This window comes from Agromyces mangrovi (assembly GCF_030296695.1).
In the GTDB taxonomy this organism is placed as follows: Bacteria; Actinomycetota; Actinomycetes; order Actinomycetales; family Microbacteriaceae; genus Agromyces; species Agromyces mangrovi.
The window spans coordinates 628,080-683,497 of sequence record NZ_AP027737.1; the positions used below are offsets into that span (position 1 = coordinate 628,080).

At 73.3% G+C, this 55,418-nt stretch carries 53 protein-coding genes, 2 tRNA genes and 1 pseudogene (2 of these 56 cut by a window edge); 20 read left to right on the top strand and 36 right to left on the bottom strand.

The window, feature by feature from the left end; translation table 11 throughout:
* Positions 1-309, top strand: the final stretch of a protein-coding gene (locus QUE38_RS02970) for a MarR family transcriptional regulator (protein WP_286310115.1). The gene continues 528 nt to the left of window position 1, outside the view; the window shows 309 of its 837 coding nt (coding positions 529-837); its start codon lies beyond the left edge, outside the window; its stop codon occupies positions 307-309.
* A gap of 43 nt (positions 310-352) precedes the next feature.
* Here the strand turns inward: QUE38_RS02970 and QUE38_RS02975 are convergent, their stop codons facing one another.
* The 4 genes from QUE38_RS02975 to QUE38_RS02990 all read right to left on the bottom strand — a co-directional run bounded on the left by QUE38_RS02975 (position 353) and on the right by QUE38_RS02990 (position 3,481).
* On the bottom strand, positions 353-670 hold the full coding sequence (locus tag QUE38_RS02975; RefSeq protein ID WP_286310116.1) for a hypothetical protein: 318 nt from the start codon (positions 668-670) through the stop codon (positions 353-355).
* Positions 671-800: 130 nt separating this feature from the next.
* Entirely contained in the window at positions 801-2,432 is a 1,632-nt protein-coding gene (locus tag QUE38_RS02980; RefSeq protein ID WP_286310117.1) for a LuxR C-terminal-related transcriptional regulator, read from the bottom strand.
* Positions 2,433-2,608: 176 nt separating this feature from the next.
* Complete coding sequence (locus QUE38_RS02985) at positions 2,609-3,130, bottom strand: hypothetical protein (protein WP_286310118.1); 522 nt, start codon at positions 3,128-3,130, stop codon at positions 2,609-2,611.
* 279 nt (positions 3,131-3,409) lie between these two features.
* A tRNA-Arg gene (locus QUE38_RS02990) sits at positions 3,410-3,481 on the bottom strand.
* A gap of 137 nt (positions 3,482-3,618) precedes the next feature.
* Here QUE38_RS02990 and QUE38_RS02995 point away from each other — a divergent pair.
* Together QUE38_RS02995 and QUE38_RS03000 are read left to right on the top strand one after the other, a co-directional pair.
* Positions 3,619-4,152 carry a hypothetical protein gene (locus QUE38_RS02995; protein WP_286310120.1) on the top strand — a complete coding sequence of 178 codons (534 nt, stop codon included), beginning with the start codon at positions 3,619-3,621 and terminating at the stop codon, positions 4,150-4,152.
* Positions 4,153-4,197: 45 nt separating this feature from the next.
* Entirely contained in the window at positions 4,198-5,241 is a 1,044-nt protein-coding gene (locus tag QUE38_RS03000; protein ID WP_286310121.1) for a lactonase family protein, read from the top strand.
* A gap of 48 nt (positions 5,242-5,289) precedes the next feature.
* Here the strand turns inward: QUE38_RS03000 and QUE38_RS03005 are convergent, their stop codons facing one another.
* From QUE38_RS03005 to QUE38_RS03020, 4 genes are all read right to left on the bottom strand, one after another.
* Entirely contained in the window at positions 5,290-6,393 is a 1,104-nt protein-coding gene (locus tag QUE38_RS03005; RefSeq protein WP_286310122.1) for a CHAP domain-containing protein, read from the bottom strand.
* A 179-nt stretch (positions 6,394-6,572) separates the two neighbouring features.
* A complete protein-coding gene (locus QUE38_RS03010; protein WP_286310123.1) occupies positions 6,573-7,067 on the bottom strand; it encodes an HNH endonuclease in 495 nt (164 codons plus the stop codon).
* 358 nt (positions 7,068-7,425) lie between these two features.
* Positions 7,426-8,274, bottom strand: coding sequence for a C40 family peptidase (locus QUE38_RS03015; protein WP_286310124.1), 849 nt, complete (start codon positions 8,272-8,274; stop codon positions 7,426-7,428).
* Between the two features lie 281 nt (positions 8,275-8,555).
* The gene (locus QUE38_RS03020) at positions 8,556-9,248 is read right to left on the bottom strand and encodes a metal-dependent transcriptional regulator (RefSeq protein WP_286310125.1); all 693 of its coding nucleotides are present in this window, start codon (positions 9,246-9,248) and stop codon (positions 8,556-8,558) included.
* Between the two features lie 75 nt (positions 9,249-9,323).
* Between QUE38_RS03020 and serC the strand changes: the two are divergent.
* Positions 9,324-10,438: pseudogene (gene serC / locus QUE38_RS03025) on the top strand (phosphoserine transaminase).
* Positions 10,438-10,680 (top strand): DUF2530 domain-containing protein, encoded by a 243-nt coding sequence (locus QUE38_RS03030; protein WP_286310127.1) that lies wholly within the window; start codon positions 10,438-10,440, stop codon positions 10,678-10,680. The pseudogene serC and the gene QUE38_RS03030 overlap by 1 nt, the downstream one beginning before the upstream one ends.
* Positions 10,681-10,690: 10 nt before the next feature.
* Here the strand turns inward: QUE38_RS03030 and QUE38_RS03035 are convergent, their stop codons facing one another.
* Positions 10,691-11,683, bottom strand: coding sequence for a DUF3027 domain-containing protein (locus tag QUE38_RS03035; RefSeq protein WP_286310128.1), 993 nt, complete (start codon positions 11,681-11,683; stop codon positions 10,691-10,693).
* A 1-nt stretch (position 11,684) separates the two neighbouring features.
* Positions 11,685-12,065, bottom strand: a complete 381-nt coding sequence (locus QUE38_RS03040) for a cold-shock protein (RefSeq protein WP_286310129.1) — start codon at positions 12,063-12,065, stop codon at positions 11,685-11,687.
* Positions 12,066-12,170: 105 nt separating this feature from the next.
* Here QUE38_RS03040 and QUE38_RS03045 point away from each other — a divergent pair, with 105 nt between their 5' ends.
* The 3 genes from QUE38_RS03045 (at position 12,171) to QUE38_RS03055 (ending at position 16,036) form a co-directional block, all read left to right on the top strand.
* A complete protein-coding gene (locus QUE38_RS03045; protein ID WP_286310131.1) occupies positions 12,171-12,446 on the top strand; it encodes a hypothetical protein in 276 nt (91 codons plus the stop codon).
* A gap of 39 nt (positions 12,447-12,485) precedes the next feature.
* Positions 12,486-14,333, top strand: coding sequence for a helicase-associated domain-containing protein (locus QUE38_RS03050; protein ID WP_286310134.1), 1,848 nt, complete (start codon positions 12,486-12,488; stop codon positions 14,331-14,333).
* A gap of 62 nt (positions 14,334-14,395) precedes the next feature.
* On the top strand, positions 14,396-16,036 hold the full coding sequence (locus tag QUE38_RS03055) for a DNA repair helicase XPB (protein WP_286310135.1): 1,641 nt from the start codon (positions 14,396-14,398) through the stop codon (positions 16,034-16,036).
* A gap of 15 nt (positions 16,037-16,051) precedes the next feature.
* Here the strand turns inward: QUE38_RS03055 and QUE38_RS03060 are convergent, their stop codons facing one another.
* From QUE38_RS03060 to QUE38_RS03070, 3 genes are all read right to left on the bottom strand, one after another.
* On the bottom strand, positions 16,052-16,750 hold the full coding sequence (locus QUE38_RS03060) for a pyrimidine reductase family protein (RefSeq protein WP_286310136.1): 699 nt from the start codon (positions 16,748-16,750) through the stop codon (positions 16,052-16,054).
* Entirely contained in the window at positions 16,747-17,583 is an 837-nt protein-coding gene (gene folP / locus QUE38_RS03065) for a dihydropteroate synthase (RefSeq protein ID WP_286311630.1), read from the bottom strand. The genes QUE38_RS03060 and folP overlap by 4 nt, the downstream gene beginning before the upstream one ends.
* Positions 17,584-17,645: 62 nt before the next feature.
* Entirely contained in the window at positions 17,646-18,878 is a 1,233-nt protein-coding gene (locus QUE38_RS03070) for an NAD(P)/FAD-dependent oxidoreductase (protein ID WP_286310137.1), read from the bottom strand.
* Positions 18,879-19,044: 166 nt separating this feature from the next.
* On the opposite strand from QUE38_RS03070, the gene QUE38_RS03075 reads away from it, so the two are divergent.
* The 3 genes from QUE38_RS03075 (at position 19,045) to QUE38_RS03085 (ending at position 21,919) form a co-directional block, all read left to right on the top strand.
* Entirely contained in the window at positions 19,045-19,737 is a 693-nt protein-coding gene (locus tag QUE38_RS03075; protein ID WP_286310138.1) for a response regulator transcription factor, read from the top strand.
* Between the two features lie 31 nt (positions 19,738-19,768).
* Positions 19,769-21,511, top strand: coding sequence for a sensor histidine kinase (locus QUE38_RS03080; RefSeq protein WP_286310140.1), 1,743 nt, complete (start codon positions 19,769-19,771; stop codon positions 21,509-21,511).
* Positions 21,512-21,628: 117 nt separating this feature from the next.
* Positions 21,629-21,919: a WXG100 family type VII secretion target gene (locus QUE38_RS03085; protein ID WP_286310141.1), complete on the top strand. Its 291-nt coding sequence runs from the start codon at positions 21,629-21,631 to the stop codon at positions 21,917-21,919.
* Positions 21,920-21,946: 27 nt separating this feature from the next.
* On the opposite strand, the gene QUE38_RS03090 is transcribed toward QUE38_RS03085, so the two are convergent.
* From QUE38_RS03090 to QUE38_RS03115, 6 genes are all read right to left on the bottom strand, one after another.
* The gene (locus tag QUE38_RS03090; RefSeq protein WP_286310142.1) at positions 21,947-22,720 is read right to left on the bottom strand and encodes a hypothetical protein; all 774 of its coding nucleotides are present in this window, start codon (positions 22,718-22,720) and stop codon (positions 21,947-21,949) included.
* A gap of 491 nt (positions 22,721-23,211) precedes the next feature.
* Positions 23,212-24,600: an 8-oxoguanine deaminase gene (locus QUE38_RS03095; RefSeq protein ID WP_286310144.1), complete on the bottom strand. Its 1,389-nt coding sequence runs from the start codon at positions 24,598-24,600 to the stop codon at positions 23,212-23,214.
* The gene (pucL, locus tag QUE38_RS03100) at positions 24,600-25,505 is read right to left on the bottom strand and encodes a factor-independent urate hydroxylase (protein ID WP_286310145.1); all 906 of its coding nucleotides are present in this window, start codon (positions 25,503-25,505) and stop codon (positions 24,600-24,602) included. The genes QUE38_RS03095 and pucL overlap by 1 nt, the downstream gene beginning before the upstream one ends.
* A gap of 53 nt (positions 25,506-25,558) precedes the next feature.
* Positions 25,559-28,351: a molybdopterin-dependent oxidoreductase gene (locus QUE38_RS03105; protein WP_286310147.1), complete on the bottom strand. Its 2,793-nt coding sequence runs from the start codon at positions 28,349-28,351 to the stop codon at positions 25,559-25,561.
* Positions 28,348-29,151 (bottom strand): FAD binding domain-containing protein, encoded by an 804-nt coding sequence (locus QUE38_RS03110; RefSeq protein ID WP_286310148.1) that lies wholly within the window; start codon positions 29,149-29,151, stop codon positions 28,348-28,350. Before QUE38_RS03110 ends, QUE38_RS03105 begins: the two co-directional genes overlap by 4 nt.
* Positions 29,152-29,161: 10 nt before the next feature.
* Positions 29,162-30,325 carry an XdhC family protein gene (locus QUE38_RS03115; RefSeq protein ID WP_286310149.1) on the bottom strand — a complete coding sequence of 388 codons (1,164 nt, stop codon included), beginning with the start codon at positions 30,323-30,325 and terminating at the stop codon, positions 29,162-29,164.
* 209 nt (positions 30,326-30,534) lie between these two features.
* Here QUE38_RS03115 and allB point away from each other — a divergent pair, with 209 nt between their 5' ends.
* Entirely contained in the window at positions 30,535-31,896 is a 1,362-nt protein-coding gene (allB, locus tag QUE38_RS03120; protein WP_286310150.1) for an allantoinase AllB, read from the top strand.
* Positions 31,893-32,420, top strand: a complete 528-nt coding sequence (locus QUE38_RS03125) for a nucleoside deaminase (RefSeq protein WP_286310151.1) — start codon at positions 31,893-31,895, stop codon at positions 32,418-32,420. The genes allB and QUE38_RS03125 overlap by 4 nt, the downstream gene beginning before the upstream one ends.
* A gap of 14 nt (positions 32,421-32,434) precedes the next feature.
* On the opposite strand, the gene uraH is transcribed toward QUE38_RS03125, so the two are convergent.
* Complete coding sequence (gene uraH, locus QUE38_RS03130) at positions 32,435-32,776, bottom strand: hydroxyisourate hydrolase (protein ID WP_286310152.1); 342 nt, start codon at positions 32,774-32,776, stop codon at positions 32,435-32,437.
* The gene (gene uraD / locus QUE38_RS03135; RefSeq protein WP_286310153.1) at positions 32,773-33,285 is read right to left on the bottom strand and encodes a 2-oxo-4-hydroxy-4-carboxy-5-ureidoimidazoline decarboxylase; all 513 of its coding nucleotides are present in this window, start codon (positions 33,283-33,285) and stop codon (positions 32,773-32,775) included. Before uraD ends, uraH begins: the two co-directional genes overlap by 4 nt.
* A gap of 16 nt (positions 33,286-33,301) precedes the next feature.
* Between uraD and QUE38_RS03140 the strand changes: the two genes are divergently transcribed.
* The gene (locus QUE38_RS03140; RefSeq protein WP_286310154.1) at positions 33,302-33,865 is read left to right on the top strand and encodes a nucleotidyltransferase family protein; all 564 of its coding nucleotides are present in this window, start codon (positions 33,302-33,304) and stop codon (positions 33,863-33,865) included.
* A gap of 17 nt (positions 33,866-33,882) precedes the next feature.
* Here QUE38_RS03140 and QUE38_RS03145 read toward each other — a convergent pair whose 3' ends face one another.
* From QUE38_RS03145 to QUE38_RS03190, 10 genes are all read right to left on the bottom strand, one after another.
* Positions 33,883-34,728: a MurR/RpiR family transcriptional regulator gene (locus tag QUE38_RS03145; RefSeq protein ID WP_286310155.1), complete on the bottom strand. Its 846-nt coding sequence runs from the start codon at positions 34,726-34,728 to the stop codon at positions 33,883-33,885.
* 8 nt (positions 34,729-34,736) lie between these two features.
* Positions 34,737-36,059 (bottom strand): allantoate amidohydrolase, encoded by a 1,323-nt coding sequence (locus tag QUE38_RS03150; RefSeq protein WP_286310156.1) that lies wholly within the window; start codon positions 36,057-36,059, stop codon positions 34,737-34,739.
* A complete protein-coding gene (locus QUE38_RS03155; protein WP_286310157.1) occupies positions 36,056-37,252 on the bottom strand; it encodes a pyridoxal-phosphate-dependent aminotransferase family protein in 1,197 nt (398 codons plus the stop codon). Before QUE38_RS03155 ends, QUE38_RS03150 begins: the two co-directional genes overlap by 4 nt.
* A 94-nt stretch (positions 37,253-37,346) precedes the next feature.
* Entirely contained in the window at positions 37,347-38,582 is a 1,236-nt protein-coding gene (locus QUE38_RS03160) for an amidase family protein (protein ID WP_286310158.1), read from the bottom strand.
* A complete protein-coding gene (locus QUE38_RS03165) occupies positions 38,575-39,678 on the bottom strand; it encodes an acetamidase/formamidase family protein (RefSeq protein WP_286310159.1) in 1,104 nt (367 codons plus the stop codon). Before QUE38_RS03165 ends, QUE38_RS03160 begins: the two co-directional genes overlap by 8 nt.
* Positions 39,679-39,736: 58 nt before the next feature.
* Positions 39,737-41,116, bottom strand: coding sequence for an NAD(P)-binding protein (locus tag QUE38_RS03170; protein WP_286310160.1), 1,380 nt, complete (start codon positions 41,114-41,116; stop codon positions 39,737-39,739).
* A gap of 126 nt (positions 41,117-41,242) precedes the next feature.
* Entirely contained in the window at positions 41,243-42,865 is a 1,623-nt protein-coding gene (gene groL / locus QUE38_RS03175) for a chaperonin GroEL (RefSeq protein WP_286310161.1), read from the bottom strand.
* A 181-nt stretch (positions 42,866-43,046) separates the two neighbouring features.
* On the bottom strand, positions 43,047-43,250 hold the full coding sequence (locus QUE38_RS03180; RefSeq protein ID WP_153685455.1) for a cold-shock protein: 204 nt from the start codon (positions 43,248-43,250) through the stop codon (positions 43,047-43,049).
* Positions 43,251-43,453: 203 nt separating this feature from the next.
* Positions 43,454-43,999, bottom strand: a complete 546-nt coding sequence (locus QUE38_RS03185) for a LytR C-terminal domain-containing protein (protein ID WP_286310163.1) — start codon at positions 43,997-43,999, stop codon at positions 43,454-43,456.
* Positions 44,000-44,021: 22 nt separating this feature from the next.
* Entirely contained in the window at positions 44,022-44,306 is a 285-nt protein-coding gene (locus tag QUE38_RS03190; RefSeq protein ID WP_286310165.1) for a DUF3263 domain-containing protein, read from the bottom strand.
* Between the two features lie 160 nt (positions 44,307-44,466).
* Between QUE38_RS03190 and msrB the strand changes: the two genes are divergently transcribed.
* Positions 44,467-44,868, top strand: a complete 402-nt coding sequence (msrB, locus tag QUE38_RS03195; RefSeq protein ID WP_286310166.1) for a peptide-methionine (R)-S-oxide reductase MsrB — start codon at positions 44,467-44,469, stop codon at positions 44,866-44,868.
* 69 nt (positions 44,869-44,937) lie between these two features.
* Here msrB and QUE38_RS03200 read toward each other — a convergent pair.
* Positions 44,938-45,010: transfer RNA gene (locus tag QUE38_RS03200), tRNA-Thr, on the bottom strand.
* A gap of 82 nt (positions 45,011-45,092) precedes the next feature.
* The gene (locus QUE38_RS03205) at positions 45,093-46,004 is read right to left on the bottom strand and encodes a DsbA family protein (protein ID WP_286310167.1); all 912 of its coding nucleotides are present in this window, start codon (positions 46,002-46,004) and stop codon (positions 45,093-45,095) included.
* A 248-nt stretch (positions 46,005-46,252) separates the two neighbouring features.
* Here QUE38_RS03205 and QUE38_RS03210 point away from each other — a divergent pair, with 248 nt between their 5' ends.
* Together QUE38_RS03210 and QUE38_RS03215 are read left to right on the top strand one after the other, a co-directional pair.
* Entirely contained in the window at positions 46,253-47,353 is a 1,101-nt protein-coding gene (locus QUE38_RS03210) for an ABC transporter ATP-binding protein (protein ID WP_286310168.1), read from the top strand.
* An 85-nt stretch (positions 47,354-47,438) separates the two neighbouring features.
* Positions 47,439-48,755, top strand: a complete 1,317-nt coding sequence (locus QUE38_RS03215; RefSeq protein ID WP_286310169.1) for a DUF4032 domain-containing protein — start codon at positions 47,439-47,441, stop codon at positions 48,753-48,755.
* A 36-nt stretch (positions 48,756-48,791) separates the two neighbouring features.
* Here the strand turns inward: QUE38_RS03215 and rlmB are convergent, their stop codons facing one another.
* From rlmB to ispD, 3 genes are read right to left on the bottom strand one after another with little or no spacing between them, the layout of a single operon-like run.
* Positions 48,792-49,799: a 23S rRNA (guanosine(2251)-2'-O)-methyltransferase RlmB gene (gene rlmB, locus QUE38_RS03220; protein ID WP_286310170.1), complete on the bottom strand. Its 1,008-nt coding sequence runs from the start codon at positions 49,797-49,799 to the stop codon at positions 48,792-48,794.
* Positions 49,796-51,217 carry a cysteine--tRNA ligase gene (gene cysS / locus QUE38_RS03225; protein WP_286310171.1) on the bottom strand — a complete coding sequence of 474 codons (1,422 nt, stop codon included), beginning with the start codon at positions 51,215-51,217 and terminating at the stop codon, positions 49,796-49,798. The genes rlmB and cysS overlap by 4 nt, the downstream gene beginning before the upstream one ends.
* A 30-nt stretch (positions 51,218-51,247) precedes the next feature.
* Positions 51,248-52,414 carry a 2-C-methyl-D-erythritol 4-phosphate cytidylyltransferase gene (ispD, locus tag QUE38_RS03230; RefSeq protein ID WP_286310173.1) on the bottom strand — a complete coding sequence of 389 codons (1,167 nt, stop codon included), beginning with the start codon at positions 52,412-52,414 and terminating at the stop codon, positions 51,248-51,250.
* Between the two features lie 171 nt (positions 52,415-52,585).
* On the opposite strand from ispD, the gene QUE38_RS03235 reads away from it, so the two are divergent.
* The 3 genes from QUE38_RS03235 to QUE38_RS03245 all read left to right on the top strand — a co-directional run.
* Positions 52,586-53,164: a hypothetical protein gene (locus QUE38_RS03235; protein WP_286310174.1), complete on the top strand. Its 579-nt coding sequence runs from the start codon at positions 52,586-52,588 to the stop codon at positions 53,162-53,164.
* Between the two features lie 1,573 nt (positions 53,165-54,737).
* Positions 54,738-55,331, top strand: a complete 594-nt coding sequence (locus QUE38_RS03240) for a sensor histidine kinase (RefSeq protein WP_286310175.1) — start codon at positions 54,738-54,740, stop codon at positions 55,329-55,331.
* A protein-coding gene (locus QUE38_RS03245; protein WP_286310176.1) for a response regulator transcription factor crosses the window boundary here: on the top strand, positions 55,328-55,418 show its beginning. 560 nt of this gene lie beyond the right edge of the window; the window shows 91 of its 651 coding nt (coding positions 1-91); it begins with the start codon at positions 55,328-55,330; its stop codon lies beyond the right edge, outside the window. Before QUE38_RS03240 ends, QUE38_RS03245 begins: the two co-directional genes overlap by 4 nt.

Consider the following 55,418-nt stretch of genomic DNA (forward strand, 5'->3'; position numbering starts at 1 on the left):
CACTGGACGCAGCGCTTCGTGCTGTGGGCGATCGCAGACGGGTCTGGGTGCACTGCCACCGAACTCGCGGACTCGCTACGACTCCCCCGGGAGGTCGTCGACACCGCCCTCTCGGTCCTGCAGGGATCCGGGCTGGTGGAACCGCTGGCCGGCTCGACGACTGCGAATCCGGGGATGACGGCGACGGTGACGGACACCGGAGCCGACCTCGTTCGAGTGCACGCCGCGGCCGTGACCGAACATGGTCACGAGCTGGTCGCCATCCTCTCCGACATTCGCACAGTCACCGCGGCGCAGGCCTCGGCCTGACCGGCCGTACCGGACTGCGCAAAGCGCTGATTTCACACGACGTTCACACGTCGATCGTTGCCGTCGAACCCACACGCTCGCCGACGGCACGACGCGCAGCCGCGCGGCGGCGCTGGTCGAGCAGCACGGCGAGCATGATCGCGCACGACACGAGGTAGAACGAGTGGAGCGCCCAGATCGGGCCCGGAGGGAGCGCGAAGACGTACAGCGAGTAGACGACGTTGGCCGCGTTGATCATGACCAGGCTGACCGGGCTGTATGACGAGACGTCCCGCGTGCGCAGCGCCTTGCGCAGCATGGGGAGGTTGCTCGCCGCGAAGACCGCGGTCGAGATCGCTCCGGCGATGACGGGGATGTCCATGTCTGCACGCTACGAGCGCGGAGGATGCGACCGCTTCGGCAGGATGCACCATTCGGTCGGGCGGGCGGGGTGCGCAGGATTATGCAGACGGCCCGATCCGAACGCGGCGCGATATGCAGACGGCCACCCGTCAGACGATGCCCTGCTGGTACGCCCACGCCGTCGCGGCCGCACGGGACGACAGCCGCAGCTTGCCGTAGATGTTGCTGAGGTGCCGGGCCACGGTCTTCTCGCTGAGCGACAGCCGTTCGGCGACGCCGCGGTTCGTGAGCCCGGTGGTGACGAGCCGCAGCACCTCGATCTCGCGCGCGGTGAGCGCATCCACGCTTCGCCGGCCGTCGAGTGCATCGACCGCGACGACGTCGAGCCGCGCGCCCAGCTCGACGAACCCTCGCCGGGCCGCCTCCAGGGGCGCCCGGCCGGCGTCGGGGCCGTCCGCATCCCGACGGATCCGGCCCTCGAGCAGGCGGCACTGCGCGACCTCGTAGGGCGCGTCGATCGCAGCGAACGCGGCTCGCGCCGTCGACAGCTCGCCGAGCGCGTCGGAGGCGCGGCCCTCCGCATGCAGGACGCGTGCCGCGGCGAGCGCGGTGACGGCGTCGAACAGGGGTGTGGGCACAGCCCGTGCGGCCTCGGCCAGCTCATCGGCCGCGCGCCGTGCCGCCGCGACGTCTCCGGCGGCCAGCTCGATCAGCGCGATCGCCGGCAGGAGGCGCTGCCTGGTCGCGTCGTCGACTCCCGCGGCAGCGTTCCGGACCATCGACTGCGCGCCCGCCGCATCCCCGGCGACGAGCCGCGCGAGCGCGAGTCCCGGCTGCGGATCCCACCCCGTCTGCTCCGCACGCCGATAGCGGTCCTCGGCTGCGCGGAGCTCGCCGCGCAGCCGGTGCAGCTCGGCGAGCCGGTAGTTCGCGACGTACTCCGCGGTGAAGTCGCCGGCACGCAGGGACTCGTCGGCCCGCGCGGCGTGCGCCGACGCCTCGGCCCAGGTGCCGTGCAGCGTCGCGAGCTCCGCGCGGTACGCGTACGACTGCCCGGTGTACGCGACCAGTTCCGGCTGCGCGTCGCACCAGCGCGCGAAGCCGGTCGTCCAGCGCTCCGCTCGTTCGAGGTCGAACCCGCGGTGCGCGACGTCCAGCGTCATGCGGACGACGACGCACGTGGTGAGCGGCGAGAGGCGTCCGGCCACCGCCGGCTCCATCGCCGCGTCGAGGCTCGCGAACCCCTCCGCGACGCGTCCCTGCATCGTCAGGCACATCCCACGGCCGAATGCGGCATGTGCGGCCAGGTCCGCGTCGCCGTAGCGGTCGGCGACGGCGGCGATCCGGTCGAACCGCCGGATCGCCTCGGCGATGTCGCCGACGAACATCGCGCCGAACGCGGTCGGCACGAGTGCCACCATCGCACCGAGGTGGTTCGCCTCGTCGAGCTGCTCCGCCAACCGCATGCCGCGGGCGCCCCACACGCCGGCCCCGGCGACCTCGCCCGCCTCGAGCAGCTGGATCGACATCACGCCGGCCGCCCGGGCCGCACCGGCGACATCGCCTCGGGCGAGGCTCGAATCGTGCGCCGTCGTCAGCGCCTCGGTCGCGCGGCGTTGCTCCCCGCGGAGGAACAGCGCCGTCGCCCAGTCCTCGAGGTCACGCTCGGTCAGCGCGGAGGAGTCATCGCGCTGCGCGTCGGCGAACCACTCGGCGGCCGCGCCCCAGCGCCGCTCGGCCACGGCGGACCTGCCGTGCTCCAGTGCCGTCGGTGCCACCATCGCGCCCCCGCATCCGCCACCGGCCGCACGGCCGGCACCCTCCCGGTGCACGGAGGGAATCGAATTCTATACCGCAGGCTGCACCGAGGGTCGCTTGGAGCAGGAAGTCCGTCAGCTCGCGCACACCTCGTTTCGGCGGGAACTCTGTCTCGACGAGACTCCTCGCATTCCGGAGGCTAATTCAACTTCAAGACGGGGCAAGAGCCAGCGAAGTCGGTGAAGCTCACATTCGGGAACGAGGTGGCACAGACGACGTTGGGGTTGAATGACACCTGCTGCCACGAAACGGACGTGGGGTTGCTGACGTACGAGAGGACCTGGAACCGGAACCACATCGACGTGTGGGCGGGGACGGTCACCGCCGATGTGCTGACCTCGTCCAGGAAGAGCCCAACGGAGTTCCCCGTGAAGAGTCGCGCCCCGACGCTGCCTTGACCGTTGAGCAGCACGGTGCGCAGTTCGAACGTCGAAGCCGTCGCACCGGTGTTGTTCGCGCGGACGAACCAGCCGTAGGTCTGCTGGGAGAAGGGGTCGTCGGACGTCACGTGGCACGCGGTGGTGAACATATCGAAGTACAGACTCGCGCACGGATCGGGCGTGCTCGCAGCGACGGCAGGTACGGCTGCGGCGACCGCAATTGCCGGCACAGTCCAGGCCGCGCCTCTCACGATGGTGCGGCGAGTGACGTCTTGTGTCATGAGGCTCTCCGTAGTGTGCTGAAGTCGTAGGTCGGGACCGATCTGACACCGTGAGAACTCCGCACTCGGCTCGCAGATCGCATACAGATGGGGTGAGCATATCGCGACGCCGAGAAGTGTCAACTATTGACAATCGGGACAGCGTCGTTCGTAGCCGAAGCGCAAGCCAAGCGGGCGTGAGCGAGGTACGCGCGCGGAAGACGGTCGAGTCTGGATCGCGGGCAAGACGCGGCGTTCGGATGCCTCGCGATCCCGATGTTCAAGAGGGATCTGGCACGGTGCCCCTGGAGGGACTCGAACCCCCAACCGTTTGCTTAGGACGCAACTGCTCTTCCATTGAGCTACAGAGGCTGGCGCGACGAGTCTACCCGCGGCCGGGCGGGCGCCAGGACACGCGATGCGCCGCCTCAGGGGCATCCGCCCGACACGCCCCCAAGGTTCACACGATCGTGACACGAACCCCTGCAGGGCCGACGTAGACTCCGAAAATGGAGCACCCCACCGCAACCACCGTCGTCCTGGTCGGCGATGATGCGGGCGCGGCGCTCGGCGAGCTCGACGGGTTCGCCAACGTGCGCAGCGCCAGCCTCGCGGGCCGCACCGACGAGGAGGTCACCGCGTGGACCGCCTCGTCGTCCACGCCGTACGTCCTCCACGACCACGACCCGCTGCAGCACGTCGCGAGCGCGTGGGCGGAGTTCTACGACGACCTCGCGACCCTCGGCGTGCTCGAGCTCGAGATCGAGCGCACGGTCGACGCGCTCGACCGCGAGGCGATCGCGATCCCCGACTACTACGTCGTGCTCGACCCGTACACGCTCGCGCCGACGGTGCGGCACTGGTGGCTCGGCGTCATCGCCTCGGCGTCGCCCATGCGGGTCATCCCCTGGGGCAGCGAAGCGGATGCCTCCCTGGCCGGCCTCCTCCGGCACCTGCCGACCGGGCGGCCGTGGCCCGACCCGTCGACGTGGCTGCCGGGCGTCGTGACCGCCGTGCCCGACCGGGTGGGCCTCGGCGACTGAGCGCGGGTGCGCGCACGCCTCCTGCGGTGATGGGAGGATCGGAGGATGAGCTCGTCCCCCGCGCCCTCGTCCACCGCGTTCGTGCTGGGGGCGTCGACCACCGGCTTCCTCGGCACCCCCGCCGCCGGCATCCGCCCCGTCGAGGTCGACGAGACCGGCGCGGTCTGGCTCGGCGAACCGGTCGACGTCGGCCCCGACCCCATGTACCTCGCGCGCCACGGCGACACGCTCGTCGTCGCACACCACCTCGACGACGGCGCCGTCTCGGCGCTCCGCCTCGGCGACGACGGCCCCGAGGCGCTCGGCGCGCAGCAGCGCACCGGCGGCGCCGACAGCTGCCACGTCTCGATCAGCCCCGACGGGCGCTGGGCGTTCACGGCCGACTACACGAGCGGCAGCCTGTCGGTGCATCCGCTCGGCCCCGACGGCGTCGGACCGCAGCACCTGCGCGTCTCGTACGAGGGCAGCGGGCCGGATGCCTCGCGGCAGGAGTCCCCGCACGCGCACCAGGCCGTGGTCGACGCCGCCCGGTCGGAGCTCGTCGTGGCCGACCTCGGCGCCGACCGCCTGCGCGTGCACGGCCTCGCGGCGCTCGCCGCCGGCGACGACACGCACGCCGACATCCACCTGCGCCCCGGCTCGGGCCCGCGCCACCTCGTCGTGCTGGGTCGCCACGCAGTCGTCGCGTACGAGCTCGACGGCACGCTCGGCATGGTCGACCTCGACGCCCCCGAGCGCGGCGAGACGACCGCGATCGTCTCGACCATGGCCGGCAGCGCGGCCGCCTCGTCGGCGCTGCGACGGTCGCCGACCGGGCTGCTCGCGGTGGCGAACCGCACGCCGAACACGGTGAGCACGATCCTCCCCGACGACGAGGCCGGCACGCTCGAGCTGCTCGACGAGTTCCCGGTCGCGGGCGATCACCCTCGCGACATCGAGTTCACGGCCGACGGCCGATTCCTCGTCATCGCGAACATGGCATCGGACTCGCTGACCGTGCTCTCGGTCGACCCCGCCAGCGGGCGCATGTCGCAGGTCGGCGAGCCGGTCGCCACGCCGGGGCCGGCCTGCCTGCTGCGCATGGACTGACGTCCCGAGGCATCCGCCGCCCCGACCGTGCGCCTGCGGCGCCGCGCGCTACTTCGGCGGGTAGAGGTAGATCGCGTCACCCCAGGCGATGGTGCGCGTGTGGTACGAGTGGTCGCTGTTCCAGTTGTACTCCTCGAGCACGACCGTGCCGTCGCCGACCGACTGCACGTACGCGACGTGGTTGTACGGGAACCACGCGACCGCGCCCGTGACGGGCTCGCTGCTCACGACCCATCCGTGGGCGCGCCACTCGCTCTCCCACCGGTACGCGCTGCCCGAGGCGAGGTTCGCCCACGCCCAGCGCCACGGAGCGGCGGTGGAGCCGGCGTCGCGGTTCAGGCGCCACGCCACGAAGTCGACGCACTCGCGGTAGTAGTAGCCGAGCGGCGAGAGCCCGCCGCCGTAGTCGTTCGGCGTCTGGTTCCACCACGGGTAGTCGTCGCCCTCGGCCTGCTCGGCGACGACCGAGAACCCGCCCGCGGCGCGCGCGGCGGCGGCCTGCGCCTCCCACGCGGCGCGCTGCTCGGCGAGGCGCACCTGCTCGAGCTCGTCGGCGGTGACGGCCGCGTACCCGTCGCGCGACACCGACGTGGCGGCGGCGAGGTCGGAGACGCTGACGTCCTGCGCCTCGGCGCGCGACTGGTTGAAGGAGTCGGATGCCGCGAAGCCGGGGTCGCCCGGAACCAGGGCGTAGGCCGGGAGGGCGAGGGTGCCGACGAGCGCGGGCACGACGAGCATGGTCGCGACCGTGCGGCCCGTTGCTCGAGACCGGCCGGTGGCGGGCGTAGACGCGCGCGGCGGCCGGGCGGGCGGAGCGGCCTGCTTCCGCGGCGTGGTCCTCGGCGGCCCGGCGTAGGCGGGCACAGCGTCCTCGACGGGGTCGACGGCCGGCGACGGCGGCACGCTCGCGGCCGGCGACGGCGGCACGCTCGCGGCGGGCGGCGGCGCACTCGCGGCGGCAGGAGCATCGGTGGCGGGCGACGGCGTGCGCTCGGCGCCCCGCTCCCCGCGCGACCAGCGCGGTCCGCGGCGTTCGGCGGTTCGTGCCTCGCGACGCGTGGCGAAGCCGGCGTTCTGGTCGGGTACCTGCGGATCGGGCGCGATCGACGCGAATGGCCAGATGTCTTCGCCACTCGATCCGGGTTCGGCCACGCTCAGTCCTCCGTTGCGCACCCTCGACCACGCAGGTGCACGCGGAGCGGGGAACTCAGGTTGTCGCCGCGAGCTGGGGGCAGCGCGACGGTTTCCAACTGTACGGCACCGTCCGCCCGGTTGTCACGATTGCAGCACGGGCGCGCCGGTGCCTGTGGAGAACGACCGGAGCTGCTCGATCAGGCGGCCTCGAGGTACTCGTCCCACTGCGGGAGCGGCCGCTCGAAGCCGCGGACGAGCCAGCTGCGCCCGTTCGGCATCCGCGGCGTGAAGCGCAGCTCCCAGCCCATCTCGGCCGGCGTGTGGTCGCCCTTGACGTTGTTGCACCGCAGGCAGCACGCGACGAGGTTCTCCCAGGTGTCGCGTCCGCCGCGCGAGCGGGGCAGCACGTGGTCGATCGTCGTGGCCGATCGTGCGCAGTACGCGCAGCGGTGCTCGTCCCGGCGCAGCACCCCGCGTCTGGACACGGGGATGGGGCGCGAGTACGGCGTGCGCACGTATCTCGTGAGGATGATGACTGACGGTCGGTCCCACGATCCGCTCGCCGCGAGGACCGGGTGCTCCTCGTCGCTGCGGATGACGGTGGCCTTCTCGTTCATGACGAGCATGAGCGCGCGCTTGAACGAGACGACCGCCAGCGGCTCATAGCCGGCGTTGAGCACCAGGGTGCGCATGGCGTGCCTTTCGATCGGGGCTGGATGGCTCCCAGCCGCGTGAACGGTTCCGACGCACCGGGTGCGGGAGGCGTTCGCAGGCAAAGAGAAAGGGCACCGTCTGCATGACGATGCCCTGGTTCTCGTGCGCATGGCTCAGCGAGCCGGCGCTGTGCTGCGTACTGCTGTGCCGCAGGTCGAATTGCACGCGGTCATCCGCGGAATGGATGCTGCGTACGTCGATCATCTGGCAACTCCCGACGGTTCACTCGATACGTCAGGGCTTCAGGCTAACCCACGCGCGCGAGGCGGGGTCCCCGAGGCGCGCCGATTCGGCATCTCGTCACGAGGTGTTCACACGCGGGCGCGACCCGCCGGCTCAGCCGTTGATGCGGACGATGTAGTAGCTCGAGGTCCAGATCGGCTGGATGCGCACGGATGCACCGGGGTACGGCGCGTGCAGGATGTTGCCGTTGCCGGCGTAGAAGCCGTCGTGGCCCGACATGATCACGAGGTCGCCGGGCTGCGCCTCGGAGAGCGGGATGCGCGTGCCCGCGGCGGCCTGGCCGGCCGACGAGTGCGGCAGCGAGATGCCGTACTGGGCGAAGACGTACATGACGAAGCCCGAGCAGTCGAAGCCGGCGGGCGTCGCACCGCCGTAGACGTACGGGACGCCGATGTACTGCGAGGCGGTGGAGAAGACCGCTGCGGGACTGTAGCTCGTGCTCGGGGCCGCGTACGACGCGGTCGACGCCGCAGCGGTCTCGCCGTAGGAGGTCATCGCCGCGTTGGCGGCGGCGCGCTCTGCAGCCGCCTCGGCGGCGCGGCGGGCAGCCTCAGCCGCCTCGCGGGCCTCGCGCTCGGCCCGCTGCCGGTCGATCTCCTCCTTGGTGACGGCCTCGTAGCTGTCGGTGGTGATCTCGGCGGCGACCGCTTCCTCGTCGACCTCGACGCTCTGCGCCTCGGCCTTCGTGATCTGCGCGGCCTCGCTGGCGCCGAACTGCGGGTCCTGGGATCCGGGCGCGAAGGCGTAGGCGGGCAGGGCGAGCGTGCCGACGATCCCGGCGGCAACCGACATCACGATGACGTTGGCGGCCACGCCGCGGCGCAGCCCCTTGGTCGAGGCGAATGGTGCGTCAGGGGTGGCGATCTCGTTGCCCGAGCGGGCGATCTGGGTGGATGCGTTCGTGGGGTTCGTGGTCGAACCGCGGCGAGTCTTCCGAGCCAAGTCGTACCTCCGGCGCCCCCGCGGTGCTTGTGGCATCCACCCCGTCCGAGTGCGCTTGCGCGTACGTGTCACGAGGCAAGAGACAGACAGGGGGACGTCTTGACTCGTGTGCGCCGTCTGGCTTCGTGGCGGCGACTGAGTGGAGACGCTACGTCATTCGCGCGCCTATGTCACATCCCGAGCCGGAATTTCTCACGATTCGGTAACGAAACCATGTCCCCAGTCCGGGGGACATCCCGTGCGCGGATCCGCATGATTCCGCCGATCCGCACGATCACGGATCAGGTCGCGATGAAAATGTGCCCGGCGACCTCGACCGGGAGCTCCAGGCCCTCGTCCTGGCCCTCGACGTCGACCGCCACGTACCCGTCGCTCATCGAGAAGCGAGCGGATGCCCCGGGCACGACGCCGGCCTCCTTCAGCTGCCCGAGCAGCACCGGGTCGAACTGCACCGGCTCGGCCATGCGGCGGATGCGGCCGGAGACCGACTCCGCACCGGACTCGAGCTCGCGGACGACGTTGACGACGCCCTCCATGAACGGCGCCGCGGGGGCAACGCCCAGCTCGGCGAGCCCGGGGATCGGGTTGCCGTAGGGCGATTCGGTCGGGTGGCCGAGGATCTCGATGAGCCGGCGCTCGACGTGCTCGCTCATCACATGCTCCCACCGGCATGCCTCGTCGTGCACGTACTCCCAGTCGAGCCCGATCACGTCGGCGAGCAGGCGCTCGGCCAGGCGGTGCTTGCGCATCACGTGCACGGCCTTCTCGCGGCCGTCGGTCGTGAGCTCCAGGTGGCGGTCGCCCGAGACGACGACGAGCCCGTCGCGCTCCATGCGGGCCACCGTCTGCGACACGGTCGGCCCCGAGTGGCCGAGGCGCTCGGAGATGCGGGCGCGCAGGGGCACGATGCCCTCCTCCTCGAGGTCGAGGATGGTACGGAGGTACATCTCCGTCGTGTCGATGAGATCGGTCACCGGTCCTCCTGCTCCCGCCGCCCAGCGTGCCGTCACACAGCCTACCGTCGGCGGGGCGCTGGCTAGACTCGCAGCATGCCGAACCTCGTGATCCCAGAGTCGCTCCTGCCCGCCGACGGCCGCTTCGGATGCGGCCCGTCGAAGGTGCGGCCCGAGCAGCTCGAGCACCTCGCTCGCGCCGGGTCGGGCGTCATCGGCACGAGCCACCGCCAGGCGCCGGTCAAGCAGCTCGTCGGACGCGTGCGGTCGCACCTCGCCGACCTGTTCCAGGCGCCCGACGGCTACGAGGTGCTCGTCGGCAACGGCGGCTCGACCGCGTTCTGGGACGCCGCCGCGTTCGGGCTCATCGAGCGCCGCAGCCAGCACCTCTCGTTCGGCGAGTTCGGCGGCAAGTTCGCCAAGGCCGCGGCCGCCCCGTGGCTCGAGGCGCCCGACGTGCGCACTGCCGACGGCGGCTCGCGCAGCGAGCCCGAGCCCGTCGAGGGCGTCGACGTGTACGCGTGGCCGCACAACGAGACCTCCACGGGGGTGATGGCGCCCGTGACCCGCGTGCACGGCGACGCGGACGCGCTCACCGTGATCGACGCGACGAGCGCCGCCGCCGGCGTCGCATTCGACCCGCTCGAGTGCGACGTCTACTACTTCGCGCCGCAGAAGAACCTCGCCTCCGACGGAGGGCTCTGGTTCGCGCTCGTCTCCCCCGCCGCGATCGAGCGCATCGAGCGCATCGCCGCGTCGGGCCGCTACATCCCCGAGTTCCTGAGCCTCGCGAACGCGCTGTCGAACTCGCGGCTCGAGCAGACGCTGAACACGCCCGCGATCTCGACGCTGCTGCTCATGGAGAGCCAGCTCGACTGGATCAACGGCAACGGCGGGCTCGCCTGGGCCGACGCGCGCACGCGCGAGTCCAGCGGCATCCTCTACGACTGGGCGTCCGCGACCCCGTGGCGCACCCCTTCGTCGCCGACCCGGCGCACCGCTCGCAGGTGGTCGTCACGATCGACTTCGACGACTCGACGGATGCCGCGGCCATCGCCCGCACCCTGCGCGAGAACGGCGTGGTCGACACCGAGCCGTACCGCAAGCTCGGTCGCAACCAGCTGCGGGTCGCCACGTTCACCGCGATCGAGCCCGACGACGTGCGGGCGCTGACCGCGTGCCTCGACCACGTGCTGGAGCACCTCGGCTGATGCGCCTCTGGCTGAGCGAGGACGAACGCCGGCCCGACCCCGCACCGGTCCGGGCCGACGCGCGTACGGCCGTGCTCGCCGGGACCGGCTGCTGGGTCGTCGCGCTCGTCGCGACCATCGTGTGGCGCGAACCGCTCGACGCGGCCGGCCTCGGCTGGCTGCCGGAGACCGCCGTCGTCGGCATCGCCCTCGGCCTCATCGCGCTCGTCGTCGTGCAGGTGCGGCGGCGCCGGGCGGGCTGACCCGAGCGCGTCACTCCTCCTCGGAGTCGTCCTCGTCGGAGTCCTCGTCGTCGGTGTCGCCCTCGTCGTCTGAGTCCTCGTCGTCCGAGTCGTCCTCGTCGAACCCGTCCTCGTCGGTGTCGTCGTCCTCGGAGAGCTCGTCGTCCTCGTCGATGTCGTCCTCGTCGAAGTCCTCGTCCTCGGAGTCGTCGGATTCCTCGTCGTCCGAGTCCTCGTCGTCGGAGTCGTTCTCGTCGTCGGAGTCGTCCTCGTCGGAGTCGTCGTCCGACGCGTGGTCGGCCAGGCCGTCGATGTCGACGCCATCGAAGACGTCGTCGCCGTCCTCGGCGTCGTCGTCGAGATCGTCCGGATCGTCGAGGTCGTCGGTGCCGAGGTCGCCTTCGGTCGCCGAGTCGTCGGCGCCCGATGCGTCGGCGTCGTCGTCGCCGGAAGCGTCGTCGCCACCCTCCGCGGCCGCGCGCTCGGCGGCCTCGGCCTCGGCACGCGCCTGCGCGGCGCGGTACTCGGCGAGCCGATCGGCCCAGGGCACCCACTCGGGCGCGACGAGCGCACCCGTGCCGGGCACGAGCTGGCTCTCGAGCACCTGCGCCTCGCCGTCGTCATCCGCCCGCGCGACCGTCACGCTCCAGGTCCAGCCCGGGTAGCCGGTCACGCGCGCATCGAACAGCAGCGAGAGCACGTGCGGGCCGTCGACGACGTGGCCCCGCACGGACCCGACGGTCTCCGCGGGCGTCACCTCGAGCAGCGCCGAACGTGCGAGGTCGACCGCGGCGAGGAGCACCTCGTCGGCGACGACGGGCTCCGGCTCGGCGACCTCGGTCGGCTCAGCAGCGTCCGTCGACTCCGCGGCGTCCGTCGACTCCGCGGCATCCGTCGCCTCCGCGGCATCCGTCGCCTCGGCGGCATCCGTCGCCTCGACCTCGACCTCCTCGGTCTCCGTCTCGGCCTCGGCCGGCTGCTCGGCCCGGTCGCGCGCCTCGTCGACGTCCGTCTCGTCGGCCATGTCAGGCATCGAGATCGTCGGCGACCTTGCGCAGCACGGCCGCGATCTTGCGCCCCTCGGCGCGGTCGGGGTAGCGGCCGTTGCGCAGCTTGCCGCCGGTGATGTCGAGCCACTTCACCAGGTCTTCGACGATGATCGCCATCTCGTCGGCCGGCCGACGCTGCAGCTTCGTCATGCTCGGCCCGGCGTCGAGCACGCGCACCGAGAGCGCCTGCGCGCCGCGCTTGCCCTCGGCCACGCCGTACTCGACGCGGGACCCCGAGCGCACCGATGCGCCCGCGGGCAGCGCCGACGCCGGCAGGTGCACCTGCTGGCCGTCGTCGCCGGAGATGAACCCGAAGCCCTTCTCCTCGTCGAAGAACTTGACCTTGCCGGTTGGCATGCTGACCCTCACTCACTCGCGTGTTGCGGGCGCGCGACACTGCCGCCGCCCCGACCTCCCAGTCTAGTGCGAGGCGGGTCCGACGCCTGGCCTATCCTTGACCATGTGACGACGAGCACCCCACCGAGCGACCACCGCGCCGAGCGCGTCCTGGCCTACATGGTCGCCGCGACCGTCGGCTTCTCCATCCTGGCCTTCTTCGCGGTCATGATCGGCACGCTGTCGGGGGTCGGAGACAACGACGGGTTCAGCCAGGGCATCTGGCCGTTCATCATCGTGCTGCCGCTCGTCGGGCTGCCGATCGGCTTCCTGCTCCTCGTCGCGCTGCTCATCGTCAACGGCGTTCGACGCTCTCGGGAGTCCCGCCGGGGTTCGGCCTGATCGCAGCCGATGCTCCCGCTGGCCACACGACTGCGCGCGATGGAGCGCGAGTCGGTCGCGGCCGCGGTCCGCGCCCGACGGGTCGACCCCTCGGGCATCGACGACGTCTTCGACCTCGCTGAGGCGCTGCTCGCCGACGACTCGCTCGACCACGCGTTCGCGCGGCTCGACCGGCGCCTCCTGGCGTTCCTCGCCGTGGCGGTCGAGCTCGCCCCCGACGACGGGCGCCTCGCGCTCGATCGCGTGCTCGAGGGCTGGCCGGGCATCGCGCCCGACGCACCCGGTCGGGAGGATGCCGCGCTGCGCCTGGACGCGCTCGACGAGCGCCTGCTCGTGCTCACCGACGACGAGGGAGGCAACGGCCGCGGGATGCTGGTGCAGCGCGAGGTCGCCGACCGGCTGCGTGCCCGCATCCACGACGACCTGCCCGACGCGGCCGCCCTCGCGGCCCCGCCGCCACCCGGCCTCGTGCGCGGCGACGACGTGGACCAGGGCCTCGTCTCGCGCCTGGCGGCCGAGCGCGCGTTCCGCACCATCGCCGCACTCGCCGAGATCGTCGCCGCGGTGAGCCTGGAGCCGGCGCGCGAGCTCGTGCGCGGCGGCATCGCGCTGCCCGATGCGAAGCGCCTCGCCGCCGCAGCCGGCATCGAGCTCGACGAGTTGCCCGCACTCATGGACCTCGCCTCGCGCAGCGGCCTGCTCACGCGCGATACGGGCTACTGGCTCGAGACTCCGCGCGGCGAAGCGTGGCTCGAGGCCGAGACCCCGGATCGCTGGCGCCTGCTCGCCACGGCGTGGCGCGACCGCCTGCCCGACGAGCTCCTCGCCCTCATCGCGGACCGCTCGCCGATCGGCGGGCCGGCGGCACTCATCGACGAGGCGCGCTGGTTCTACCCGGCGGGCGGCGCGTGGCTCGACAACCGCGCCCGCGTCGTCTCGGCGGAGGCCGATGTGCTCGGCCTCACGGTGTCGGGCGTGCCCGTGCCGGCCGGCCGTGCGGTGGTCTCGGGCGACATCGGCCACGCGGTCGCCGCGACGGTGGCACTGCTGCCCGGCCACGTCGCGCAGGTGTACGTGCAGCACGACCTGTCGATCGTGGCCCCGGGTCCGCTCGCCCCGCCGCTCGACGCGCGCCTGCGCGTGCTCGCCGACGTCGAGGCGCGCGAACTCGCGTCGAGCTACCGGGTCTCCGCGGCATCCGTCAACCGCGCCCTCGCCGCCGGCGAGACCGCCGAGACCCTGCTCGAGTTCCTTCGCGGCATCTCGCTCACGGGCGTGCCCCAGCCGTTGGAGTACCTCGTGACCGAGACCGCGACGCGCTACGGCCGCGTGCGCGTCGGGTCGCTCGGCCCCGGCGAGATGCCCGCGCGCAGCTACGTGCGCAGCGACGACGACGGGCTCATCGGCACGATCGCGGTCGACCAGTCGCTGCAGTCGCTCGGGCTCGTGCGCACCGGCCCGCACCGCCTCACGAGTCGCTTCGGCGCCGACGTCGTGTTCTGGGCGCTGAGCGATGCCCGCTACCCCGTCGCCGCGGAGGACGAGACCGGCGAGATCGTCGTGCTGCGGCGGCACCGCGTCGCCCGCGTCGCCGAGCAGTCGCCCGCGCGCGACCTGGTCGCCGAACTCGTGGCCCGCGTCTTCGACGGCGCCGACGACCACAGCACCGAGCAGGCCTGGCTGTCGCGTCGCCTCGAGACGGCCGCGCGCGATCGGTCGGCCGTCACCGTCAGCGTGCGGATGCCCGGGGGCGACGTGGTCGACTTCGTGCTCGAGCCGACGAGCGTGGCGAACGGGCGGATGCGGGCGCGCGACCGGGCGACCGACATCGAGCGCACGCTGCCGATCTCGGCGATCGCGGGCGTCTCCGACGCCCCGGCGGAGTGAGCGCGGGCTGAGCCCCGGGGCATCCGCCCCCACCACCCGTCCGGCGGGTAGACTGGTTCGCTATGTCCGACGGCCCCCTGATCGTCCAGAGCGATCGCACCGTACTGCTCGAAGTCGCGAACCCGCTCGCCGAGGACGCGCGCCACGACCTCGCGGTCTTCGCCGAGCTCGAGCGCGCGCCCGAGCACATCCACACGTACCGCATCACGCGGCTCGGCCTGTGGAACGCGCGCGCCGCCGGGCACGACGCCGACGACATGCTCGGCACGCTCGAGCGCTACTCGAAGTTCCCGGTGCCGACCACCGTCGCGGTCGACATCCGCGAGACCGTCGGCCGCTACGGCCGCCTCGTGATCGACCGCACCGACGACGGCGACCTGCGGCTGCGCAGCGACGACCTCGCGGTGCTCACCGAGGTGAGCGGGGCGAAGCGCATCGCGCCGCTGCTCGACGCGCGCATCGACGACACCGGGTTCCTCGTCGCCGCGTGGGCGCGCGGGCAGCTCAAGCAGGAGCTCGTGAAGCTCGGCTGGCCGGCCGAGGACCTCGCCGGGTACACGCCCGGAACCCCGCACGACATCGACCTCGCCGAGGACGGCTGGCACCTGCGCGACTACCAGAAGAAGGCCGTCGACAACTTCTTCGACGGCGGCTCGGGCGTCGTGGTGCTCCCGTGCGGCGCGGGCAAGACGCTCGTGGGCGCGGGCGCGATGGCGACGGCGAAGACCACCACGCTCATCCTCGTGACCAACACCGTCTCCGCCCGGCAGTGGCGCGACGAGCTGCTGCGCCGCACGTCGCTCACCCCCGAGGAGATCGGCGAGTACTCCGGGCAGGTGAAGGAGGTCAAGCCGGTCACGATCGCGACGTACCAGATCCTCACCGCGAAGCGGAAGGGCGAGTACGCGCACCTCGCGCTGCTCGACGCGCTCGACTGGGGCCTCGTGGTCTACGACGAGGTGCACCTGCTGCCGGCGCCCGTGTTCAAGCTCACGGCCGAGCTGCAGGCCCGCCGCCGCCTCGGCCTCACCGCCACGCTCGTGCGCGAGGACGGCCGCGAGGGCGACGTGTTCTCGCTGATCGGCCCGAAGCGGTTCGACGCGCCGTGGAAGGAGATCGAGGCGCAGGGCTTCATCTCCCCCGCCGCCTGCTACGAGGTGCGCATCGACCTGCCGCAGTCGGAGCGGCTCGCCTACGCGGCGTCCGCCGACGACGAGCGGTACCGGCTCGCCGCGACCGCGCCCGCGAAGCTCCAGGTCGTGCGCGAGCTGGTCGCGAAGCACGCCGGCGAACGCATCCTCGTCATCGGCCAGTACCTCGACCAGATCGAGGAGCTCTCCGAGGCGCTCGGCGCACCGCAGCTGACGGGTGCCACGCCGGTCGACGAGCGCGAGCGGCTGTTCCAGGAGTTCCGCGACGGCACCACGCAGGTGCTCGTCGTGTCGAAGGTCGCGAACTTCTCGGTCGACCTGCCCGAGGCGACCGTCGCGATCCAGGTGTCGGGCTCGTTCGGCTCGCGCCAGGAGGAGGCGCAGCGCCTCGGACGGCTGCTGCGGCCGAAGGAGTCGGGACTGTCGGCGAACTTCTACACGCTGGTCTCGCGCGACACGGTCGACCAGGACTTCGCGCAGAACCGCCAGCGCTTCCTCGCCGAGCAGGGTTACAGCTACACCATCCTCGACGCGCACGCGCTGGCCGCGTAGCCGCGACCGCCGCCGCTACGTCCGCCGGTAGCGCAGGAACACCAGGTCGCCCGACGGGAGGGCGTGCACCAGTCGCATCCGCCGGATGCCCTCGGCGGCGTGCCGCACGATGCGCGGTCCGTCGCCGCCCACCAGCACCGGGCCGAGCGTGAGGCACAGCTCGTCGACGAGCCCCGCGTCGAGCAGCGCGCCGAACAGGCTCGGCCCGCCCTCGCAGAGCAGGTTCGCGTGCCCGAGGTTCGAGAGCGCGGTGACGGCCTCCGGCAGGTCGACGGCGTCGTCGCCGGCCACGAGCACGTCGGCCACCTCGGCGAGTGCTGCGCGGCGGTCGGCCGGTGCGGCGGCATGGGTCACGACGATCGGCCGCTCCGGGGCATCGGCGAAGATGGAGTCGGATGCCGCGAAGGCGAGGCTCGACGACACGATCGCGAGTCGCGGATGCGGCGCCAGCCCGTTCGCCCGCCGCCACGCCGCGTGCTCGGGCCCGAGTCGCAGCGCGCCGTAGCCCTCGTGGCGGAGCGTACCGCCCGCGACGAGCACCACGTCGGCCAGCGACCGGAGCACGCCCATGAGCTGCTGGTCGTCCTCGCCGCCGAGGCCGCCCGAGCGGCCGTCGACGGTCGCCGCCCCGTCGAGGCTCGACACGAAGTTGACCCGCAGGCCCCCGCCCTCGGCGTACGCGTAGGCGTCGCGCATGGCATCGCGGTCGATCATCGGGCGACCTCCTCGGGCAGGTCGGGCGTCGCGGGCATGTTGTGCACGAGCGGTCCCGCGGGCACCCGCCAGCCGAGGATCGCCTCGGTCATGCGCATCGCGTCGACGGTCTCGCGCACGTTGTGCACGCGGACGAGCCGGGCGCCCTGCGTCACGCACCAGACGGCGGCGGCGAGCGACCCGGCCACGCGGTCGCCGCGCTCGCGCCCGAGGGTCTCGCCGATGAAGTCCTTGTTCGACAGCGCGACGAGGGTCGGATGCCCCAGGGCGACGATCTCCCCGAGCCGCCGGGTCAGCTCGAGCGAGTCGGTCGTGCGCTTGTTGAGGTCGTGCCCGGGGTCGACGACGATGCGCTCGGGCGGCACGCCGCGCTCGAGCGCGAGATCCACCCGGCGGCGCAGGAAGTCGGCGACCTCGGCCACGACATCGCCGTAGCTGGGCGCGGGATGCGGCGTGCGTGGCGCCGCGAGGCTGTGCGTGATGACGATCGTCGCGTCGCTGTCGGCGATCACGTCGGCCATGCGCGGGTCGTGGATGCCCGTCGTGTCGTTGATGACGTGCGCCCCGGCGTCGATCGCGGCGCGCGCGACGTCGGGCTGGAACGTGTCGACCGAGATGCCCCCGGCGCCCGCGAGCTGCGCGACCACGGGCACGACCCGCTCGATCTCCTCGTCGACGGGGATCGCGGGTCCGGGCGCGAACTTCGCCCCACCCACGTCGACCCAGTCCGCGCCGTCGGCGTACGCGGCGAGCGCCGCCCCGACCGCGGCGTCGAGCGCGAAGGTCGCCCCGCGGTCGTAGAACGAGTCGGGGGTGCGGTTGACGATGGCCATCACGACCACCCGCCGGGCGAAGTCGATCTCGCGGCCGGCGATGCGGCGCACGTCGTGCGCGCTCACGCGCCGATCGCCTCGAGCGGCACGTCCGGGTCGGCGAGCGCCGCCGGGTCGACCGGGGCGCCCGAGCGGATCAGCCGCTGCACCTGGTCGTTCACGTCCCACACGTTCACGTTCATTCCCGCGACGACCCGGCCGTCGGCCACCCGGAAGGCGAGGAACTCGCGCCCCGGCAGGTCGCCGCGCACCACGAGCTCGGCGCCGCCGGCGAGCGAGGCGTAGCCCGAGTACTCCATGCCGAGGTCGTACTGGTCGGTGAAGAAGTAGGGGATCTCGTCGTAGGTCACCCGCTCCCCGGCGAGCGCCCGCCCCGCGGCCGTGCCGGAGGCGTCGGCGTTGCCCCAGTGCGCCACGCGCAGGTGCGTGCCGACGGTCGGCGAGAAGACGTTGGCCACGTCGCCCGCCGCGAAGACCCCGGGTGCGCCCGCGGACAGGTGCGCGTCGACCACGATGCCGTCGTCGACGGTGAGGCCGGCGGATGCCGCGAGCTCGACGTTCGGCACCGCGCCGATGCCGAACACGACGACGTCGGCCGGCACCTCCTCCCCGGAGCCGAGCACGACCGCCGACACGGCGCCGTCCCCGCGCAGCCCGGTCACGTCGGCGCCCATGCGGAGGTCGACGCCGCGCTCGCGGTGCAGCCCGGCGAACACCTCGCCGAGCTCGGGGCCGATCTCTCGGGCGAGCGGCACGTCGCCGTGGCCGAGCACCGTCACCTCGTTGCCGTACGTGCGGGCGGCGGCGGCGACCTCGAGGCCGATCCAGCCCGCCCCCACGACGACCACGCGGCGGTCGCCGCCGGAGATCGCGTCGCGCAGCGCGGTCGACTCGGCGAGGGTGCGCAGGTGGTGCACGCCGTCGAGGTCGGCGCCGTCGCCGGTGAACCGGCGCGCGCGGGAGCCGGTCGCGAGCAGGAGGCGCCGGTAGCCGAGGCGGTCGCCCGAGGCGAGCGTCAGCTCACGGGCATCCGTGTCGAGGCCCACCGCCTCGGAACCGGTGCGCACGTCGACGTCGTGCTCGGCGTACCAAGCCGCGTCGTGCGGGAAGATCACGTCGGCCGCTTCCGCCCCCTGCAGGTAGCCCTTCGACAGGGGCGGCCGCTCGTGCGGCAGTAGCGGTTCGCCGGCGACCAGCGCGAGCTCCCCGTCGTACCCCGCCTCGCGTGCCGCGCCGGCCGCCCGGGCCGCCGCGAGTCCGCCGCCCACGATGATCACTCGCCCGGTGCTCGCCATGTGCCGAGTCTTCCACGCGGCGGTTCGCCACGCACCGGCGAGAGCCCGATGCACGGCGGATGCAGGGCGCGCACATGGCCGGCGCGCGGCCCCGCCACAGCCACCCGTCGACGGGCATTCGACGGACTCACAGGCAAGTTCCAGTGAATGCGCAGATACTGGGTGCATGAGCGACGGACCACGCATCCTGATCGTCGACGACGAGCCGAACATCCGCGACCTGCTGACCACGAGCCTGCGCTTCGCGGGCTTCGCCGTGCGCGCGGTCGGCAACGGCGCGCAGACCATCTCCGCGGTGATCGAGGAGGAGCCCGACCTCATCATCCTCGACGTCATGCTGCCCGACATGAACGGCTTCGGCGTCACCAAGCGCCTCCGCTCGGCCGGCTACACGGCGCCGATCCTCTTCCTCACCGCCAAGGACGACACCGAGGACAAGATCACCGGCCTCACCGTCGGCGGCGACGACTACGTCACCAAGCCGTTCAGCCTCGACGAGATCGTCGCGCGCATCCGCGCCATCCTGCGCCGCACCATGCACGCCGACGAGGACGCGGTGATCCGCACCGGCGAGCTCACCATGGACCAGGACACGCACGAGGTGCTGGTCGGCGACGTGCCCATCGAGCTCTCCCCCACCGAATTCAAGCTGCTGCGATACCTCATGCTGAACCCGAACCGGGTGCTGTCGAAGGCGCAGATCCTCGACCACGTGTGGGAGTACGACTTCAACGGCGACGCGGGCATCGTCGAGAGCTACATCTCGTACCTGCGACGCAAGCTCGACCAGCACTCGAGCGAGCCGCTGATCCAGACCAAGCGGGGCTTCGGGTACATGCTCAAGGCCTCCAAGGCCTGACTCAGGAACGCGCACGTAGACTCGCGGCGCCATGCACCAGACACTCACCGACCGTTGGAGTCGCATCTCCCTGCGCTCCAAGATCACGGGCGTGACGGTGCTGATGCTGACCCTCGGCCTGCTCGTCTCGGGCGTCGGCACCATGACGATGCTGCGCAGCTGGGTCGAGGACCAGCAGGACAAGAAGCTCGTCGCCATCGCACGCGGTGAGCTGTCGAAGTACTTCGTCGGCGGTGACGCGGGCGACACGCTCGACGGCGAGGACCTACGGCTCGACACGACCGACGACGTGTTCATCGCGATCTACGACGGCGAGGGCGAGTTCGTCGCCCACAACTGGCTGCTGCACGACCGCGACTCGTGGCCCGAGATCCCGGCGCAGCTCACGGTGTCGGACGTCTCGCTGCTGAACGCCGGCACGAGCGGCTACACGGTGCGCACGCTGCACGACGTGAACGGAGACCCGAACTTCCACGCCATCACGCTGGTCGCCAACGCCGACGAGCACGGCAACTTCGCGCCCGTGCTCGTGGCCGTCTCGATGACCGAGTCGCGCAACCTGCTCGCGGCGTACCTCACGATCTTCCTCGGCTTCGGCATCGGCGTGGTGCTGGTGGGCGCACTGCTCACGCGGATGCTCGTGACCACGACCTTCCTGCCGCTGCGCGAGGTTGAGCACACCGCGGCGGCGATCGCCGACGGCGACTTCAGCCAGCGCCTCGGCGGCGCGACCCCGAACACCGAGGTCGGTCGCCTGAACCGGTCGCTCAACACGATGCTGAACCGCATCGACCGCGCGTTCCGCGACCGCGCCCGCACGATCGAGCAGATGCGTCGCTTCGTGGGCGACGCATCGCACGAGCTGCGCACCCCGCTCGTGTCGGTGCGCGGCTACGCCGAGCTCTACCGCATGGGTGCGCTGCAGTCGCCCGACGAGGTGGGCCAGGCGATGGATCGCATCGAGAAGGAGGCGATCCGCATGGGCGGGCTCGTCGAGGACCTGCTCGAGCTCGCACGCCTCGACGAGACCAAGCCGCTCACGCTCGCGCAGGTCGACCTGGTGCCGCTCGCGCGCGATGCGGCGCTCGACGCGATGGCCATCTCGCCCGCACGCACGGTGTCGGTCGTCGCCCGCGGCATCGACGGCGACGAGACGACGGATGCCACGAGTCTGCCGTCGCGCACGCAGGGCACGTCCGACGCGCGGCCGTCGACCGGCTCGGGGCCGATCGCGTTCGCGGGAGCGACGCTCGCCCGGCTGCGCCGTCGGCCGCGGCGCGGCGTCGCCCCCGAGGCATCCGCCGCCGGGCCCGAGCCGCTCTTCGACCTCGAGGGCAACGAGCCGGAGCCGCTCGAGGAGACCTCGGAGGCCGTGCCCGCGATCGTCATGGCCGAGGAGAACAAGCTCCGCCAGGTCATCACGAACCTCATGGCGAACGCGATGCGCTTCACGCCCGACGACAGCCCGATCGAGATCGTCGTCTCGACCGACCGGTCGAGCGAGTCGGCGACGGTCGAGATCGTCGACCACGGCGAGGGCATCCCGCCGCAGATCCGCGAGAAGATCTTCCAGCGCTTCTGGCGCGCCGACACCTCGCGCACGCGTGAGACCGGCGGTTCGGGCCTCGGGCTCGCGATCGTCGCGTCGATCGTCGCCGCGCACAACGGCACCGTCGGCGTGACGGAGACGCCCGGCGGCGGCGCGACCTTCCGCGTCACGCTGCCGCTCGCCGACTCGGCGCGCGCGCCGCGGTCGCTCGACGCACCCGCCTGAGCCGCGCATCCTCCACAGGGTGGGGCGGGTACAGGTCGGATGCCTCGGGGCCGCGTGGGCCGGACGGTGGCGCCGTCGCGGCCTAGCGTCGGTCGCACCGAACGAGAGGATGCGACCATGACCACCTTCCACGTCGACAGCGACCAGGTGCTGACCACCGCGTCGGCCGCACAGGCCACGATCGAGCACCTGATGGCCGACACCGCCGGACTCAACGCCCAGTTGACCGGGCTGCAGGGCGCCTGGTCGGGGCAGGCGTCGGTCGCGTTCCAGTCGGCGGTCGCCGAGTGGCGCGCCGTGCAGCAGTCCGTCGAGCAGACGCTCGCCGGCGTGCAGCAGGCGCTGGGCGCGGCCGGTGCGCGCTACGCCGAGGTCGAGCAGGCGAACGCGGCGCTGTTCGTGCGCTGAGCAGACGCCCTGCGCCTGCCCGGGCGTTCAGCCGTCGAGGTTCGCCAGGAGCGCCTCGGCGAGGGGCACGGCCGACGCCCGCGCCTCGGCGTAGTCCAGCGCGGGCATGTAGTCGACCGACGCAGGCGGGACGGGCGGAAACGCCACGCGGATCCAGTCGTGCTGACGATGCAGGTCGAGGATGCACTCCTCACCGTCGTCGCAGCGGAGGACCGCGCCGCCCGGCTCGACGCCGACGACCACGACCTCGGAGCCGCCGTCGGCCAGCCAGTCCTCACGCGCGTCGAGGAACCCCCACTCACCGCCCGGGAGCACGCTCACGTGCCCGAATCCGGCGTCGCGGTCGAGGAAGCCGAGCGAGCAGCGGAGGGCGCCCGTCGTGTCTGCCGCGTAGACGTACTGGCCGACCCTCGGGCCGTCCCAGAACGATCCGAACCAGATCTCTCCCAGTCCGGACACCTCGCCGACCTCGTCGGCCGTGCCGAGATCGTCGCACGACGCGATGGGCGGCGTCGATGCGCTCGCGGTCCACCGTGCGGCAGGTTCGCCCGCCGCCTCGATGGTCACCAGGAGCGCGTCCACGTACCCGGCGAAGGCTGCGGTCAACGCATCATCCGTCGCGTACGTCGACACGTCGATGCCGTCCACTCGGAAGTCGACCCATGCCCCGGCAGCCCAGCCCATCAGCTCGCAGTGCCCGGTTCGATCGGTGTCGGGGCTGCCGCCGGTGCCGACGCAGCGCGGCCCCTGCACGGACGGTCCGTACGGCGAGGCCGGCAGGACGTCCGCGTAGGCGTCCACGTACTCCTGCGCCTGCGCCTCCCCTCGGGAAGGACGTGCAGCACGATCGAGTACCGGTACGACGGCTCGGTCAGCCAGTACGGCTGCACGCTGCCGTCGTCCCACTCGCACACGAGCGCTCCGAGCTGCATCGATGCGGCGCGGTCGGGCGCGACCTCTGCGAGCACCGGAACCGGCACGAGCGGATCCGGCGCTCCCATGAACGACTCGAGCGCGTCGATCGACAGGGCGTCGTCGCAGGTCAGGTCGAGTCGGGACTCGGGCCCTTCGTACGCGGCTTCGGTGGGGGTCGGCGACGGCGTAGCGGAAGATGCGACGGGCGGAGCCTCCTCCGCCGGCTGCGCGGCGCACGCGGTCAGCGACAGCAGCGCCGCCGCGCCGATGGAACCGAGTGTCAGGCCAGTCCGTCGTCGCATTCGGTCATGGTACGTGCGACGGGGCATGCCCTCGGGCCGGCTGTGGACGACGGGGCGGGCCGAGGCACCGGTGCGTCAGGCGCGCTCGGCGAGTGCCGTGCTCGCGCGGGCGGCCGCGTCGGCGAGCGCCCGGGAGTCGGCGGTGGCGAGCTCGCCGTCGGCGACGACCGTGCGGCCGCCGACGAGCAGGCGCGCGAGCGGCGGGAGCGAGGCGAGCCCGAGGGCGGCGACCGGGTCGGCGATGCCGGCGTGCTCGACGCCGTCGATGCGCCAGAGCGCGAGGTCGGCGAGCTTGCCCGGCTCGATCGAGCCGAGCTCGTCGTGTCGGCCGAGCACGCGCGCGCCGCCGATCGTGGCGAGCCGCAGGGCCGTGTGCACGTCCATCGCCCCGGCGCCGTCGCGCAGCCGCGCGAGCAGCACCGCCTGGCGGATCTCGTCACCCAGCCGGCCCGACTCGTTCGACGCCGCCCCGTCGACGCCGAGGCCGACCGGCGCCCCCGCGGCGACGAGCGCGCGCACGGGCGCGATGCCCGCCGCGAGCCGCGCGTTCGACGACGGGCAGTGCGCCACGCCCGTGCCGGTGTCGGCGAAGCGGCGCACGTCGGCGTCGTCGAGGTGCACGCAGTGCGCCATCCAGACGTCGTCGCCGAGCCAGCCGAGCGACTCGAGGTACCCGGCGGGCGAGGTGCCGAACCGCTCGCGGCAGAACGCCTCCTCCTCGACGGTCTCGGCGCCGTGCGTGTGCAGCCGCACGCCGAGGTCGCGCGCGAGCACCGCCGACTCCCGCAGCAGGTCGGCCGTCACCGAGAACGGCGAGCAGGGCGCGGCGGCGATGCGCACCATCGACGAGAACCCGGGGTCGTGGTAGGCGTCGACGGCCGCCTGAGTGGCCGCCAGCGCGGCATCCGTCGTCTCGACCGCGAAGTCGGGCGGCAGGCCGCCGGCACTGCGACCGAGGTCCATCGAGCCACGAGTGGCGTGCAGGCGGATGCCCACGTCCGACCCGGCCTCGACGATCGCGCCGACGAGGTCGCCGCCACCGGCGGGGAACACGTAGTGGTGGTCGGCGAGCGTCGTGCAGCCCGAGCGGGCGGCCACGGCGAGCGCCCCCGCGGCCCCGGCACGCACCAGGTCGGCGTCGATGCGCGACCACATCGGGTACAGCGCGACGAGCCAGTCGAACAGGATGTCGTCCTGCGCGAACCCGCGCGTGAGCCACTGGTACAGGTGGTGGTGGGTGTTCACGAGGCCGGGCGTGAGCAGGTGCCCGCGCCCGTCGATGCGCTCGTGAGCGGATGCCGCGAGCTCACCCGGCACCGGCCCCGCGCCGACCGCGGTGATGCGGTCGCCGTCGACGACCACGTAGCCCGCGGGGTGCTCGGTGCCGGCCGCATCGACGGTCGCCACGTGGCATCCGTCGATCACCACCCGCCGCACGGCCACGCCGGCGCCGGCGGCCGCCATCAGACCAGCCCGGTGTAGTGATCCCACGCGGGCCCGGCGTCGGGCGCGTCGTCGCGCGTCACCGTCGCCTGGATCAGCCCGTAGGGCCGGTCGTCGGCGTGGAAGACCTCGTTGTCGTTGTCGATGCCGAATCGGCCGAGGTCGGAGAGGAAGTGGTGCTTGTTCGGCGCCGACATGCGGATCTCGACGATCTCGGGGTACGTCTCGAGCACCGCGCGGCCCATCGCGTAGAGCGTCTGCTGCAGCGCGAGCGAGTGCACGTTCGCGAAGCGCTCGACCACGACGGCCTTCACCCCGTCGTAGACCGCGTTCCAGTCGACGTCGATGGTGCCGAAGCGCCAGGTCGCGACGAGCGAGGTCGCCATGATGCGGTCGGTGGTGGGCTCCAGCACCGTGTACTCGTCCTCGAGGAAGCCGTGGAACTCCGAGCCGGTGGACTTCAGGATCACGAGGTCCTTGAACCCGCCGGTCACCCAGGTCTGCTGCGCCTCGCCGTCGCCGGCCACCGTGACCGACGCGAGCCGCACCTCCGTGCCGTTGCGCGTCCAGGTGTGGTCGTGCTCGGCGCCGTCCACGACGACGCGATCCCACGCGTACTCCTCGATCTCGATGCGGGCGGATGCCACGGGCGCCACGTCGTCCACGAAGTGCCGCGCGAGCGCGAGGCCGTACTCCTCGAGTTCCGCCAGGCCGTGCAGCTTCGCGTACGCGTAGGCGGTCTGCTTCTGCGTGTCGGTCGGCAGCACGTTGCCCTGGTCGCCGTCCAGGTGCGCGGCCGCGAAGTCGCCGCGCAGCGCGGTCGACACGTTCACGTCGCGGATCTCGTGACGGGGGCTGTCGCGGACGATCCGCACGATGCGGTTCTCCGCCTTGCCGTACCGGTCGTCGCCGAGGATGATCGCCATCTGCTGCTCCTGTGTGTCGTTCGGTGGTTCGGATGCGTGTTCGGGGGTTCGGCTCAGTCGTCCGCGGTGCTGCTCGCGAGCCGCCAGACGCGGTCGCGCGAGAACGGCAGCTCGTACCCGCGCACGCCGATCGCACGGCGGATCGCGTTGCCGATCGCGGCGGCGACGGGGTTGTACGGGCTCTCGCTCATCGACTTCGCGCCGAACGGCCCGAGGTCGTCGCTGGTCTCGGCGAAGTACACCTCGGTGTCGGGCACGTCGGCCATCTGCGGCACGCGGTAGAGGCGGAAGACGGGCGTCGTGACCCGCCCCTCGTCGAGCATGACCTCCTCGTAGAGCGCGCCGCCGATGGCCTGGGCGACGCCGCCCTCGACCTGGCCGCGGCACTGCTCGGGGTTCATGACCGTGCCCGCGTCGGCGGCCTGGATCGACTGGAGGATGCGCACGGTGCCCGTGCGCACGTCGACGGCCACCCGGAACGCGTGCACGTTGTACGCGAGCGAGCGCTGGTCGCCGTACTCGGCGCCGCGCGCGAACGCGCCCTCGGGCGAGCGGTGCTCCGCGGGCACGGCCGCGATGAGCTCCGCGAACACGATGCGACGGGACGGGCCGGTGACGGATGCGGCGATGAGCGCGCCGTCCCGGTCGAGCACGACGTCCTCCTGGGCGCACCCCGCAACCTCCGCGGCCGCCGTGACGAGCACCTCGCGCAGCGCGAGCGCCGCCGCGTGCAGCGCCTTGCCGGCGACCGTCGTGCCGGCCGACGCGAACGCTCCCGTGTCGTGCGTCGCGGCATCCGTGTCGGACTGGTGGATCACGATGCGGTCGACGCCCGTGCCGAGGTCGGTCGCCACGATCTGCGCGTGCACGGTCGTGGTGCCGTTGCCGAACTCGCTCGTGCCGACGCCGAGGCGCACGGTGCCGTCGGAGCGCAGCGTCACGGTGGTCTCGGAGACGTGCCCGCGCGGTGCCATCGTGGCGATCGTCGACGCGGCCATGCCCTCGCCGACGCGCCAGTGCGGGCCGTCGGGCGCGGCGACCCCGTTGCCGCGCCGCAGCGCCTGCTCGGCCAGGTCGAGGCACTGGTCCAGCCCGTAGCTGCCGTGCACGAGCTCGGCCTCGGGCTCGTCGTGCCATGCGAAGGGCGGCTCGCCGTCGCGGATGACGTTGCGCCGACGCAACTCGAACGGGTCGATGCCGAGCTCGAGCGCGAGCTCGTCGAGCGCCGATTCGACGCCGAAGATCACCTGCCCGAGCCCGTAGCCGCGGAACGCACCCGACGGCGGGTTGTTCGTGTACACCGCCTCGGCGTCGACGCGCTTCACGGGGCTGCGGTACAGCGAGATCGACTCGGTGCAGGCGTGGAACATGACGCCGCGCGAGTGGTTGCCGTAGGCACCGGTGTCGCTCAGCACGTCGACGTGCATGGCCGTGAGCACGCCGTCGCGGGTCGCGCCGAGTCGCACGCCGACGCGCATCGGGTGCCGCAGCGTCGTGCGCGTGAACTCCTCGGTGCGCGTGAGCTCCCACCCCACCGGCCGGCCGAGCCGCAGCGCGGCGACGGCGACGAGGTCCTCGGTGAGCAGCTCCTGCTTGCCGCCGAAGCCGCCGCCGACGCGGCCGGTGTGCACGCGCACGCGCTCGGGCGGCAGGTCGAGCAGGCGTGCGAGCTCGTCGCGGGCGAGGAACGGCACCTGCGTGCTCGTGCGCACCACGAGCCGGCCGTCGTCGTCGATCCAGGCGATGCTGCCGTGGGTCTCGAGCTGGGCATGGCTCTGCCGTTGCGTCTGCCAGGTGCCCGAGACGGTGACATCGGATGCCGCGAGGGCCACGTCCACGTCGCCGCCGTAGCCCGCGTGCAGCGCCGCGATCACGTTGCGCTCGGCCTCGTCGACGCGGTCGTCGGGCGTGCGCCCGGGATGGATCACGGGAGCGCCCGGCTGCCTGGCGGCATCCGGATCGAACACCGCCGGCAGCTGCTCGTACTCGATCTCGAGCGCTCGGCAGCCCGCCTCGGCCGCCGCGGCGCTCGTCGCGACGACCGCGGCGACGCGCTGGCCGACGAAGCGCGCGACGTCGTCGAGCATGCGGGTGTCGTCGGGGTCATCGGTGCGGTGCTCGTGCCGGCCGGTGGAGTAGCGGGTCGCGGGCACGTCCTCGTGGGTGAGCACGAGTTCGACGCCGTCGATCGCCTCGGCGGCGGTCGTGTCGATCGAGACGATGCGGGCGTGGGCGTGCGGCGAGCCGAGCACGCGCAGGTGCAGCATCCCCTCGACCGTGGTGTCGAAGGTGAACGGCTCGGTGCCCGTGACGACACGGCGGGCGGCGGGCGGATGCACCGAGCTGCCCACGACCGAACCCGGCGCCGCGCCGGGCGGCGTGCCGGTCGATCCCAGGTTGCGCGCGCCGGCGCCCGCGACGACGCCCGCGTGGATCGACTCGCGGATGCTGCGGTACCCCGTGCACCGGCAGAGGCTGCCCTTCATGCGCCGGGGCAGGTCGTCGAGGTCGCCCTCGTCGAGGGTGGAGGCCGTGACGACCATGCCGGCGGTGCAGAACCCGCACTGGAACCCGAAGTGGTCGACGAACGCCTCCTGCATGGGGTGCAGCGCGTCGGGCGTGCCGAGCCCTGCGGCCGTCGTGACCTCGGCTCCCTCGGCGCGGTGCGCGGGCGTGATGCACGAGTGCACGGGCACGCCGTCGACGAGCACCGCGCACGCGCCGCAATCGCCCGCGTCGCAGCCCTTCTTCACCTCGAGGTGCGCGTGCTCGCGCAGGTAGGTGCGCAGCGACTGCCCGGCCCGCGGCTCGCCCTGCTCGGGGTGCCCGTTCACGGTGACCCTCATGCGGCCAGCTCCTCGCGCACGTCCTCGAGCAGCGCCACGCTCACGGCACGCCGCCAGTCGGCGGTGCCGAGCGGGTCGGTGTAGTAGCCGTTCAAGTCCTCGACCGCGCGGCGCAGCGTCGCCGCGTCGGGCAGCCGGTCGTAGCGCAGCACGGTGGGCCGTTCGGTGGCGGCGGTGATCACGAGGGTCGCGGCGCCGTCCTCGTCGACGCGCCCGGTGAGCACCGCACCCGACCGGCCGAGCTCGGCGAGGGCGATCTTGCGGAAGGCCGTGCGAGCACGCAGCGCGTGGGCGGGCAGGTCGATCGCGCGCAGCACCTCGCCCGCGGCGAGCGCGTTGGTGCCGTTGCCGGTCACGAGGTCGGCGACGGGCCGCCGGTACTCGCCGTCGTCGGGCGTCCAGACGAGCGCCTCGCCGTCGAGGGTCGCGCACAGCGACACCATGCCGGCCGCCGCGAACGAACGGCAGACGTTGCCGCCGACGGTCGCGGCGTTCCAGATCTTGAACGAGGCGAGCAGCGCGTTCGCGCAGTGGGCAACCAGCGGATGCGCCGGCCAGGCCGCTCCCGCAGCGTGCGCGACGAGCTCGGCGATGGTGCAGGTGGCGCCGATGCGCAGCCCGCCGCCCTGCTCCTCGATGCTCGGCCAGCCCATGCCGGTGAGGTCGACGAGGCCGGTCGTGCCCACCTGCGGCTCGGAGTACAGCCAGGTGCCGCCCGCGACGAACCGCTCGCCCGGGGCGAGCGCGAGGTCGTCGCGCGTGGTGGCGCGCCGGTAGGCGCGTACGGTCTCGAGGTCCACGGCGGCCGCCTCAGCGCGCCGCGCGCGGGGTCGGGGCCGTGCGGGTGCGGTCGTCGGCACCCGGAGCGGTGCGGTGGATCGGGCCGGCGGTTTCGCGCAGCGGTCGGCCGGAGGCACCGGTGCGAGCGGCGACGACCTCGGCGAGGATCGACAGCGCGGTCTCGGACGGGGTCGCGGCACCCAGGTCGAGCCCGATCGGCGAGTGCAGGCTCGCGAGGGCCGCGTCACCGACGCCCGCCTCGCGCAGCAGCCGCATCCGCTCGTCGTGGGTGCGCCGGGAGCCCAGGGCGCCGACGAAGGCGACGGGCCGCTCGAGCGCGGCGGCGAGCACGGGGACGTCGGCGCGGGCGTCGTGGCCGAGCACGACGACGACCGTGCGCTCGTCGGTGACCGTGGCCGCCAGATGCTCGACCGGACGCGCGACGACCACCTCGTCGGCGTGCGGGAAGCGCTCGGCGGTCGCGAACACGGGGCGCTGGTCGCACACGGTGACGCGGTACCCGAGCGACGTCGCCGCCCGGGCGAGCGCGTCGCCGAACGCGATGGCGCCGTAGACGAGCAGCCTCGGCGGCGCGAGCCGGCTCTCGACGAACAGGCGCAGCAACGTTTCCCCGCAGTCGACGTCGACGAGGCCGGTGCGGCCGGATGCCACGGTGCGGTCGACCTCGGCCTGCACGCGCTCCGCGCGCACGTGTCCGAGCCCGGCGGCGTCGAGGTCCGCGTCCGCGAGCGCGGCGGCGCCACCGGCCGGCAGCACGCGCCCGACGAGCGATGCCGGCCCCGCCACCACGACGGCGACGCCCGCGTCGGACCCGGCGAGCGCGCGCCGGAACGGCTCGCCCGTGGCATCCGCCGCCCCCGCCGTCGGGAACGGCAGCACGAACACGTCGAGCTCGCCGCCGCAGCTGAGGCCGACGGCGAACGCGGTCTCGTCGTCGATGCCGAAACGTTCGGAGTGGGCCGTGCCGTCGTCGAGCGCGAGCGCGCAGAGCTCGAACACCGCGCCCTCGACGCAGCCGCCCGAGACGCTGCCGACGACCCGCCCGCCCGCGTCGACGAGCATCGACGTGCCCACGGGCAGCGGCGCGGAGCCGCGGATCGCGGTCACGGTCGCGAGCGCGAAGGCCTCGCCCCGGCCGAGCCGGGCCACCACGTCCTGCGCCAGTTCGAGCATCGAGACCTCACTTCGTGCGGTGCGCCGGCCGTGCCCGCGCGGATCGTGTGATCGTATGCGGCACGCGTTAACCCGGTGTTTCGATCCTGCCCCCATCGGGCGGCGAGCGCACCCCATCGGGTATCGGCGCACCCACTGCCACCCTGGCCGGCACCACGCCCGCAACCGGCGCGAAATGCGGCACTGTTAGCGTCGGCCGTGGAGGAGACATGCCCGATACCCCACTCCACGACCTCGTCGTGCTCGCCGACCAGGCGCTCGTCGACGGCCGGTTCGGCCCCGCCGAGGTCGCCGTCGACGACGGCGTGATCACCGCCGTGGCGCCGGGCGGCACCGGCCTGCGCGGTCGCGAGACCACCCGCGTCGACGGCGGTCGCGTGCTGCTGCCGGGCATCGTCGACGCCCACGTGCACGTCAACGAGCCCGGCCGCACGGAGTGGGAGGGCTTCGACACGGCGACCCGCGCGGCGGCGGCCGGCGGCGTCACGACCATCATCGACATGCCGCTGAACAGCATCCCGCCGACGATCGATCCCGAGGCGCTGCGGGTGAAGCGCGCGGCCGCCGCACCGGCGGCGCACGTCGACATCGGGTTCTGGGGCGGTGCGGTGCCGGGCAACCTGGGCGCGCTGCGCCTGCTCCACGACGCCGGCGTGTTCGGGTTCAAGGCGTTCCTCTCGCCGTCGGGCGTCGACGAGTTCCCGCCGCTCGACCCCGCGGGGCTCGACGCGGCGCTCGACGAGCTCGCCGCGTTCGACGGGCTGCTCATCGTGCACGCCGAGGACCCCGCCGTGCTCGACGCGCACGCCAACGACGGCGGGCCGAGCGCAGCCCGGTTCGCCGAGTCGCGGCCGCCCGAGGCCGAGCTCGCCGCCGTGCGACGGGTCGTCGACGGCATCCGGCGCACCGGCGGTCGTGCGCACGTCCTGCACGTGTCGTCCGCCGCCGTGCTCCCCCTCATCGCCGAGGCGAAGGCGGAGGGCCTGCGCCTGACGGCCGAGACCTGCCCGCACTACCTCACGCTCGACCTCGCGCACATCCCCGACGGGGCGACCGCGTTCAAGTGCTGCCCGCCGATCCGCGACGAGGCCAACCAGGACCTGCTCTGGGCGGGGCTCGTCGACGGCACGCTCGACTGCGTGGTGTCCGACCACTCCCCCGCGACCGCGGAGCTGAAGCTCGGCTTCCACGGCGACTTCGGGCGCGCGTGGGGCGGCATCTCTGGGCTGCAGCTCGCGCTCGCGAACGTCTGGACCGAGGCGCGGCGACGCGGCATCGGCCTCGAGCTCGTCGTCGACCGCATGGCCCGGGCGACGGCCGACCTCGTGGGGCTCGCCGCCAAGGGCCGCATCGCGGTCGGCGCCGACGCCGACCTCGTCGCGTTCGCCCCCGACGCCGGGTTCACGGTCGACGCGGCCGCCTTGCGCCACCGCAACCCCGTGTCGGCCTACGACGGCATGGCGCGCATCGGCGTCGCCGAGCGCGTCTGGCTGCGCGGCACGCCCGTCGACCCCGACGGCCCGCCCGCCGGGCGCCTCCTCGACCGCCCGACCGAACGGAGCACCCGATGACCGCCGACGACCCGACTCCCGGCGACGAGACGCGCGACGAGACCCGCGACGCACCCCGCGACGACGCCTACTGGGTCGCGCAGGCCGTCGAGCTCGCGACCGGCAACGTCGCCGACGGCGGCGGCCCGTTCGGCGCCGTGCTCGTACGCGACGGCCGGCTGCTCGCCGCGGGCGGCAACCGCGTGACCCGCGACCTCGACCCGACGGCGCACGCCGAGGTGTGCGTCATCCGCGAGGCCTGCCGCACCGTCGGCGACTTCTCGCTCGCCGGCGCGACGCTCTACTCGTCGTGCGAACCGTGCCCGCTCTGCCTCGCGGCGGCGCTCTGGGCACGAGTCGACCGCATCGTCTACGCGGCCGACCGCCACGACGCCGCCGACGGCGGGTTCGACGACCGCGAGTTCTACGAGATGTTCGCGCGCGACCGCGCCACGTGGGACACGCCGGTCGAGCAGCTGCGCCCCGACGGGTCGACCGAGCCGTTCGACGCGTGGCGCGGCAAGGCCGACCGCACCGACTACTAGCCCGTCAGCGCGGCTCAGCTGCCCCGGTACGTCGAGTACGCGAACGGGCTGAGCAGCAGCGGCACGTGGTAGTGCTGCGCCGGGTCGTCGATCAGGAAGTCGATCGTCACCTCGGCGTAGAAGGTGGGCCGGTCGCCGAAGTACGCGGCCGTGTCGAACACCACCCGGTAGCGCCCGGCGGGCAGTTGCGCAGGCCCCAGGGAGCCGACCCGGCCGTCGTCGTCGGTGACACCTGCGCCGACCTCGTGCCAGGTGCCGGCATCGGATGCCTCGAGCCGCACGCCGACCCCGGCCGCGGGCCGTCCGGTGCCGGCGTCGAGCACGTGCGACGTGACGTGACTGCGTCCGGCGTTCATGCCGCCGCCCCGATCGGCGCGGCCGCGTCGCCGTAGAGCTGCTCGAGCCGCAGCAGCGCGATCTGCGCGAGCTGGTCGGCGACGATCCCGAGCTCCTCGGCGTCGTCGAGCGCGATCCGCCGCTGGAGCTCCGAGAGGATCTCCGCACGGCTGCGCCCGGCCGCGCGGATGAGAAACACCCGCCCGAACCGCTCCTCGTACGCCGCGTTGCCCTCGGCGATCGCCCGAGCCAGCGCCTCGTCCGAGGCGTCGGCCGACGCCTGCTCGGCACGCGAGAACGACTGCGCGGTGCCCTGCCCGGTCGGCCGCTCGCCGATGCGCGGGTGGCTCGCCATCGCCTCGTCGACCTCGGCCGGCGTGAGTCGCGCGGCCGACTCCGCGGCCGCGGCCCGAAGCGCGTCGAACGACGCGTACGGTGCGCCCGCGGCGACCTCGTCGACGAACCGTTCGACGTGCAGGCAGGCCTCGAGGTCGGCCCGGAAGGCGTCTGGCGTGTGCGGCGCTGGCATGTGGTCCACTGTAGTGATGGCAGGTGACGTGCTCGGCGTGGTGCTCGCCGCGGGCGGGGGCAGTCGCATGGGCCGCCCGAAGGCGCTCGTGCGCGAGCCCGACGGAACGCCGTGGGTCGAGCAGTCGGTGCGGATGCTGCGCGCTGCCGGCTGCCCGTCGGTGCTCGTCGTGCTCGGCGCCGAGGCCGACGCGGCCCGCGAGCTGGTGCCGTCGGACGCGACGATCGTGGTGCACCCGGGCTGGCGCCGGGGTCTGGGGTCGACCGTGCGCGCCGCGCTCGAGGCGGCCGCCGGCACCCCGGCAGACGCCGTGCTGCTCACCCTGGTCGACCTGCCGGGGCTGCCCGCGGGCGTCGGCCGCCGGGTGCTCGACGCCGCGGCCGACGACCCGTCCGCGTCCCTCGCCCGCGCCGTCTTCCGCGGCCGACCGGGTCACCCCGTGCTCATCGGCCGGGCGCACTGGCCCGGGCTGCGCGCCGACCTGCACGGCGACGAGGGGGCGGGCGCGTACCTCCGCACTCACGGCGCGGTCGCGGTCGAGTGCGGCGACCTCGCCGACGGCCTCGATCGCGACCGCTGAGCGCTCGGCCCGGGCGCTCAGCCCGGCGTCTCGACCTCGCCGAGCCGATCGTACGAGCCGTCGATGCGCGCGATGCGCGTGCGCCCGGCGCGGAGCCCACCCGCGAGCACCGCGCTCGCGACCAGGCTCACGAGGCTCATCGCGCTCGCGTAGCTCGAGAAGGCGCCGGCCCCGTCGACGGGGCACTCGATGACGGTGCCGGCCGTGCCCGCGGCATCCGCCCCCGCCGGGTCGACGATCGCGATCACCTCGGCGCCCGTCTCCGCGGCGGTCGCCACGAGTTGCGCGAACCCGGCCGGCCGCCGGCGCAGGCCGACGAGCACGGCGACGTCACCGGGCCCGAGGTCGGCGAGCTCCTCCCCGATCGACTGCCCGGGCTGCGGGGCGACGCGCACGCCGGGCCGGCACTGGGCGAGTTGCTCGCGCAGGTGCAGCGCGACCGGGTAGCCGTTGCGGTAGCCGACGACGAGCACCGTGCGCGCCTCGCGCAGCTGTGCGGCGACCCGCTCGAGCACGCCGTCGGCGAGCCCGTCGAGCAGCCGCGCGAGGTTCGTCCGCTCGGCCTCGAGCACGGCCGACACGCCCTCGGGCGCGGTGGCCGGCACGCCCGCGTGCCCGAGCGGCGTGCCCGAGCTGCGCAGTGCCCGCACGTGGTCGCGCACCTCGGCCGACCCCGAGAATCCGAGCCGCCGGTACAGCCGGCTCACGGTCGCCTTCGACACCCCGGCCATGCGCGCGACCTCGCTGTCGTTGTACACCGCGAGCTCGCCCGGATGATCGAGCACGAAATCCGCCACGCGTCGCTCCTGCGGCGTGAGCTCGTCGAACGCGCCGTCGATGCGCTCGGCGATGGTGCGGGGCATCCGCTCGGTCATCGGTGCAGCCCGACCCCGTGCGGCTCGGGCGGTGCCGGGGTGACCAGCCGGTCGGGCTCTGCGCGCACGCGCTCGGCGACCGCGAGCACCGCCTGCTCGAGCGCGTCGAGCGCGAGCGCCGTGTCGCGCCGGGTCACGGTCTCGTCCGGGTGGTGGCTGATGCCGCCGCGTCCGCACCGCACGAACAGCATGGCGATGTCGGTGACCGCCGAGACGGCCATGCCGTCGTGGCCGGCGCGGCTCCAGATGCGCATCGGGTCGTCGTCGCCGGTCGAGCGGATGCCTCCGGCCACCGCCTCCTGGAGCCAGTCGGCGCACGGGGTGGCGTCGGCGCGGTATCGCTCGTCCGCGTGGAAGGCGAGCCGGCGGCGGCCGGCGATCTCCCGGGCCGTGCGCTCGATCTCGTCCCAGGCCGCGTCGCGGGCCTCGTTCGACTCGGCGCGCAGGTCGAGGCTGAACTCGACCCGCCCGGGGATGACGTTGACCCCGCCGGGGTACGCCTGCAGGTGCCCCACGGTCGCGATCGTGCCCGAGTCGATGCCGATGCGCTCGATGGCGGTGACCAGTTCGCTCGCGCCGACGAGGGCGTCGCGGCGGCGTGCGTACGGGGTGCCGCCGGCGTGGCCCGCGACGCCGGTCATGGTGAGGGCGAACCGGCGGGCGCCCGCGATCGTCGGCACCACGGCGAGCGCCCGATCGGCGTCCTCGAGGTACGGGCCCTGCTCGATATGCGCCTCGAGGTAGCCGACGAGCGCCTCGGGGCGGCGCGCGGCGGCGCCGATGCGCCCGGGATCGAGCCCGAAGTCGATACTCGCGTCGGCGAAGGTGAGCCCGTCGGCGTCGCGGTACTCCCACCAGTCGGGGGCGAACTCGCCGGCGAGCGCGCGGCTGCCGGCCAGGGCGCTGCCGAACCGGGTGCCCTCCTCGTCGCTGAACGCGACCACCTCGAGCGCGAACGGCAGCGGCTCGTCGCTGGCCGCGATGCGCGCGGCGACCTCGATCGCGAGCAGCACGCCGAGCATGCCGTCGTACCGGCCCGCGTCGCGCACGGTGTCGAGATGCGAGCCGATGAGCAGCGCGGGCAGGTCGGGCCGCTCGCCCTCGAGCCGGCCGCACTGGTTGCCCGCGGCATCCTGCCAGGTCTCGAGCCCCGCCTCCCCGATCCAGCCGGCCGCGAGCCGGTTCACCTCGCGGTGCTCCGCGCTGAGGTGCACGCGCTCGATCATGCCCGGCGTCGAAGTGACGGTGCCGAGCCGGTCGCAGCGGTCGAGGATGCGTTCGGCGATCGCGAGCGAACCGGGGCGCAGCCGGTCGCTCATGCGCCGGCCCCGGCCGCATCGGCGTAGGCCTCGCGCGCCGCAGCGACGCCCGCGCCCGCCGTGACCGCATGCCCCTCGGCCCGCAGCACCTGCTCGAGCGCGGCGAGGGTCGTGAGCACCGCGTCGCGCCGGGCGTTGAAGCCCATCGTGCCGATGCGCCAGATCTTCCCGTGCAGCGGGCCGAAGCTCGTGCCGATCTCGATCGCGAAGTCCGCGAGCAGCGCGCCGCGCACGCGCTCGCCGTCGATGCCGTCGGGGATGACGACGCCGACGACGTTGTGCATGCGGTGCGCCTGGTCGCCGAAGAGCCCGAGCCCCATGGCGGCCACGCCCGCCGCCATCGCCGCGCCGTTCACCCGGTGGCGGTCGATCGCCCGGTCCATGCCCTCGTCGAGCAGCAGGCGTGCGCACTCGCGCGCGCCGTAGAGCATCGAGGTCGCCTCGGTGTGGTGGTTGAGCCGCTTCTCGCCCCAGTAGTCGAGGATCATGCCGAGGTCGAAGTAGTTCGAGCGGATGGGGTCGGCGCGCACGGCGTCGCCCTCCGAGCGGATGCCCGCCTCGATGCTCTTGCGCGACTCGATGCGCTCGACCGCGCGCAGCGAGAGGCTGATCGGCGCGCTGCCCGACGGCCCGCCGAGGCACTTCTGCAGCCCGGCGGTCGCGGCGTCGAGCCCCCACGCGTCCATCTCGAAGTCGTTGCCGCCGAGCGACGCGGTGACGTCGGTGTAGAACAGGGCACCGTGCTCGGCGCAGACCGCGGCGAGCTCGTCGAGCGGCTGCGCGACCGTGGTGGAGGTGTCGCCGTGCACGACCGCAAGCAGCTTCGGCCGCACCTCGCGCATGGCCTGCTCGATCTGCTCGGGGGCGAACACCCCGCCCCACTCGGTCTCGATCGTGTGCACCTCGGCGCCCGCCCGGCCCGCGATCTCGGCGAGCAGGTGGCCGAACCGGCCGAAGATCGGCACGAGCACGCGGTCGCCCGGCTCGACGAGGGAGACGATCGCCGCCTCGATGCCGGCGCGCGAGGTGCCGTCCACGAGCAGCGTGGCCTCGTTGCGCGTGCGGAACACGCCGCGGTACAGCTCCATGGTCTCGTTCATGTACGCCGTCATCGACGGGTCGTACTGGCCGACGAGCTGGGCCGACATGGCGCGGAGCACGCGCGGGTCGGCGTTGACGGGGCCGGGCCCCATGAGCAGGCGGGTGGGCGGGTTGATCGGTGCGGCGCGGATGGCGTCCTCCTGCTGAGTCGAGTGTTTCAGCAGCCAAGTCTACGCAACTGTTGTTTCAGTCGCGTTGCGCGAGCGCCTCGCTCCAGGCGCCCGCCCGGGCGATGAGGCCGAGGTCGCCGCCGCGTGCGCCCACCACGCAGGTGCCGAGCGGGGCGCCGTCGACCTCGAGCCCGGGGATCGAGAGTGCGGGCCGCCCGGTCGCCCCCGCGACCGCGGTCATGCGCAGCGTGGCGGCGCGCACCGCCTCGATGTCGGCGCCCTCGGCGTCGAGCGCGGGCGCGACCGAGGCCGCCGACGGCAGCAGGAGCAGCCCGTCGCCGAGCACGGCGTCGATGTCGCCCCGCGCGGCGTCGAGTTCCTCGATCGCGGCGGCCTCCTCTTCGGCGGTCACCCCCGACGCCCACGCGAACCGCGCGCCCACGTCGACGGCGAGCGCGCCGGGGTGCGCGGCGATCCATGCACCGTGCGCGCGCCACGCCTCGGCGGCCTGCGCCGTGCGGAAGGCGGCGAAGAGGTCGTCGAGCGGACCGGAGCCGAGCGCGCGCCCGTTGAACTCCCGCACGTCGCAGCCCGACCGCCGCAGCGCCGCCACGCCGGCCTCGAACGCCGACCGCACGCCCGGGCCGAGCCCCTCGAGCAGCCACGGCGCCACGAGCAGCGCCGGCGCTCCCGCATCGGTCGACCCACCCGCATCCGACCCCGGCTCGGGACGCGGCAGGCTCGCCCGCGCCGCCGCCTCGAGCGTCGCTCGGTCGCGCGTGAGCCACCCCACGGTGTCGAACCGCGGCGCGAGGGGCAGCACGCCGGCGCGGTCGACGGCGCCGTGCGTGGTGCGGAGGCCCCACAGCCCTTGGTACGACGCCGGCACGCGGATCGAGCCGGCCGTGTCGGTGCCGAGCCCGATGTCGGCCTGGCCGAGCGCGACGGCGGCGGCCGGCCCGCTCGTCGAGCCGCCCGAGACGGCACCGGGCACGGCGGGGTTCGGCGGGGTGCCGTACGCCGGGTTGCGCCCCGCGATGCTGTAGGCGAACTGGTCGGTGCGCGCGATACCCCGCACCGACGCACCGGCGGCCCGCAGCGCCTCGACGGCGACGGCCGACCGGGGCTCGACCGGGGCCCCGGCGAGGTACTCCGGCACTCCCGCGCCGATCGGATGCCCCGCCACGGCGAACACGTCCTTGACCGCGACCGTCCGCCCGTCGAGCGCGCCGGACCCGCTCGCCGGCAGCAACGGGTCGCCCACCACGCGCCAGACGCTGCCGTCGACGTCGCGCGGCGGCCACTCATCCACGCCGCACCTCGCGGAAGTCGGCGGTGCGGATGCGGGCGTGCACGCCCTTCACGAGGTCGACGACCTGCGAGATGTCGAAGTCGGTCGCCGCGCTGAGGTACGCGAGCGCGAGGTGCGGCGCCATGCCGTATCGCGCGCCGAGCAGCGCGACGGCGTTGCGCACGCAGTCCTGCATCGCCAGGTCGAGGTCCTCGTCCATGCCAGTGGGGACGAGGTAGTCGCTCGTCTCCGCGAGCGGGGCGGCGACGTCGCCGAACTCGCGCACGGCGTCCTCGCGCGCGATGACGTCGAACCGGATCGTGCCGCGCAGCGACGCCTCGAGCGCCGTCAGCGCGACCTCGCCGTCGCCCTGCGCGAAGTGCGGGTCGCCGAGGTACGCGAGCGCGCCGGGCACCTGCACGGGCAGGTAGAGCGACGCCCCCTCGGTGAGCAGCCTGATGTCGATGTTGCCGCCGTGCGCGCCGGGCGGCACCGAGTGCGGGCGCGCGTCTGCGTCGACGGCGACGCCCATGATGCCGAAGAACGGCGCGAGCGGGAATCGCACCGCACGCTCGCCGCCGTCGTCGAGCGGCAGGGCGCCGAACCAGTCACCGCCCGCACCCTGCGCGATCGGCGCGAACACGCTCACGTTGTGTTCGCCGCGCGGGAACTCGCCGGGGAGCGCCCCGCGCCCGTGCCGGTTCGAGATGACGCCGTACGGCACCCGGGGCGTCGTGTCGAGCACGGTGAGCTGCAGCAGGTCGCCGGGGCGCGCACCGCGCACGTGGATCGGGCCGGTCACGACGTGCGGCCCGTCGGTCGCGGGGTCGCGGGGGTGGTCGGATGCCGCGAGCCCGGCCGCCTCCTCCAGCACCTGGTCGCGGTCCACGCCGTGCGCCGCGAAGAAGGCGACGGGGTCCCGCCCCTGGTCCTCGAGGATGCCTTCGTGGCTCACGGTGTCGACGACGACCTCGTCGCCCGGGTCGATCGTGAGCACCGGCGCGTCCCCGCGCGCCGGCAGGCGCCCCCAGTGCAGCGCGCCGACCTCCGCGGGCAGGTACGGCCGCCCGCCGTCGACTTCGGCGCCCGACTGCAGCACTCCTCGATATCCGCCCATGCACGCACTCCGTCCCGCACCGCCACGCTGTCGGTCGAGCGTACCGACCGCGTCGCGCTCAGGCGTACTCGGCGTGCAGCGCCGCGATGCGCTCGCGCCCGGGGCCCATGGCTGCGCGCATCCGCTCGACGACCGCGGCCACGTCCGCGTCGCCCGCGCGCTCGGGCAGGATGCGACCCGGGTTGAGCGCCGTCGTGTCGGCCCAGGCCTTCACGTCCCGCGCACCGCCCAGCGCCCGCGAGGCCGCCGAACCGGCGACCTGCATGGTCAGCCAGTCGGTCGGGTTGTCGGAGTACGGCGTCGGCACGCAGATCGCGTTCTTCTCGTCGTCCGCGTCGCGGGTCGCCTCGACGTATCCGCACATCGCCGCGCCGAGGCAGGGGAAGCCGATGCGGACCGATTGCGGCCGGATGGCGTCGTCCTGCCAGACGGGCTGCGGCCGGTAGCCCGGTCGCAGCCCGGGCGCGGCGCAGTGCACGACGAGCGCATCGGGGTCGATCCGCACGTCGCCGTCGGCGAAGCGCAGTCGGCCCGGTGCCACGGCGAGCAGGTGCCCGCGTCGCACCACGTCGGTCACCGTCCGCAGCAGGTCGATCTCCCACTGCGCGATCGTGGGGGTCTTCGCCATCGTCGGCCGCACGTCCGGATCGATGCGGAGCATCACCCCGCGCTCCTCCATGCGGAGGAAGACGTCGTCGGGCGAGGTCGCGAGGGCGGCGGCCTCCATGGTGTCGGCGGCCATGCCGAGGAAGATCGCCGGGTCGGGCTGCACGAGCGCGCGGTTGATCATCCACGCATCGCGCGGACGCACCCAGCAGATCGCGCCCGGGTCGACGCCCTGCTGCAGCAGCCACACGCAGGCGTCCATCGCGGTCTTCCCGGCCCCGGCCACGACGACCTGCCGCGGCGCGTGCGAGATGCCGGCCAGGTCGCCCACGGGGACGACCCGCGCACCCGGCTCGACCCCGAACGGCGGCGGGAACTCGGCCGGGATGCTGCCCGACAGCGTGGTCGCGTCGACCAGGCGGGCGCCGCGGGCGGAGTACTCGCGCCCGCTCACCCGGGAGCGGAACCCGGTGCCGCCGGTGTACTCGCACCCGGGGAAGAACCGCACCCGACCGGTCGACTCGAGGCGGTCGAGCACCCGCCGGTAGTACGCCTGGATCTCGGGCGCGGTCGCCCGCTCCTGCAGGCCTGCCTCGGGACCGCGCTCCTGCACGCGCCCGTCGCCGAGCAGCGTGGAGGCGACCCCGTAGAGCGCGGATGCCTGGTGCAGTCGCACGAACGGATAGGCGGCGAGCCAGTGCCCGCCCGGGGCGTGGCGACGATCGACGAGGGCGACCGTCGCGTCGGAGTGGTCGACGAGCGCGTCAAGGAAGGCCATGCCCATGGCCCCCGCCCCGACGACCAGGTAGTCGGCGTCCACGCTGACGGTCATGCGTCTCATGACACCAAGGGCGGGAGTCCGGCGTCAAGGCGCGCTCGAGCCGCGGGAACGGGCGAAGGGCGCCTCCCCGTCGGGGAGACGCCCTTCGCTGCGCCGGCATCCGCCGGCCGGGTGGGACTAGAAGTCCATGCCACCGGTCGGGTCGGCCGGCACGGCGGGAGCGTTCTTCTCCGGCTTGTCGGCGACGACGGCCTCGGTGGTGAGGAACAGGCCGGCGATCGACGCGGCGTTCTGCAGCGCCGAGCGGGTGACCTTGGCCGGGTCGATGATGCCCTGCGCGACGAGGTCGCCGTACTGGCCGGTCGCGGCGTTGAGGCCGTGGCCCGCGGGGAGCTCGGCGACCTTGGCGGCCACGACGCCCGGCTCGAGGCCGGCGTTCAGGGCGATCTGCTTCAGCGGGGCCTCGATCGCGACGCGCACGATGTTCGCGCCCGTCGCCTCGTCGCCCTCGAGCGCGAGGGTCTCGAACGCCTTGGCACCGGCCTGGATGAGGGCCACGCCACCACCGGCGACGATGCCCTCCTCGACGGCTGCCTTCGCGTTGCGGACGGCGTCCTCGATGCGGTGCTTGCGCTCCTTGAGCTCGACCTCGGTGGCCGCGCCCGCCTTGATGACGGCGACGCCGCCGGCGAGCTTGGCGAGGCGCTCCTGCAGCTTCTCGCGGTCGTAGTCGGAGTCGGTGTTCTCGATCTCCGAGCGGATCTGGGCCACGCGGCCGGCGATCTGCTCGGTGTCGCCGGCACCCTCGACGATGGTCGTCTCGTCCTTGGTGATGACGACCTTGCGGGCCTGGCCGAGCATGTCGAGCTCGACGTTCTCCAGCTTGAGGCCGACCTCCTCGGCGATGACCTGGCCGCCGGTGAGGATCGCGATGTCCTGCAGCTGCGCCTTGCGACGGTCGCCGAAGCCGGGGGCCTTGACGGCGACCGACTTGAAGATGCCGCGGATCTTGTTCACGACGAGCGTGGCGAGCGCCTCGCCGTCGACGTCCTCGGCGATGATGAGCAGCTGCTTGCCGGTCTGGATGACCTTGTCGACGATCGGCAGCAGGTCCTTGATGTTCGAGACCTTGCTGTTGACGATGAGGATGTACGGGTCCTCGAAGACCGCCTCCTGGCGCTCCGGGTCGGTGACGAAGTACGCCGACAGGTAGCCCTTGTCGAAGCGCATGCCCTCGGTCAGCTCGAGCTCGGTGCCGAAGGTGTTCGACTCCTCGACGGTGACGACGCCCTCCTTGCCGACCTTGTCGATCGCCTCGGCGATGATCTCGCCGATCTGCGGGTCCGCGGCCGAGATCGACGCGGTGGCCGCGATCTCGTCCTTGGTCTCGATCTCCTTGGCGGCGTTCAGCAGCTCGGCCGAGACGGCGTCGGTGGCCTTCTCGATGCCGCGCTTGAGCGAGATGGGGTCGGCGCCGGCGGCGACATTGCGGAGGCCCTCGCGCACGAGCGCCTGGGCGAGCACGACCGAGGTGGTGGTGCCGTCACCCGCGACGTCGTCGGTCTTCTTGGCGACCTCCTTGACGAGCTCGGCGCCGATCTTCTCGTACGGGTCGTCGAGCTCGATCTCCTTGGCGATCGACACGCCGTCGTTCGTGATGGTGGGCGCGCCCCACTTCTTCTCGAGCACGACGTTGCGACCGCGCGGGCCCAGGGTCACCTTGACGGCGTCGGCCAGCGTGTTGAGGCCGCGCTCGAGACCGCGACGGGCCTCTTCGTCGAATGCGATGATCTTTGCCATGTGGTTCTCTCGTCCTTTCTCGGACGTTGGAAGATTCGATGGATTAGCACTCGATTGAGACGAGTGCCAGAACGATTCTGGCACTCTGATCCGGAGAGTGCAAGCGCACGGCGGCGCCGAAGACACGACGGCGCGCCGTCGAGGAACTCGACGGCGCGCCGGACGCTCGGGGGCGGGTGGGTCAGGCCGGGCGGACCGACTCCGCCTGCGGGCCCTTGGCCCCGGTGCCCACCTCGAAGACGACCTGCTGGCCCTCCTCGAGCACCTTGTACCCGGCCATGTCGATGGCGGAGTAGTGGACAAAGACGTCCTGCCCCCCACCGTCGACGGTGATGAATCCGTAACCCTTTTCAGCGTTGAACCACTTGACGGTTCCGTTCGCCATGCCTTGCTCCTGATTGCCGTGGTCGTGCAGCACGTGCCTCTCGCCTGTACCGGGCCGAACGAACGTGCTGGACGAGGTCCCGCGGTCGGGCGGGAGGGCTCACACGGAAGTACCGACCAAGCCAGATACTAGCCAGCGGAGGGGGTCCCGAACCGGTTCCCACAGGCTGGCAGGTCGCAGAACGGCAACAATTTACGTGATGGTTACGGGGCGGTGTCCTCGACGTGATCGGCCCCGAGCACCGCCACGAGCTCGGCCCCGGTCGCGGCGAACTCCTCCGAGATGCGCACCTCGGTCGTGCCGATCGCCTGGGCGACGCCGCGGGCGGCGCCCTCGAGCTCCTCGCGCGCGTAGTAGACGACGGTCGTCTCGATGTCGTTGTCGCTCGCGTTGGCGGTCACCCCGACGGTGAAGCCCGCCTCGGCGATGACCTCCGCGGTCGACGCGGCAAGCCCCGCCTCGGTCGTGCCGTTCAGCACGGTCACCGGCACGCTCGGGTCGACCGTGGGTTCGGCGGTCACGACCACCTCGGGAGTCTCCACCGGCACGGGCACGTCCGACGGGAAGAGCCGGTCGTCGAGCGCCATCACCGCGGCGATGCCGAACCCCGCGAGCACCACGGTCGCGAAGACCGCCCACCCGAACCCGGCCCACGCCGACCGCCGCCGCACCGGGGCGCGGTGCGCGCCCACGCGATGCATCGAGTCGGGGATCTCGTCGAACCGGTCTCGGGGGTACTTCTCTGCCATCGGGGTCCAGTCGGGTCAGCGGTCAATCGCCGGTGCGGCCGTACGACAACGCACGACGCGACCTGGCTCGGGCACGAGACTCCCGCAGGCGCTGCAGCCGCTTCACCAGCATCGGGTCGTGGCGCAGCGCGTCGGGCGAGTCGATCAGTGCACCGAGCACCTGATAGTACCGGGCCGGACCGAAGCCGAACGCGTCGCGGATGGCCTCCTCCTTCGCGCCGGCGTGCGACCACCACTCCCGCTCGAACTCCAGCACGCGCAGGTCGCGCTCGGAGAGCCCGTCCGGCCGGTCCGCCGCCCCTGTCATGCGCGCTCCCTCCGGCTCCGATGGATCAGCGGCCATCCTAGGCGCGCGCCGGCCGCGTCACGCGGGAACATGCCGGGGCCGATGCATGTTGCCTCCTGCGACGCGCCCGGACGGCAGGCCGGTCGGGCGCGATTAGGATGACGCCGACGAAGGGAACACGATGAGCTACGAGGTCCGGAAGACCGACGACGAGTGGCGCGACGAGCTCGGGTCGGAGCGGTACGCGGTGCTGCGCGAGGCGGGCACCGAGCGCCCCTGGACCGGCGAGCTGCTCGACGAGGAGCGCGCGGGCGTCTACACCTGCGGCGCGTGCAGCGCCGAGCTGTTCAAGAGCGGCACGAAGTTCGACAGCGGATGCGGCTGGCCGAGCTTCTACGAGTCGGTGCGCCCCGACGCGGTGGAGCTGCTCGAGGACCACTCGCTGGGCATGGAGCGCACCGAGGTGCGCTGCGCGTCGTGCGGGTCGCACCTGGGCCACGTCTTCCCCGACGGGTTCGGCACGCCGACCGGCGACCGCTACTGCATGAACTCGATCGCACTCGAGTTCACGCCGGAGGACTGACCGGGCGTCTCCGGAGGACTGACGGGGCGTCTGCCCACGGGCATCCGTCGCCCCGGCCCGATCACGCGGAGCCGGCTGCGGGACTCGAACCCGCAACCTACGCTTTACAAGAGCGTTGCGCTACCGATTGCGCCAAGCCGGCCTGGCCCTCGCGGGCCATCGCTCATGATACGGCAGGGGCCCGGCGCGCACGCCGGGCCCCTGCCGCATCACTCAGCGGACGATCACTCGTCGTCGGGCTCCGGGGTCGGCGTCGCGGTCGCCTCGGTGTACGTGTCGGCGGTCGCCTGGAGCACGAACGACGCGAACTCGGCCGGGTCGGTGAGCGAACCCGTGTACTGCTTGCCGTTCACGACGACGGTCGGGGTGCCGCGCTGCTGCGTCTCGATGTCGGAGTTCGGGATGGGCTCGGACAGGAAGCGGTTCGTGGCGTCCTGCACCCAGCTCTTGAACTCGGTGTCGTCGATGCACTGCTCGATGCTCGAGAGCGAGGTGACGCCGGCATCCGCCGCGAGCGCCTTGAGCTCGTCGTTGCTGAGGCCCGTGGTGCCCTCCTCGGGCTGGTTCGCGAAGAGCAGCGCGTTGTAGTCGTAGAACTGCTCGGGCGAGGCATCCGCCACGCAGCCGGCCGCGTTGGCCGCGCGCAGCGAGTACTGCGAGCCCGCGGAGCGGTTGGTGAGGATCGCAACCGGGTGGATCTCGATGGTCGCGGCGCCCGACTCGACCATGGTGCGGATCTGGTCGCCGTTGGTGGTCTCGAACTGGCCGCAGAACGGGCAGAGGTAGTCGACGTACGTGACGATGTTGGCGACGGTGCCGCTCTCGTCCGGCACGGTCGCCGTGGGCTCCTCGTCGGGCTGCAGCGCGACGGTCTCGACGGGGGTCATGCCGACGTCGTAGAGGAGGCCGTCGCTGGCCATGTTGCGGGGGCCGGGACCCTCCGGCTGGATGTTCTGCCAGATGAGCGTGCCGATCAGCGCGGCGATCGCGACGACGGCCACGATGACGCCGCCCTGGATGAGGAACTTGTTCCGACGCTCCCGCTTGCGCTGCTGGTCGCGAAGCTGTCGGGCCTTCTCGCGAGCCGCCTCGCGCCGTTCGTTCTTGGTGGGTCGGTCCGATCCGCCGTAGGTCATCGATTGGTCTCCGTATGCTGTGGGCGCGCAGGATCCCTGCGAACGCAAGAGACGATCGTAGGGCCGCACGCTGGGAATCGTCCAAACACGCGCTGGATGGGGAGAACGCGAGCCTTCCTCAGCGCTCGGGTTCGCATCCCGTGCGGAGCATGGCATACTGGGGCGCGTGTCGATGCCATGGCGGCGTCGACGCATTCCATTCACAACGGATCGTCCGGCACGTACCTGCCGGTGAAGGAGAAAGAACAATGGCGTCTGTCACGTTCGACCAGGCAACCCGCCTCTACCCCGGCGGCACCCGCCCCGCAGTCGACAAGCTCGACCTGGAGGTGGCAGACGGCGAGTTCCTCGTCCTCGTCGGCCCCTCGGGCTGCGGAAAGTCCACCTCCCTGCGCATGCTCGCAGGTCTCGAGGAGGTGAACGAGGGCAACATCTTCATCGGCGACCGCAACGTCACGGACGTGCCGCCGAAGGACCGCGACATCGCGATGGTCTTCCAGAACTACGCGCTGTACCCGCACATGACCGTCGCCGAGAACATGGGCTTCGCGCTCAAGATCGCGGGCGTGGGCAAGGACGAGCGCGCCGCGCGCGTGCTCGAGGCCGCGAAGCTGCTCGACCTCGAGCCGTACCTCAACCGCAAGCCCAAGGCCCTCTCGGGCGGCCAGCGCCAGCGCGTCGCCATGGGCCGCGCGATCGTCCGCCAGCCGCAGGTCTTCCTCATGGACGAGCCGCTGTCGAACCTCGACGCGAAGCTCCGCGTGCAGACCCGCACCCAGATCGCCTCGCTCCAGCGCCGCCTCGGCGTCACCACGGTCTACGTCACGCACGACCAGACCGAGGCGCTCACCATGGGCGACCGCATCGCAGTGCTGAAGGACGGCCTGCTCCAGCAGGTGGGCACCCCGCGCGACCTGTACGAGATGCCGAGCAACGTCTTCGTCGCCGGCTTCATCGGCTCGCCCGCGATGAACCTGTTCCACGCGGACGTCGCGGACGGCGGCGTGCTGTTCGGCTCGGCCGTGGTGCCGGTCGAGCGCGAGGTCATCTCCGAGGCATCCGGCCCCACCGTCACCGTGGGCGTGCGCCCCGAGGACATCGTCGTGTCGACGACCCAGGGCGAGGGCCTCGAGGTCGACGTTGACCTCGTCGAGGAGCTCGGCGCCGACGGCTACCTGTACGGCCACTCGACGGTCGAGGGCAAGCGCACCGACATCGTGGCCCGCGTCGACGGCCGCACCCACCCCGACGCCGGCGACAAGGTGTGGCTCATGCCGACGCCGCGTCACGTGCACGTCTTCGACGCGGAGAGCGGCGAGCGCCTCGGCCACCAGGCCGTGGTCAGCTGACCGACCGAAGCAGACACGGCGAAGCCGGTCGGGCGCCCTCGGGCTCCGGCCGGCTTCGCCGTTCTCGTCCAGTACGGTTGCAGCAATGAGCGCCTCACTCTCCATCACGTCCGCCACGGTCGACCCGGCCCTGCTCGACCTGCCGTGGCACCTGCCGCTCGACGCCTGGCCGAGCGAGACGATCGCCGCGCTGCCCAAGGGCATCTCCCGGCACCTGGTGCGCTTCGCGCACTTCGGCGGATACGTCGTCGCGGTCAAGGAGACGACGGCCGAGATGGCGCGCGGCGAGTACGAGATGCTGCGCACCCTGCAGCGGCTCATGGTGCCGTGCGTCGAGCCGGTCGCCGTGATCTCCGGCCGCGTCGACGACGAGGGCGAGCCGCTGCGTCCCGTGCTGGTGACCCGGCACCTGCGCTTCTCGCTCCCCTACCGCGCCCTGTTCTCGCAGACGCTGCGCCCCGACACCGCCACGCGGCTCGTCGACGCGCTCGCCGTGCTGCTCGTGCGCCTGCACATCATCGGGTTCTTCTGGGGCGACGTGTCGCTGTCGAACACGCTGTTCCGCCGCGACGCGGGCGCGTTCGCGGCGTACCTGGTCGACGCCGAGACCGGCAAGCTGTACGAGGGCGGGCTCTCGAACGGGCAGCGCGAGAACGACCTCGAGATCGCGCGCGTGAACATCGCGGGCGAGCTGCTCGACCTCGAGGCCGGCGGCCGCGTCGCCGACGAGCTCGACCCCGTGCGCATCTCCGACGGCATCGTGCACGCCTACCGGAGCCTCTGGACCGAGCTGACGGGCGCCGAGTCGTTCTCGAGCGCCGAGCGCTGGCGCATCAACGAGCGCGTCAACCGCCTGAACGCGCTGGGCTTCGACATCGAGGAGCTCGCGATCCGCACCGACGACCAGGGCACGACCGTGCGCATCCGACCCAAGGTCGTCGACGCGGGCCACCACCACCGGCGCCTGCTCCGGCTCACGGGCCTCGACGCGCAGGAGAACCAGGCGCGCCGGCTGCTCAACGACCTCGACAGCTACCGTGCGATGTACGCGCGGCCCGACGCCGACGAGGAGATGATCGCGCACGAGTGGCTCGTGCGGGTCTTCGAGCCGGTGATCCGATCGATCCCGTCCGACCTGAAGGGCAAGCTGGAGCCGGCGGAGATGTTCCACCAGCTGCTCGAGCATCGCTGGTTCATGGCCCAGGAGGCGGGGCACGACATCCCGCTCGCCGAGGCGATGTCCTCCTACGTGAACACGATCCTGCGGCACCGCCGCGACGAGGCGACCGTGATCGCGCCGCCGACCGAGGCGATCACGATGCCGACGACCATGGTGGGCCAGGCCACCGGTCCGATCTCGACGCTCGACGACGACGAGGGCGACTGGCGGTCGCGGGTCTGAAACCGGTGGGCGGATGCCCCGGAGGCATCCGCTCGCTCAGCCCTCGGCGCGCAGCCGGGCGACCTCGTAGAGGGTGACGGATGCCGCGATGCCGGCGTTCAGCGACTCGGTCGCCGCGTGGATCGGGATCGAGACGATCGCGTCGCAGGTCTCGGTGACCAGGCGCGAGAGCCCCTTGCCCTCGCTGCCGACGACCACGACGATGGGCCGGTCGGCGAACGAGAGGCCGGGCAGGCTCACGTCGCCGCCGCCGTCGAGGCCGAGCACGAAGACCCCGCGCTCCTTGAGCGCCTTGAGCGTCTGGGTGAGGTTCGAGGCCATCGCTACGGGCACGCGCGCGGCGGCGCCGGCCGAGGTCTTCCACGCCGACGCGGTGACGCCCACCGAGCGACGCTGCGGCACGATCACGCCCTGCCCGCCGAACGCGGCCGTCGACCGGATGATCGCACCCAGGTTGCGCGGATCGGTGATGCCGTCGAGCGCCACGAGCAGCGGGAGCTCGTCCCGCTCGAGCAGCTCGTCGAGCAGCTCGATCGGGTGCGCGTACTCGTAGGGCGGCACCTTGAGCGCGAGGCCCTGGTGCACGCCGCCCTCGCCCGCGAGCCGGTCGAGCTCGGGGCGCATGACCTCCATGACCGGGATGCCGCGGTTGGTCGCGACCTTGAGCGCCTCGCGCACGCGGTCGTCCATCTCGACGCGCGCGGCGACGTAGAGCGTCGAGGCCGGGATCTTCGCGCGCAGCGCCTCCACCACGGCGTTGCGGCCGGTCACGATCTCCGACTCGTCGCCCGACTTCGAACGCCGCGAGGCACCGGACGCGCCGCGGGGCGCGCCCTTCTGGCCGCCCTGGCCGCCCTGCTTCGCGGCGCGCCGCTCGGCCTGCACCTTGCGCTTGTGGGCCGGGTGGTACTCCCGGTCCTCCGCCTTGGGCGTCGGGCCCTTGCCCTCGAGCGCCTTGCGCCCGTGCCCGCCGGTGCCGGTCGTGGCGCCCTTGCCCTTCTTGCGCACGGCTCCCGCACGCGACTTGCCGCTGCTGCCCTTCATGTGCCGAGACTCCAATGCGTTCCGTGGGCCGTGTCCTCGAGGGTGATGCCGGCGCCGGTGAGCTCGGCGCGGATGCGGTCGGCCTCACCGTAGTCCTTCGCCTCGCGCGCCGCCTGCCGGTCGTCGAGGAGTCGGGTGACCAGCGCGTCCAGGGCGCCGACCGCAGCCGACTCGTCCTGTCCCCGCCGGTATGCGGGGTCGCGCGGGTCGATGCCGAGCACCTCGGCCATCGCGCGCACCTCGGCGTGGGCGCGCGCCGCCGCCGGCAGGTCGGCCGAGTCGAGCGCCTGGTTGCCCGCGCGCACCGTCTCGTGCAGCACGGCGAGCGCCTGCGGCACGCCGAGGTCGTCGTCCATCGCCTCCCCGAACGCGTCGGGCACGACCTCTGCCGCGGTGCCGGCGAACCGGGTGCCCGCGAGCCGGCGTTCCGCCCGCTCGAGGAAGCCGGTGATGCGCTCGAGCGCGGCCTCGGCCTCGCCGATCGACGCGGGCGAGTAGTCGAGGGTCGAGCGGTAGTGCGCCTGGCCGAGCAGGTACCGTACGACGAGCGGCCGCGCACGACCGAGGAGGTCGGCCGCGTAGACCGAGTTGCCGAGCGACTTCGACATCTTCTGGCCCGAGACGTTCACGAGCCCGTTGTGCACCCAGTACTCGGCGAACTCGTCGCCCGCCGCGGTCGACTGGGCGAGTTCGTTCTCGTGGTGCGGGAAGCGCAGGTCGAGCCCGCCGCCGTGGATGTCGAAGTGCTCGCCGAGGTAGCGCCTGGACATCGCGGAGCACTCGATGTGCCAGCCGGGGCGCCCCGCGCCCCACGGCGACTCCCAGGAGGCATCCGCCGGCTCCTCGGGCTTGTGCCCCTTCCACAGGGCGAAGTCGCGCTCGTCGCGCTTGCCGCGCGGGTCCGCGTCGGCGGCCGCCTCCATGTGGTCGCGGCTCTGGCGGGTGAGCGCGCCGTACGCCGGCCACGACGACGTGTCGAAGTAGACGTCGCCCGAGCCGTCGGGCGCGGGGTACGCGTGGCCGCGGTCGACGAGCCGCGCGATGATGTCCACCATCTGCGTGACGCTCGCGGTCGCGCGCGGCTCGTACGTCGGCGCGAGGATGCCGAGGCGCTGGTACGCGGCGGTGAACTCGAGCTCGTACCGGTACGCCAGCGCCCACCAGCGCTCGTCGGACTCGGACGCGTTGACGAGGATCTTGTCGTCGATGTCGGTCACGTTGCGCACGAAGGTGACGTCGAAGCCGCGGTACCCGAGCCAGCGGCGCAGCAGGTCGTAGACGAGCGCGCTGCGCAGGTGGCCGATGTGCGGGCTCGACTGCACGGTCGGACCGCAGACGTACATGCCCACGTGCCCCTCGCGCAGCGGCGTGAAGTCGCGCAGCGACTGTGCCTTCGAGTCGTAGATGCGCAGTGTCACGCCAGCAAGCCTACCGGCGGGGGCCGGCGCTCACCGTGGCATGACGAGCGCGGTCGCGATCGCCGCGACGCCCTCGCCGCGGCCCGTGAACCCGAGGCCGTCGGTGGTGGTCGCCGACACGCTCACGGGCGCGCCGACCGCGTCCGACAGCACGCCCTCCGCCTCGGCACGGCGCGGCGCGAGCTTCGGCCGGTTGCCCACGACCTGCACCGAGACGTTCGCGACCCGCCAGCCGGCCGCGTCGAGTCGGCGCACCGTCTCGGCGAGGAACACCGTGCCGTGCGCCCCCGCGAGCCGCGGGTCGTCGGTGCCGAACATGCCGCCGATGTCGCCGAGGCCCGCCGCCGAGAGCAGCGCGTCGCAGATCGCGTGGGCAGCGGCGTCGCCGTCGCTGTGCCCGGAGAGGCCCCGCGCCCCCGGCCAGTGCAGGCCCGCCAGCCAGAGTTCGTCGGAGTCGTCGCCGAACGCGTGCACGTCGACCCCCTGGCCCACGCGCGCCGCCGGGGCCGTCGGGGCGACGAGCTGCTCGGCCCGGCGCAGGTCGGCCGGCACGGTGATCTTGAACGACCGCGCGTCGCCCGGCACGACCTCCACCTCGAGACCGGCGGATGCCACGAGGGCGGCGTCGTCGGTGTGCTCGTCCCTCGCGTCGGCGTAGGCGCGCTCGAGCGGCTCGCGCGGGAACCCCTGCGGCGTCTGCACGGCGGCGAGCTCGGACCGGTCGACGGTCTCGAGCACGCTGCGGCCCTCGACCCGCTTGATCGTGTCGATCACGTCGAGCACGGGGATCACGCCGCAGTCGCGCGCGCGGACGGCCGCGACGACCTCGTCGAACACGGCGCTCGGCGTGAACGGCCGGGCCGCGTCGTGCACGAGTACGGTGTCGACGGCGGCGGGGAGCGCAGCGATGCCGGCCGCGACCGAGACCTGCCGCGAGGGTCCGCCGGCGACCACCCTGGCGGGGAGTGCGTCGCCGAGCACGCCAGCGCAGATGTCGCGCGCGCGGTCGACGCGCGTCTCCGGCGCCACCACGACCACGTGGGCGCGCTCGGTCATTCCCAGCACGGAATGGAGCGCCCGCCCGAGGATCGTGCCGGAACCGAGCGGCACGAACGCCTTCGGCTCGTCGGCACCCAGGCGGGTGCCGCTGCCCGCGGCGACGACGATGACTCCGACGGTGGCGGTGCGCGCGTTCACGAGTCGAGGGTATCGCCCGCCGCGGCGGCGGAACGCACCCGCGTCGCGTGATGCCGCGCCCGCGAACCGGGCTCCGCTCCCGACCCCGCGGGACGCGGCGCGCGCCAGCATCGCGATACGGGCATCGCCGCCGGCACCCCGCCGCGGCACCCGCCTCCGAGAGGACCCGCCATGTCGATCCGTTCCGCCGCAGCACCCGCCCCGTCCGTGCCGACCGGACCCGTACCGCTCGCGCACGGCGGGCGCCGCACGACCGCGCGCGTCGCGAGCTGGGCCGCCGTCGCGGCGTACCTGGCGCAGTTCGGCGTCGGCGCCGCCGCGTTCGCGGCCGGTGTCGACACCGGCGATCACTCGCAGGGCCTCGGCGTCGCATCCGAGGCGCTCGGCGGGTTCGCCTTCCTCGCCGCAGCCGTCGCGCTCGCCGCCCTCGCACCCCGCGGAGTCCGGCTCGCCGCCTGGATCCCCGCGATCGTCGGTCTCGGCGCGTCGGGCGCGACGATGATCTGGGTCGTCTGGTCCCGGTTCGAGCCGCCGTTCGAGCTGTTCCTCGCGGAGGTGGCGCTGAGCGCCCTCGGCCTCATCGCGGTGGGCGTGCTCGGTGCGATCCGGCGGTCGGTCTGGCCGTGGTGGGTCGGCGTCGCAGTCGCCCTGATCATCCCGATCATGTTCCTGGTGCCGGTGAACTCGCTCCCGCTCGCGGCTGTCTGGGTCGCCGTGGCGCTCACGGCACGTCCCGCCACTCGGTCCTGATCGGCCGGTCCGCCCGCGGATACACTGCAGCCATGGCACCGGGCCCGGTGGGGCGCTTGCGGCTCGCCACGCATCGGGTCGCGATCCCGCTCGTGGCGGCCTCCGCCGTGGCGGCAGGGGTGCTGGTGCTGGTGTCGGTGCCCGCCGCATGGCGCCTGCGCACCGAGTGCGGTGGCGATGCGTGCGGGGTCGGGGCGATCGACGCCGCGGCGGCCGAGCGCCTCGCGCAGCTCGGGCTCACCGTCGACGCCTATGCGGCGACCGGCCTCGCCATGCTGCTGATCGTCACCGGCGCATGCCTCGCGGTCGCGCTGCTGCTGGTGCGCGGTGCCGCCGCGGCCCCGCGCCGCCGCGGCGCCCTGCTCGCCGCGCTCGCCCTCACCGCCATCGCCGTCGCGTTCCCGCAGGTCGTGCCCGCACTCGTCGCCGAGCACCCGGGCCTCGAGTGGCTCGGCATCGTGTCCGACGGGTCGATCCTGCTGCTGGTCTGGTGGATCGCCGGGTTCCCGGACGGCACGGTGGGCGGCCGGCTCGCCGGTGCGCTGGTCGCCGTCGCGGGCGCCTGGGTCGTGCTGGTGCCGGTCACGGCGGGCAGTGCGGCGAACGTGCTCGTCGTCGTGGGCGGCTCCGCCGTCGTCGCCGCGCTCGCCGTGGCGACCATCGTCCGCCAGCTGGTGCGCGGCGACGAGGCGAGCCGGCGGCTCGCGCGCGGCACCTACGGGGCGTGCGGCGCGGCCCTGCTCGCACTCGCGGTCGCCGCTGCACTGCAGGCCGCGGGCCTCGCCCCCACGGGCAGCGGCGCCGACCTCGTCGTCCAGGTCGTGCTCGTCGCGGCGTTCGCCGCCGTCCCGGTCGCCGTCGCCTCGGCCGTGCTGCGCCGCGGGCTCTGGGGCTCGGCCGCCCCCGTCGCTCGCGTCGTCGCGGCGACCGCGGTCGCGCTCGCCGCGGTCGCCGCGTTCGTCCTCGGCGCCGCACTGCTGGGGGCCGCCGGCGCAGAACCGGCGGTCGCTCTCACCGTACCGGCGGCACTTCTCGCGGTCGTGCTGCCCGCGCTCGACCGCATCGCGCTGCGCGCGGCCCGGCGCATGCTGACCGGGAGCGACTCCGATCGTCGTCGGGCGCTCGCGCAGCTGAGCTCGGGGCTCGCACTCGCGGCGTCGACCTCGCTCGCCCCCGACGCCGTCTCCTCCGCCCTGCGCGACGCGACGGGCGCCGACCGGGCCGAGATCCTGGTCGGCGAGGACTCGGGCGAGGACTCGGGCGGCGCCCTCGGCGCGGGCACCACGCTGCCGCTCGTGCACGACGGCCGCCGCGAGGGACTGCTGGTGCTGTACACGGCCGACCGCGGGGACCCGCTCGACCCGCCGCTGCTCGCCGCCCTCGAGCCGGTGCGCGCCCACCTCGCTGCGGCGCTGCACGGTCACCGTCTCGCCCGCGAGCTCGAGGCGTCACGACGGGCACTGCTCACCGCGCGCGAGGACGAGCGCCGCAGGGTGCGCGACGACCTGCACGACGAGCTCGGCCCGACGTTGGCCGCCGCGTCCATGACGCTGGGCGCGGCCGCGAGGAGGCCGTGCGCGATCCGGGCGCCGCGTCCCGACTCGTCGGCGATGCGCAGGCGCAGCTCGCGGCGGCGACCGACGACGTCCGGAGGATCGTGCGCGGGCTCCGCCCGCCCGCGCTCGACGACGTCGGGCTCGCCGGTGCCATCCGCGCATACGCCGAAGCGGCGACCGGCACGATGCGGGTCGCGATCGCGTCGGACGCACTCGACGGGCTCCCGGCGGCGACCGAGGCGGCCGCCTACGCGATCGCGATGGAGGCGATCACGAACGCGGTGCGCCACTCGGGAGCGACACGATGCGATGTCGCGCTCCGGCGCGGAAGCGACGACCTGGTGCTCCGGATCGAGGACGACGGGCGCGGCACCGACGAGCGCGGCGCCGACCGGCGCGGCACCGACGGGCGCGGCACCGACGAGCGCGGCACCGACGATACGACGGCCGGACTCGGCATCGCGTCCATGCAGCGCAGGGCGCGAGAGCTCGGCGGCGTCGTCCTCGTCGAGCACGCACCGACCGGCACCACGGTCGTGGCCCGGCTCCCGATCGCAGCCGGAGTCGCGGCGCCGGAGCCGGCGTCGTCGACCGAGACGGCCCGCACATGAGCGAGACGATCCGCGTCGCCATCGCCGACGACCACGCGCTGTTCCGCCGCGGTGTGCGGGCGATGCTCACCTCGGTGGACGGCATCG

Excerpts from the sequence above, each read along its gene's own strand:
- QUE38_RS03010 (WP_286310123.1), bottom strand. The coding sequence starts at position 7,067 with ATGCGCACCCTGGTGCTCAACGCCGGCTATGAGCCGCTGGCGGTCGTC.
- QUE38_RS03035 (WP_286310128.1), bottom strand. The coding sequence starts at position 11,683 with ATGGCCGACGAGACGGACGTCGACGAGGCGCGCGACCGGGCCGAGCAG.
- QUE38_RS03030 (WP_286310127.1), top strand. The coding sequence starts at position 10,438 with ATGCGCCTCTGGCTGAGCGAGGACGAACGCCGGCCCGACCCCGCACCG.
- uraH (WP_286310152.1), bottom strand. The coding sequence starts at position 32,776 with ATGAACGCCGGACGCAGTCACGTCACGTCGCACGTGCTCGACGCCGGC.
- QUE38_RS03085 (WP_286310141.1), top strand. The coding sequence starts at position 21,629 with ATGACCACCTTCCACGTCGACAGCGACCAGGTGCTGACCACCGCGTCG.
- QUE38_RS03150 (WP_286310156.1), bottom strand. The coding sequence starts at position 36,059 with ATGAGCGACCGGCTGCGCCCCGGTTCGCTCGCGATCGCCGAACGCATC.
- QUE38_RS02975 (WP_286310116.1), bottom strand. The coding sequence starts at position 670 with ATGGACATCCCCGTCATCGCCGGAGCGATCTCGACCGCGGTCTTCGCG.
- QUE38_RS02995 (WP_286310120.1), top strand. The coding sequence starts at position 3,619 with ATGGAGCACCCCACCGCAACCACCGTCGTCCTGGTCGGCGATGATGCG.
- QUE38_RS03080 (WP_286310140.1), top strand. The coding sequence starts at position 19,769 with ATGCACCAGACACTCACCGACCGTTGGAGTCGCATCTCCCTGCGCTCC.
- QUE38_RS03105 (WP_286310147.1), bottom strand. The coding sequence starts at position 28,351 with ATGAGGGTCACCGTGAACGGGCACCCCGAGCAGGGCGAGCCGCGGGCC.
- QUE38_RS03040 (WP_286310129.1), bottom strand. The coding sequence starts at position 12,065 with ATGCCAACCGGCAAGGTCAAGTTCTTCGACGAGGAGAAGGGCTTCGGG.
- QUE38_RS03170 (WP_286310160.1), bottom strand. The coding sequence starts at position 41,116 with ATGACCGTCAGCGTGGACGCCGACTACCTGGTCGTCGGGGCGGGGGCC.
- msrB (WP_286310166.1), top strand. The coding sequence starts at position 44,467 with ATGAGCTACGAGGTCCGGAAGACCGACGACGAGTGGCGCGACGAGCTC.
- QUE38_RS03155 (WP_286310157.1), bottom strand. The coding sequence starts at position 37,252 with ATGGGGCCCGGCCCCGTCAACGCCGACCCGCGCGTGCTCCGCGCCATG.
- QUE38_RS03055 (WP_286310135.1), top strand. The coding sequence starts at position 14,396 with ATGTCCGACGGCCCCCTGATCGTCCAGAGCGATCGCACCGTACTGCTC.
- allB (WP_286310150.1), top strand. The coding sequence starts at position 30,535 with ATGCCCGATACCCCACTCCACGACCTCGTCGTGCTCGCCGACCAGGCG.
- QUE38_RS03095 (WP_286310144.1), bottom strand. The coding sequence starts at position 24,600 with ATGGCGGCCGCCGGCGCCGGCGTGGCCGTGCGGCGGGTGGTGATCGAC.
- QUE38_RS03185 (WP_286310163.1), bottom strand. The coding sequence starts at position 43,999 with ATGGCAGAGAAGTACCCCCGAGACCGGTTCGACGAGATCCCCGACTCG.
- QUE38_RS03165 (WP_286310159.1), bottom strand. The coding sequence starts at position 39,678 with ATGGGCGGATATCGAGGAGTGCTGCAGTCGGGCGCCGAAGTCGACGGC.
- QUE38_RS02980 (WP_286310117.1), bottom strand. The coding sequence starts at position 2,432 with ATGGTGGCACCGACGGCACTGGAGCACGGCAGGTCCGCCGTGGCCGAG.
- QUE38_RS03050 (WP_286310134.1), top strand. The coding sequence starts at position 12,486 with ATGGAGCGCGAGTCGGTCGCGGCCGCGGTCCGCGCCCGACGGGTCGAC.
- QUE38_RS03060 (WP_286310136.1), bottom strand. The coding sequence starts at position 16,750 with ATGATCGACCGCGATGCCATGCGCGACGCCTACGCGTACGCCGAGGGC.
- QUE38_RS03215 (WP_286310169.1), top strand. The coding sequence starts at position 47,439 with ATGAGCGCCTCACTCTCCATCACGTCCGCCACGGTCGACCCGGCCCTG.
- QUE38_RS03075 (WP_286310138.1), top strand. The coding sequence starts at position 19,045 with ATGAGCGACGGACCACGCATCCTGATCGTCGACGACGAGCCGAACATC.
- QUE38_RS03235 (WP_286310174.1), top strand. The coding sequence starts at position 52,586 with ATGTCGATCCGTTCCGCCGCAGCACCCGCCCCGTCCGTGCCGACCGGA.
- QUE38_RS03180 (WP_153685455.1), bottom strand. The coding sequence starts at position 43,250 with ATGGCGAACGGAACCGTCAAGTGGTTCAACGCTGAAAAGGGTTACGGA.
- rlmB (WP_286310170.1), bottom strand. The coding sequence starts at position 49,799 with ATGAAGGGCAGCAGCGGCAAGTCGCGTGCGGGAGCCGTGCGCAAGAAG.
- pucL (WP_286310145.1), bottom strand. The coding sequence starts at position 25,505 with ATGGCGATCATCCTCGGCGACGACCGGTACGGCAAGGCGGAGAACCGC.
- QUE38_RS02985 (WP_286310118.1), bottom strand. The coding sequence starts at position 3,130 with ATGACACAAGACGTCACTCGCCGCACCATCGTGAGAGGCGCGGCCTGG.
- QUE38_RS03115 (WP_286310149.1), bottom strand. The coding sequence starts at position 30,325 with ATGCTCGAACTGGCGCAGGACGTGGTGGCCCGGCTCGGCCGGGGCGAG.
- QUE38_RS03145 (WP_286310155.1), bottom strand. The coding sequence starts at position 34,728 with ATGCCCCGCACCATCGCCGAGCGCATCGACGGCGCGTTCGACGAGCTC.
- groL (WP_286310161.1), bottom strand. The coding sequence starts at position 42,865 with ATGGCAAAGATCATCGCATTCGACGAAGAGGCCCGTCGCGGTCTCGAG.
- QUE38_RS03210 (WP_286310168.1), top strand. The coding sequence starts at position 46,253 with ATGGCGTCTGTCACGTTCGACCAGGCAACCCGCCTCTACCCCGGCGGC.
- folP (WP_286311630.1), bottom strand. The coding sequence starts at position 17,583 with ATGGCCATCGTCAACCGCACCCCCGACTCGTTCTACGACCGCGGGGCG.
- QUE38_RS03000 (WP_286310121.1), top strand. The coding sequence starts at position 4,198 with ATGAGCTCGTCCCCCGCGCCCTCGTCCACCGCGTTCGTGCTGGGGGCG.
- QUE38_RS03070 (WP_286310137.1), bottom strand. The coding sequence starts at position 18,878 with ATGGCGAGCACCGGGCGAGTGATCATCGTGGGCGGCGGACTCGCGGCG.
- QUE38_RS03205 (WP_286310167.1), bottom strand. The coding sequence starts at position 46,004 with ATGACCTACGGCGGATCGGACCGACCCACCAAGAACGAACGGCGCGAG.
- QUE38_RS03190 (WP_286310165.1), bottom strand. The coding sequence starts at position 44,306 with ATGACAGGGGCGGCGGACCGGCCGGACGGGCTCTCCGAGCGCGACCTG.
- uraD (WP_286310153.1), bottom strand. The coding sequence starts at position 33,285 with ATGCCAGCGCCGCACACGCCAGACGCCTTCCGGGCCGACCTCGAGGCC.
- QUE38_RS03140 (WP_286310154.1), top strand. The coding sequence starts at position 33,302 with ATGGCAGGTGACGTGCTCGGCGTGGTGCTCGCCGCGGGCGGGGGCAGT.
- QUE38_RS03125 (WP_286310151.1), top strand. The coding sequence starts at position 31,893 with ATGACCGCCGACGACCCGACTCCCGGCGACGAGACGCGCGACGAGACC.